This is a genomic window from Rhodococcus sp. 5G237, assembly GCF_053764735.1.
This window is the reverse complement of sequence record NZ_JBSNCD010000011.1, coordinates 1-54,459: the sequence shown is the minus strand read 5'-3', so window position 1 is coordinate 54,459 and position 54,459 is coordinate 1. Positions and strand designations below refer to the sequence as shown.

The 54,459-nt window shown below is 69.0% G+C and carries 64 protein-coding genes, 4 tRNA genes and 1 pseudogene (1 of these 69 only partly in view); 51 read left to right on the top strand and 18 right to left on the bottom strand.

All coding sequences use genetic code 11. The features are described from left to right. Positions 1-747, top strand: the 3' portion of a protein-coding gene (locus tag ACWPOC_RS22755; RefSeq protein ID WP_120280066.1) for a sugar phosphate isomerase/epimerase family protein. The gene continues 207 nt to the left of window position 1, outside the view; the window shows 747 of its 954 coding nt (coding positions 208-954); its start codon lies beyond the left edge, outside the window; its stop codon occupies positions 745-747. Here ACWPOC_RS22755 and ACWPOC_RS22750 read toward each other — a convergent pair. After that, positions 706-1,122, bottom strand: a complete 417-nt coding sequence (locus ACWPOC_RS22750; protein WP_016693729.1) for a hypothetical protein — start codon at positions 1,120-1,122, stop codon at positions 706-708. The two genes, ACWPOC_RS22755 and ACWPOC_RS22750, sit on opposite strands and share 42 nt — an antisense overlap. A 115-nt stretch (positions 1,123-1,237) precedes the next feature. Here ACWPOC_RS22750 and ACWPOC_RS22745 point away from each other — a divergent pair, with 115 nt between their 5' ends. The 7 genes from ACWPOC_RS22745 to ACWPOC_RS22715 all read left to right on the top strand — a co-directional run bounded on the left by ACWPOC_RS22745 (position 1,238) and on the right by ACWPOC_RS22715 (position 6,791). Next, positions 1,238-1,903 carry a MerR family transcriptional regulator gene (locus ACWPOC_RS22745; RefSeq protein ID WP_120280065.1) on the top strand — a complete coding sequence of 222 codons (666 nt, stop codon included), beginning with the start codon at positions 1,238-1,240 and terminating at the stop codon, positions 1,901-1,903. Then, the gene (locus tag ACWPOC_RS22740; RefSeq protein ID WP_120280064.1) at positions 1,900-2,757 is read left to right on the top strand and encodes a thioesterase family protein; all 858 of its coding nucleotides are present in this window, start codon (positions 1,900-1,902) and stop codon (positions 2,755-2,757) included. Before ACWPOC_RS22745 ends, ACWPOC_RS22740 begins: the two co-directional genes overlap by 4 nt. A gap of 77 nt (positions 2,758-2,834) precedes the next feature. After that, positions 2,835-3,695 (top strand): pyrroline-5-carboxylate reductase, encoded by an 861-nt coding sequence (gene proC / locus ACWPOC_RS22735; RefSeq protein ID WP_120280063.1) that lies wholly within the window; start codon positions 2,835-2,837, stop codon positions 3,693-3,695. A gap of 259 nt (positions 3,696-3,954) precedes the next feature. Then, positions 3,955-4,191 (top strand): helix-turn-helix domain-containing protein, encoded by a 237-nt coding sequence (locus ACWPOC_RS22730; protein WP_006552345.1) that lies wholly within the window; start codon positions 3,955-3,957, stop codon positions 4,189-4,191. A 261-nt stretch (positions 4,192-4,452) separates the two neighbouring features. Then, positions 4,453-4,554: a 30S ribosomal protein bS22 gene (locus ACWPOC_RS22725; RefSeq protein WP_003402602.1), complete on the top strand. Its 102-nt coding sequence runs from the start codon at positions 4,453-4,455 to the stop codon at positions 4,552-4,554. Positions 4,555-4,779: 225 nt separating this feature from the next. Further along, complete coding sequence (locus ACWPOC_RS22720; RefSeq protein WP_120280062.1) at positions 4,780-5,811, top strand: NAD-dependent epimerase/dehydratase family protein; 1,032 nt, start codon at positions 4,780-4,782, stop codon at positions 5,809-5,811. Further along, on the top strand, positions 5,808-6,791 hold the full coding sequence (locus ACWPOC_RS22715) for a lysophospholipid acyltransferase family protein (protein WP_120280061.1): 984 nt from the start codon (positions 5,808-5,810) through the stop codon (positions 6,789-6,791). The genes ACWPOC_RS22720 and ACWPOC_RS22715 overlap by 4 nt, the downstream gene beginning before the upstream one ends. Positions 6,792-6,884: 93 nt before the next feature. On the opposite strand, the gene ACWPOC_RS22710 is transcribed toward ACWPOC_RS22715, so the two are convergent. Next, positions 6,885-7,841 carry an HAD family hydrolase gene (locus tag ACWPOC_RS22710; RefSeq protein ID WP_120280060.1) on the bottom strand — a complete coding sequence of 319 codons (957 nt, stop codon included), beginning with the start codon at positions 7,839-7,841 and terminating at the stop codon, positions 6,885-6,887. 241 nt (positions 7,842-8,082) lie between these two features. Between ACWPOC_RS22710 and ACWPOC_RS22705 the strand changes: the two genes are divergently transcribed. The 8 genes from ACWPOC_RS22705 to ACWPOC_RS22670 all read left to right on the top strand — a co-directional run bounded on the left by ACWPOC_RS22705 (position 8,083) and on the right by ACWPOC_RS22670 (position 15,826). Then, complete coding sequence (locus tag ACWPOC_RS22705) at positions 8,083-8,373, top strand: glutaredoxin family protein (protein WP_006552340.1); 291 nt, start codon at positions 8,083-8,085, stop codon at positions 8,371-8,373. Positions 8,374-8,532: 159 nt separating this feature from the next. Further along, positions 8,533-9,402, top strand: coding sequence for a redox-sensing transcriptional repressor Rex (locus ACWPOC_RS22700; RefSeq protein ID WP_120280059.1), 870 nt, complete (start codon positions 8,533-8,535; stop codon positions 9,400-9,402). Next, positions 9,399-10,826: a glutamyl-tRNA reductase gene (locus ACWPOC_RS22695; RefSeq protein ID WP_159417742.1), complete on the top strand. Its 1,428-nt coding sequence runs from the start codon at positions 9,399-9,401 to the stop codon at positions 10,824-10,826. The genes ACWPOC_RS22700 and ACWPOC_RS22695 overlap by 4 nt, the downstream gene beginning before the upstream one ends. Next, positions 10,823-11,833 (top strand): hydroxymethylbilane synthase, encoded by a 1,011-nt coding sequence (gene hemC / locus ACWPOC_RS22690; protein ID WP_120280057.1) that lies wholly within the window; start codon positions 10,823-10,825, stop codon positions 11,831-11,833. Before ACWPOC_RS22695 ends, hemC begins: the two co-directional genes overlap by 4 nt. Positions 11,834-11,896: 63 nt before the next feature. Next, positions 11,897-13,462, top strand: coding sequence for a bifunctional uroporphyrinogen-III C-methyltransferase/uroporphyrinogen-III synthase (locus ACWPOC_RS22685; protein WP_016693742.1), 1,566 nt, complete (start codon positions 11,897-11,899; stop codon positions 13,460-13,462). A gap of 86 nt (positions 13,463-13,548) precedes the next feature. Further along, on the top strand, positions 13,549-14,523 hold the full coding sequence (gene hemB / locus ACWPOC_RS22680) for a porphobilinogen synthase (protein ID WP_455409367.1): 975 nt from the start codon (positions 13,549-13,551) through the stop codon (positions 14,521-14,523). A gap of 110 nt (positions 14,524-14,633) precedes the next feature. Further along, entirely contained in the window at positions 14,634-15,056 is a 423-nt protein-coding gene (locus ACWPOC_RS22675) for a hypothetical protein (RefSeq protein ID WP_455409366.1), read from the top strand. A 281-nt stretch (positions 15,057-15,337) separates the two neighbouring features. Next, positions 15,338-15,826 (top strand): hypothetical protein, encoded by a 489-nt coding sequence (locus tag ACWPOC_RS22670; RefSeq protein ID WP_120283580.1) that lies wholly within the window; start codon positions 15,338-15,340, stop codon positions 15,824-15,826. On the opposite strand, the gene ACWPOC_RS22665 is transcribed toward ACWPOC_RS22670, so the two are convergent. Continuing rightward, complete coding sequence (locus tag ACWPOC_RS22665; RefSeq protein ID WP_159417744.1) at positions 15,808-17,754, bottom strand: acyl-CoA dehydrogenase family protein; 1,947 nt, start codon at positions 17,752-17,754, stop codon at positions 15,808-15,810. The two genes, ACWPOC_RS22670 and ACWPOC_RS22665, sit on opposite strands and share 19 nt — an antisense overlap. A gap of 126 nt (positions 17,755-17,880) precedes the next feature. Here ACWPOC_RS22665 and hemL point away from each other — a divergent pair, with 126 nt between their 5' ends. The 7 genes and pseudogenes from hemL (at position 17,881) to ACWPOC_RS22630 (ending at position 25,009) form a co-directional block, all read left to right on the top strand. Beyond that, positions 17,881-19,206 (top strand): glutamate-1-semialdehyde 2,1-aminomutase, encoded by a 1,326-nt coding sequence (hemL, locus tag ACWPOC_RS22660; protein WP_455409365.1) that lies wholly within the window; start codon positions 17,881-17,883, stop codon positions 19,204-19,206. A 61-nt stretch (positions 19,207-19,267) separates the two neighbouring features. Further along, positions 19,268-19,918, top strand: coding sequence for a histidine phosphatase family protein (locus tag ACWPOC_RS22655; protein WP_060650690.1), 651 nt, complete (start codon positions 19,268-19,270; stop codon positions 19,916-19,918). Next, positions 19,915-20,520, top strand: coding sequence for a TlpA disulfide reductase family protein (locus tag ACWPOC_RS22650; protein ID WP_120280053.1), 606 nt, complete (start codon positions 19,915-19,917; stop codon positions 20,518-20,520). The genes ACWPOC_RS22655 and ACWPOC_RS22650 overlap by 4 nt, the downstream gene beginning before the upstream one ends. 2 nt (positions 20,521-20,522) lie before the next feature. Next, on the top strand, positions 20,523-21,341 hold the full coding sequence (locus tag ACWPOC_RS22645; RefSeq protein WP_060650691.1) for a cytochrome c biogenesis CcdA family protein: 819 nt from the start codon (positions 20,523-20,525) through the stop codon (positions 21,339-21,341). Further along, positions 21,338-23,005, top strand: a complete 1,668-nt coding sequence (resB, locus tag ACWPOC_RS22640) for a cytochrome c biogenesis protein ResB (protein WP_120280052.1) — start codon at positions 21,338-21,340, stop codon at positions 23,003-23,005. The genes ACWPOC_RS22645 and resB overlap by 4 nt, the downstream gene beginning before the upstream one ends. After that, a pseudogene (gene ccsB, locus ACWPOC_RS22635) lies at positions 23,005-23,922 on the top strand (c-type cytochrome biogenesis protein CcsB); the annotation flags it as partial. The gene resB and the pseudogene ccsB, both read left to right, overlap by 1 nt. After that, positions 23,864-25,009, top strand: coding sequence for a MinD/ParA family ATP-binding protein (locus ACWPOC_RS22630; protein WP_455409364.1), 1,146 nt, complete (start codon positions 23,864-23,866; stop codon positions 25,007-25,009). The pseudogene ccsB and the gene ACWPOC_RS22630, both read left to right, overlap by 59 nt. Positions 25,010-25,035: 26 nt before the next feature. On the opposite strand, the gene ACWPOC_RS22625 is transcribed toward ACWPOC_RS22630, so the two are convergent. Together ACWPOC_RS22625 and ACWPOC_RS22620 are read right to left on the bottom strand one after the other, a co-directional pair. Continuing rightward, positions 25,036-25,236, bottom strand: coding sequence for a hypothetical protein (locus ACWPOC_RS22625; protein ID WP_120283578.1), 201 nt, complete (start codon positions 25,234-25,236; stop codon positions 25,036-25,038). Positions 25,237-25,426: 190 nt separating this feature from the next. Then, positions 25,427-25,636: a BldC family transcriptional regulator gene (locus ACWPOC_RS22620; protein ID WP_006552323.1), complete on the bottom strand. Its 210-nt coding sequence runs from the start codon at positions 25,634-25,636 to the stop codon at positions 25,427-25,429. 208 nt (positions 25,637-25,844) lie between these two features. Between ACWPOC_RS22620 and ACWPOC_RS22615 the strand changes: the two genes are divergently transcribed. The 4 genes from ACWPOC_RS22615 to ACWPOC_RS22600 all read left to right on the top strand — a co-directional run bounded on the left by ACWPOC_RS22615 (position 25,845) and on the right by ACWPOC_RS22600 (position 28,184). Beyond that, positions 25,845-26,228: a DUF4229 domain-containing protein gene (locus tag ACWPOC_RS22615; RefSeq protein ID WP_120280049.1), complete on the top strand. Its 384-nt coding sequence runs from the start codon at positions 25,845-25,847 to the stop codon at positions 26,226-26,228. Continuing rightward, positions 26,225-27,322 carry an L-cysteine desulfhydrase Cds1 gene (gene cds1, locus ACWPOC_RS22610; protein WP_120280048.1) on the top strand — a complete coding sequence of 366 codons (1,098 nt, stop codon included), beginning with the start codon at positions 26,225-26,227 and terminating at the stop codon, positions 27,320-27,322. The genes ACWPOC_RS22615 and cds1 overlap by 4 nt, the downstream gene beginning before the upstream one ends. A gap of 77 nt (positions 27,323-27,399) precedes the next feature. Beyond that, positions 27,400-27,615: a helix-turn-helix domain-containing protein gene (locus tag ACWPOC_RS22605; RefSeq protein ID WP_016694332.1), complete on the top strand. Its 216-nt coding sequence runs from the start codon at positions 27,400-27,402 to the stop codon at positions 27,613-27,615. Between the two features lie 5 nt (positions 27,616-27,620). Beyond that, positions 27,621-28,184, top strand: a complete 564-nt coding sequence (locus tag ACWPOC_RS22600; RefSeq protein WP_183070550.1) for a Clp protease N-terminal domain-containing protein — start codon at positions 27,621-27,623, stop codon at positions 28,182-28,184. Positions 28,185-28,196: 12 nt separating this feature from the next. Here ACWPOC_RS22600 and ACWPOC_RS22595 read toward each other — a convergent pair whose 3' ends face one another. Then, positions 28,197-29,183, bottom strand: a complete 987-nt coding sequence (locus tag ACWPOC_RS22595; protein WP_120280046.1) for a YhgE/Pip domain-containing protein — start codon at positions 29,181-29,183, stop codon at positions 28,197-28,199. A gap of 111 nt (positions 29,184-29,294) precedes the next feature. On the opposite strand from ACWPOC_RS22595, the gene ACWPOC_RS22590 reads away from it, so the two are divergent. Further along, positions 29,295-29,684 carry a phage holin family protein gene (locus ACWPOC_RS22590; protein WP_120280045.1) on the top strand — a complete coding sequence of 130 codons (390 nt, stop codon included), beginning with the start codon at positions 29,295-29,297 and terminating at the stop codon, positions 29,682-29,684. Between the two features lie 42 nt (positions 29,685-29,726). Here the strand turns inward: ACWPOC_RS22590 and ACWPOC_RS22585 are convergent, their stop codons facing one another. The 7 genes from ACWPOC_RS22585 to ACWPOC_RS22555 form a co-directional block, all read right to left on the bottom strand. Further along, a complete protein-coding gene (locus ACWPOC_RS22585; RefSeq protein WP_120280044.1) occupies positions 29,727-30,596 on the bottom strand; it encodes a 1,4-dihydroxy-2-naphthoate polyprenyltransferase in 870 nt (289 codons plus the stop codon). Between the two features lie 47 nt (positions 30,597-30,643). Next, entirely contained in the window at positions 30,644-31,813 is a 1,170-nt protein-coding gene (menE, locus tag ACWPOC_RS22580) for an o-succinylbenzoate--CoA ligase (protein WP_455409363.1), read from the bottom strand. Then, positions 31,786-32,085, bottom strand: a complete 300-nt coding sequence (locus tag ACWPOC_RS22575; RefSeq protein ID WP_120280042.1) for a DUF3349 domain-containing protein — start codon at positions 32,083-32,085, stop codon at positions 31,786-31,788. The genes menE and ACWPOC_RS22575 overlap by 28 nt, the downstream gene beginning before the upstream one ends. A 12-nt stretch (positions 32,086-32,097) precedes the next feature. After that, on the bottom strand, positions 32,098-32,358 hold the full coding sequence (locus ACWPOC_RS22570) for a hypothetical protein (RefSeq protein WP_060650701.1): 261 nt from the start codon (positions 32,356-32,358) through the stop codon (positions 32,098-32,100). Then, complete coding sequence (locus ACWPOC_RS22565; RefSeq protein ID WP_120280041.1) at positions 32,355-33,536, bottom strand: inorganic phosphate transporter; 1,182 nt, start codon at positions 33,534-33,536, stop codon at positions 32,355-32,357. The genes ACWPOC_RS22570 and ACWPOC_RS22565 overlap by 4 nt, the downstream gene beginning before the upstream one ends. 193 nt (positions 33,537-33,729) lie before the next feature. Next, entirely contained in the window at positions 33,730-34,113 is a 384-nt protein-coding gene (locus ACWPOC_RS22560) for a VOC family protein (protein ID WP_120280040.1), read from the bottom strand. A gap of 2 nt (positions 34,114-34,115) precedes the next feature. Then, the gene (locus tag ACWPOC_RS22555; protein ID WP_060650869.1) at positions 34,116-34,562 is read right to left on the bottom strand and encodes a hypothetical protein; all 447 of its coding nucleotides are present in this window, start codon (positions 34,560-34,562) and stop codon (positions 34,116-34,118) included. A gap of 185 nt (positions 34,563-34,747) precedes the next feature. Here ACWPOC_RS22555 and ACWPOC_RS22550 point away from each other — a divergent pair, with 185 nt between their 5' ends. Beyond that, on the top strand, positions 34,748-35,044 hold the full coding sequence (locus ACWPOC_RS22550; protein WP_120280039.1) for a DUF4193 domain-containing protein: 297 nt from the start codon (positions 34,748-34,750) through the stop codon (positions 35,042-35,044). Between the two features lie 86 nt (positions 35,045-35,130). Here the strand turns inward: ACWPOC_RS22550 and ACWPOC_RS22545 are convergent, their stop codons facing one another. Further along, positions 35,131-36,024: a 1,4-dihydroxy-2-naphthoyl-CoA synthase gene (locus ACWPOC_RS22545; protein WP_024101698.1), complete on the bottom strand. Its 894-nt coding sequence runs from the start codon at positions 36,022-36,024 to the stop codon at positions 35,131-35,133. A 64-nt stretch (positions 36,025-36,088) separates the two neighbouring features. On the opposite strand from ACWPOC_RS22545, the gene ACWPOC_RS22540 reads away from it, so the two are divergent. The 3 genes from ACWPOC_RS22540 (at position 36,089) to ACWPOC_RS22530 (ending at position 38,245) form a co-directional block, all read left to right on the top strand. Next, positions 36,089-36,721, top strand: coding sequence for a PaaI family thioesterase (locus ACWPOC_RS22540; RefSeq protein WP_120280038.1), 633 nt, complete (start codon positions 36,089-36,091; stop codon positions 36,719-36,721). Between the two features lie 23 nt (positions 36,722-36,744). Next, a complete protein-coding gene (locus tag ACWPOC_RS22535; protein WP_159419158.1) occupies positions 36,745-37,731 on the top strand; it encodes an o-succinylbenzoate synthase in 987 nt (328 codons plus the stop codon). A 73-nt stretch (positions 37,732-37,804) separates the two neighbouring features. Then, the gene (locus tag ACWPOC_RS22530) at positions 37,805-38,245 is read left to right on the top strand and encodes a DUF6918 family protein (RefSeq protein WP_120280037.1); all 441 of its coding nucleotides are present in this window, start codon (positions 37,805-37,807) and stop codon (positions 38,243-38,245) included. A gap of 43 nt (positions 38,246-38,288) precedes the next feature. On the opposite strand, the gene ACWPOC_RS22525 is transcribed toward ACWPOC_RS22530, so the two are convergent. Continuing rightward, positions 38,289-39,149, bottom strand: a complete 861-nt coding sequence (locus ACWPOC_RS22525; protein ID WP_183070549.1) for a siderophore-interacting protein — start codon at positions 39,147-39,149, stop codon at positions 38,289-38,291. Positions 39,150-39,232: 83 nt separating this feature from the next. After that, on the bottom strand, positions 39,233-39,838 hold the full coding sequence (locus ACWPOC_RS22520; protein ID WP_120280035.1) for a flavin reductase family protein: 606 nt from the start codon (positions 39,836-39,838) through the stop codon (positions 39,233-39,235). A 52-nt stretch (positions 39,839-39,890) separates the two neighbouring features. Between ACWPOC_RS22520 and menD the strand changes: the two genes are divergently transcribed. The 4 genes from menD (at position 39,891) to ACWPOC_RS22500 (ending at position 43,925) form a co-directional block, all read left to right on the top strand. Next, positions 39,891-41,510: a 2-succinyl-5-enolpyruvyl-6-hydroxy-3-cyclohexene-1-carboxylic-acid synthase gene (gene menD, locus ACWPOC_RS22515; protein WP_120280034.1), complete on the top strand. Its 1,620-nt coding sequence runs from the start codon at positions 39,891-39,893 to the stop codon at positions 41,508-41,510. Further along, the gene (locus ACWPOC_RS22510) at positions 41,507-41,959 is read left to right on the top strand and encodes a DUF3592 domain-containing protein (RefSeq protein WP_120280033.1); all 453 of its coding nucleotides are present in this window, start codon (positions 41,507-41,509) and stop codon (positions 41,957-41,959) included. The genes menD and ACWPOC_RS22510 overlap by 4 nt, the downstream gene beginning before the upstream one ends. An 82-nt stretch (positions 41,960-42,041) precedes the next feature. Beyond that, positions 42,042-43,184, top strand: coding sequence for a glycosyltransferase family 4 protein (locus ACWPOC_RS22505; protein WP_455409362.1), 1,143 nt, complete (start codon positions 42,042-42,044; stop codon positions 43,182-43,184). A 39-nt stretch (positions 43,185-43,223) separates the two neighbouring features. Next, entirely contained in the window at positions 43,224-43,925 is a 702-nt protein-coding gene (locus tag ACWPOC_RS22500; protein ID WP_071935515.1) for a demethylmenaquinone methyltransferase, read from the top strand. A gap of 20 nt (positions 43,926-43,945) precedes the next feature. On the opposite strand, the gene ACWPOC_RS22495 is transcribed toward ACWPOC_RS22500, so the two are convergent. After that, positions 43,946-45,217 carry a geranylgeranyl reductase family protein gene (locus tag ACWPOC_RS22495; RefSeq protein ID WP_455409361.1) on the bottom strand — a complete coding sequence of 424 codons (1,272 nt, stop codon included), beginning with the start codon at positions 45,215-45,217 and terminating at the stop codon, positions 43,946-43,948. Between the two features lie 112 nt (positions 45,218-45,329). Here ACWPOC_RS22495 and ACWPOC_RS22490 point away from each other — a divergent pair, with 112 nt between their 5' ends. Together ACWPOC_RS22490 and htpX are read left to right on the top strand one after the other, a co-directional pair. Next, positions 45,330-46,376: a polyprenyl synthetase family protein gene (locus tag ACWPOC_RS22490; RefSeq protein WP_120280030.1), complete on the top strand. Its 1,047-nt coding sequence runs from the start codon at positions 45,330-45,332 to the stop codon at positions 46,374-46,376. Positions 46,377-46,477: 101 nt separating this feature from the next. Continuing rightward, positions 46,478-47,338: a zinc metalloprotease HtpX gene (gene htpX, locus ACWPOC_RS22485; protein ID WP_024101689.1), complete on the top strand. Its 861-nt coding sequence runs from the start codon at positions 46,478-46,480 to the stop codon at positions 47,336-47,338. A 98-nt stretch (positions 47,339-47,436) separates the two neighbouring features. Here htpX and ACWPOC_RS22480 read toward each other — a convergent pair whose 3' ends face one another. Beyond that, positions 47,437-47,928, bottom strand: a complete 492-nt coding sequence (locus ACWPOC_RS22480) for a YajQ family cyclic di-GMP-binding protein (protein WP_006552295.1) — start codon at positions 47,926-47,928, stop codon at positions 47,437-47,439. 149 nt (positions 47,929-48,077) lie between these two features. On the opposite strand from ACWPOC_RS22480, the gene ACWPOC_RS22475 reads away from it, so the two are divergent. The 13 genes from ACWPOC_RS22475 to rplL all read left to right on the top strand — a co-directional run bounded on the left by ACWPOC_RS22475 (position 48,078) and on the right by rplL (position 54,369). Continuing rightward, a tRNA-Tyr gene (locus ACWPOC_RS22475) sits at positions 48,078-48,160 on the top strand. Positions 48,161-48,468: 308 nt separating this feature from the next. Beyond that, positions 48,469-48,541: transfer RNA gene (locus tag ACWPOC_RS22470), tRNA-Thr, on the top strand. Positions 48,542-48,584: 43 nt separating this feature from the next. After that, positions 48,585-48,660: transfer RNA gene (locus ACWPOC_RS22465), tRNA-Met, on the top strand. A 59-nt stretch (positions 48,661-48,719) separates the two neighbouring features. Continuing rightward, the gene (rpmG, locus tag ACWPOC_RS22460; RefSeq protein ID WP_003941903.1) at positions 48,720-48,887 is read left to right on the top strand and encodes a 50S ribosomal protein L33; all 168 of its coding nucleotides are present in this window, start codon (positions 48,720-48,722) and stop codon (positions 48,885-48,887) included. Between the two features lie 84 nt (positions 48,888-48,971). Next, positions 48,972-49,556 carry a (3R)-hydroxyacyl-ACP dehydratase subunit HadA gene (gene hadA, locus ACWPOC_RS22455; RefSeq protein WP_159417761.1) on the top strand — a complete coding sequence of 195 codons (585 nt, stop codon included), beginning with the start codon at positions 48,972-48,974 and terminating at the stop codon, positions 49,554-49,556. Beyond that, complete coding sequence (gene hadB, locus ACWPOC_RS22450; protein WP_019291230.1) at positions 49,553-49,978, top strand: (3R)-hydroxyacyl-ACP dehydratase subunit HadB; 426 nt, start codon at positions 49,553-49,555, stop codon at positions 49,976-49,978. Before hadA ends, hadB begins: the two co-directional genes overlap by 4 nt. Before the next feature lie 179 nt (positions 49,979-50,157). Next, positions 50,158-50,230, top strand: a tRNA-Trp gene (locus ACWPOC_RS22445). 32 nt (positions 50,231-50,262) lie between these two features. Next, positions 50,263-50,688: a preprotein translocase subunit SecE gene (gene secE, locus ACWPOC_RS22440; RefSeq protein WP_120280027.1), complete on the top strand. Its 426-nt coding sequence runs from the start codon at positions 50,263-50,265 to the stop codon at positions 50,686-50,688. A gap of 50 nt (positions 50,689-50,738) precedes the next feature. Further along, entirely contained in the window at positions 50,739-51,572 is an 834-nt protein-coding gene (gene nusG / locus ACWPOC_RS22435) for a transcription termination/antitermination protein NusG (RefSeq protein WP_230791088.1), read from the top strand. 95 nt (positions 51,573-51,667) lie between these two features. After that, positions 51,668-52,102, top strand: coding sequence for a 50S ribosomal protein L11 (gene rplK / locus ACWPOC_RS22430; RefSeq protein ID WP_006552290.1), 435 nt, complete (start codon positions 51,668-51,670; stop codon positions 52,100-52,102). A gap of 117 nt (positions 52,103-52,219) precedes the next feature. Further along, complete coding sequence (rplA, locus tag ACWPOC_RS22425) at positions 52,220-52,933, top strand: 50S ribosomal protein L1 (protein ID WP_016932671.1); 714 nt, start codon at positions 52,220-52,222, stop codon at positions 52,931-52,933. Between the two features lie 398 nt (positions 52,934-53,331). Then, positions 53,332-53,859, top strand: a complete 528-nt coding sequence (gene rplJ, locus ACWPOC_RS22420; protein WP_006552288.1) for a 50S ribosomal protein L10 — start codon at positions 53,332-53,334, stop codon at positions 53,857-53,859. 123 nt (positions 53,860-53,982) lie between these two features. Beyond that, on the top strand, positions 53,983-54,369 hold the full coding sequence (gene rplL, locus ACWPOC_RS22415) for a 50S ribosomal protein L7/L12 (protein WP_024101686.1): 387 nt from the start codon (positions 53,983-53,985) through the stop codon (positions 54,367-54,369). The last annotated feature ends 90 nt before the right edge of the window (positions 54,370-54,459 follow it).

Genomic DNA, 54,459 nt, shown 5'->3' with positions numbered 1-54,459 from the left:
TGCCTGCTGATCTCGCAGCGCGTGTGGGGATCCGATCCCGCCGCCAAACTCGACCGTTCGGTGCGTGTCGCCGAGATCCTCGGTGCGGAGACCGTCGTGGTCCATCCGCCCTTCCGGTGGCAGCGTCGCTATGCGGAGGGATTCTCCGACCAGGTCGCGGCGCTCGAGGCCGACAGCCACGTGGTGGTCGCGGTCGAGAACATGTACCCGATGAGGGCCGACGTCGTCTTCGGCGGTCGTGATCGCGGCGCCGAACGTCTGCGCCGACGCGGTCCCGGCCGCGCGGTCTCGGCCTACAGTCCGTCACTCGACCCCACCGACACCGGTTTCGCGCACTACACGCTCGACCTGTCGCACACCGCGACCGCGGGGGCCGACGCCCTCGCGCTCGCGGATCGGATGGGGGAGGGGCTCGCCCACCTCCATCTCGCCGACGGCCGGGGCTCCTCGCTCGACGAACACCTCGTCCCGGGAACGGGCACGCAGCCGTGTGCGGACGTGTGCCGCCGGCTCGCCGCGAGCGACTTCGGCGGTCACGTGGTGCTCGAGATCAGCACCCAGAGCGCACGGACGCGTGCGGAGCGCGCCGGGATGCTGGCGCGTTCGCTGGCCTTCGCGCGCACGCACCTGGATCGCTCGGCGACGCGCGCGATCACCGCCGGCCCCGAGAGTCCCCGGCACACGGACATCGCGCGCGTCCCCGCCTCAGAGGGCAGCGATTCCGGCGGCGAGCACGGCGACACCTGAGATCAGCACACCCGCGGTGAGGGAGACGGCGCCGAGCCGGACCGCCGCGAACATCCGGCCGGGCCGCGTCGGATCGGGCCCGAGAACCGACAGGAAGAAGCCTGCCGGGATCAGGATCGCGGCGACGAGCACGGCGATGGCGCCGGCCGCCGACCAACCGGGTGATGCGCCCACGACGTGCGTGAGAACGGCGATGAGCAGCCCCAGCGTGACGAGTACTCCCGCGTGGGCGTGACCGGCACGGAAGAACGTCTTCTGCAGGTCGTTGGTGGGTACGCCGCCCGCGGCGACGCGTAGCAGGAAGGTGCCTCCGAAGGCGATGCCTGCGACGGTGAGCACGGTGCTCCCGAGAACGATGGTCACGATCGGATGCATGAGGGCCTCCTCGGCCGGTACTCCGTGACTGACGGTTCCACTGTCCGTTGCTGGATAGCTTCACTATCCAATACTGGATAGTTGTAGTATCCGGCGTCAAGGACGGAGGTGATCGGTGCGTATCTCGGAACTCGCCGAGCGTTGCGGCATACCGCTGCCGACGGTGAAGTACTACCTGCGCGAGGGGTTGCTCATGCCGGGCGTGGCGACGAGCGTCACCTCGGCGACCTACGACGACCGGCACGTGCGGCGCCTGGGCCTGGTCCGGGCACTTGCCGCGCAGGGTCTGCCTCTCGAGAAGATCAAGACCGTCGTGGATCTCGTCGACAACCCCCGCGACGACCTGTTCGTCGAACTCGGCCACGCCATCGCCGCGCTGCCGCCCTACGTCGAGGACTCGGCCGGTCTCGACTATCCCCGCGCCCGCCGCGTGCTCGAGCACCTCGGCCAGATCTACGACCCCCGGTTCGCGGCCGTGGCGCAACTCGAACACGCGCTCACGGCACTCGAAGCCGCCGGCCTGCGGATGGACGACCGCCGGATCGACGCCTACGGCCGTCACGTCCGCGCCATCGCCGAACTCGACCTCGAACTGCTGCCGACGCACTCCCGGGAGGCCACCGTGGAAGCGGCCGTGCTCGGGACGGCTCTGTACGAACCGGTCCTCACGGCCATGCGCCGACTGGCCCATCAGCATCTCGCCGCCCGCATGTTCGGGTCCGGTGAACTCCCCACCACCGGCGCCGATCCGGCCCCGAACGACGACCAGGAGCAGCAGTGACCCCCACCGACCAGCCCTTCCTCGACCTGACCTCGGTCACCCGAGTGCCGGGGGAGCACCCGGATGGCACCGATGCCTGGCAGGCGCACATCGATCCGGTGTGGACCATCGGACCCAAGGTGCACGGCGGATGCATGCTCGCGGTCTGCGCGTCCGCGGCGCGCAGGTCGGTGCTCGACGCCGGCGTCGACCCGCTCACCCAGCCGCTCGCCGTGAGTGCCTCGTTCGTCGCCGCGCCCGACCCCGGTGACGTCGAACTCACCACCCTCCTGCGCAAGCAGGGCAAGCAGATCACCCTTGTGGACGTCGAACTGTCCCAGGCCGGACGTGTGGCGGTGCGGGCGAGTGTCACCCTCGGTACGCCGGACTCCGAGGAGCCCTTCCACACGGTGCCGCACCGCGCGACCACCATGCCCGTCGACCCGCCGGCCGAGTCGGTGCTCGTCACCCCCGAGCACCCCATGGGGCAGATCGTGAAGTTCGCCGCCACCTCCCGGCTCCGGATCGACGCCTCGACCGCGCGTTTCCTCGACGGGCAGCAGGGTGAACCGCTCGTGTCGATGTGGACGCGGCCGTCGCCGGGCGACGAGGCCGACGTCGACACCTCGGTGCTGTTCGCGCTCATGTGCGGCGACGTGTCGGCTCCCGTCGCGATGAACCTCGGCCGATTCGGCTGGGCGCCGACGGTGCAGCTCACCGCCTATCTGCGGCGGGTTCCGGCTCCGGGATGGCTGCGGGTCATCGCGGAGAGCAGCGTGCTCGGCAACACCTGGTTCGAGGAGGACCACACCGTCGTCGACTCGACCGGCCAGGTGGTCGTGCAATCGCGTCAGCTGGCCATGATGCCGCGCTGATGCGCCGGAGCGCGGCAGGTTCCGACAGGCGGTGACCGTGGTGTAGGCCGCACGGGCGGTCGTGGCAGGCTGTCCCCATGACGAGAATCGCAGTGATCGGTGGCGGCAGGATCGGCGAGGCGCTGGTCTCGGGTCTGCTGAAGAACGGCTTCGCGACCAAGGATCTCGTGGTCGCCGAGAAGTTCGAGGAACGGCGTGAGGAACTGTCCCGGGCCTACTCGATCCGGGTCACCGACAGCACCGCCGACGCCGCGGAAGGCGCCGACGTGGTGGTCGTGGCCGTCAAGCCCAACGACGTGGACGTCGTCGTCACCGCTCTCGCGGCGGTCGACGCCGGGAACGACGACGAGCAGATCCTGGTGTCGCTGGCCGCGGGCATCCCGACGGTCCGCTACGAGACCAAGCTCCCGGCCGGCTTCCCCGTCGTGCGCGTGATGCCGAACACCCCGATGCTCGTCGGGGAGGGCGCGAGCGTGCTGTCCGCCGGTCGGTACGTCAAGCAGCAGCATCTCGACACGGTCCGCGAGATCCTCGCGAGCGTGGGAACGGTCTCGGTGGTCCCGGAATCGCAGATCGACGCGGTCACCGCGGTCTCCGGATCCGGCCCCGCCTACTTCTTCCTCGTCGCGGAGGCGATGATCGACGCGGGTGTCTCGCTCGGCCTGACGCGGGCGGTGGCCACCGATCTGGTGGTGCAGACGATGACCGGCTCGGCCGCGATGCTCGCGCGTTCGGGGGACAACGCTGCCGACCTGCGCGCCGCGGTCACCTCGCCGGGTGGCACCACGGCGGCCGCGATCCGCGAACTCGAGCGTGGAGGCCTGCGTACGGCCTTCTACGAGGCGCTCGACGCCGCGAAGCGCCGCTCCGCGCAACTCGGGGCGGCATCGGATCAGCCGTCGCCCGCGGCCCGCGAGGGGCTCTCCGGGACGGCCTGACAGGGCATCCACCCGAGGCTCTCGCAGGTGTCCCTGCGGAACGCCGACAGGTGTCACTGCGGAACGCTCACAGACGTCCCTGCGGAACGCTGACAGACGTCACTGCGGGGCGTAGCGTGGCGACGAACAGCCGCCCGCCGGAAATTCCCCGGCTGCATCGTCGCACAGGAACCATTCGTCACGCTAAGCTCGAATCAGCACGTGCGTGTCTGTTCCGCCGGAGGGGAAGCCGGCGGCGCGGGCGTGCCGGAGGTGTGTAATGGTTTCAGGAAACACGCCGTCGAAGGGTCAACCTCAAGACGGACAGTCGGTTCTCGCCGGTACCCAGTTCCTGACGGTTGCCGAAGTGGCAGCTCTCATGCGGGTGTCGAAGATGACCGTGTACAGGCTGGTGCACAGTGGCGAACTACCCGCAGTGCGCGTGGGACGCTCGTTCCGCGTGCATGCGAAGGCCGTCCACGACTACCTCGAGACGTCGTACTTCGACGTCGGATAGAGGTCGGACAGGGACGATCGGCGCGTCGTCGGGGGACGACGGTACGACGAACGGATCCGGTGCGCGAGGGAAGTCGCGTTCCGGGGCGGACCTCGGTTTCACGCCGGGTGGGCCGCCCCGGTAGGATTGCTTGTCGTCGTACCGGCCAGCCGGTGTCGTGAGGCGCTGTTACTCGTCGCCACGAGGCCCAGCGTCGACATACATCAGGCGTACGTCACCGGCGTGCGCAGGAACGCTACAAGGAACGTGAGGGATGCCCACATGGGATCTGTGATCAAGAAGCGCCGTAAGCGCATGTCGAAGAAGAAGCACCGCAAGCTGCTCCGCCGCACCCGAGTGCAGCGTCGTAAACTCGGCAAGTAAGCCCTGCGCCTGTCCGATGCCCGTCACCTTCCATGGTGGCGGGCATCGTTCGTCTGCGCATCCCCACACCCGAAAGTTCACCCGCGAGTCGTGCGATGGCAGCGAAGTGGCCGTATTGTGGGACGGCATACCGCGTCGGGGCGAATGTGACCGATGACGCGTGTGGTGCAGCAGGGGGTTTCACGAGTGGTTTCGCAGGGGCACGAAGTGGCACGTCCACGAGTCGTGCTGGTCACCGGAGCGAGTCGGTTCCTGGGTGGTTTCCTCGTCACCAGGCTCGCCCAGAATCCGGACATCGAGCGGGTGATCGGCGTCGACACCCAGTCGCCGTCGAAGGACATGCTCCGACGCATGGGCCGGGCCGAATTCGTGCTCGCCGACATCCGCAACCCTCTCATCGGCAAGATCATCCGCAACATGGACGTCGACACCGTCGTCCACGCGTCCGCCGTCACGAAGGCCCCGAAGTCCGGGAGCCGCACGGCGATGAAGGACATGAACGTCCTCGGCGCGATGCAACTGTTCGCGGTGTGCCAGAAGGCGCCCTCGGTGCGCAGGATCGTGCTGCGCTCGTCGTCCGTCGTCTACGGCTCGAGTGCCAAGGACCCCGCGAAGTTCACGGAGGAGATGAGCGCCCGCCGCCGGCCCACGGGCGCTTTCGCCCGCGACATGATGGAAGTCGAGGGGTATCTGCGCGGCGTCGCCCGGCGGCGCACCGACCTCGCGACCACCATCCTCCGGCTCGCCCCCACCGTGGGGACCCGGCTGCCCGGCTCGGTGTCGAGTTATCTCACCTCCCCGCTCGTCCCCAACGTGCTCGGCCGCGACGCGCGACTGCAGTTGCTGCACGAGGAGGACGCGCTCGGTGCGCTCGAACACGCGGTCGTCGCCGGACCGCCCGGGACGTACAACATCGCCGGTGAAGGGATCGTCATGATGACCCAGGCAGTACGCCGGGCCGGGGGCATGACGGTGCCGATGCCCTATGCGCTGTTCCGCACGGTCGGGCACGCACTCATGGGTTCGGTGATGAACTCCTTCACCAAGGAAGAACTCGACTATTTCCATTTCGGATGCGGACTCGACACCACGCGCATGCGCAACGAGTTCGGATTCGAACCACGCTGGACCACGAGAGAAGCGCTCGACGATTTCGCCCGGGGCCTCGCCCTCACCCGCATCGTGAAGACCGAATGGGTGGACAAGGCCGAGTCGATGGCGCTCTCCGTGCTCGGAGAGACGAGGGAGACGCGATGACGGAGGTCGCGAAGGTCATCCCGTTGCACGCCGGCAACCGCCGTCCCGGCGAACGGGTCACACGCACACCCCATCCGTCGATGGGGCCACCGCCCACCCCCGAGCAGATGAGCCGCACCGACCGGTTCCTCGACGACCTGCGCGGCACCCTCGCGCACCAGGTCACCGCCACCGCCGAGTTCGTCCGCCGCCGGATGACCGGCGACTACGAGGTCGACGACTTCGGTTTCGACCCGCACTTCACCGAGAACGTCGTCCTGCCGGTGCTGCGACCCCTGTTCGACAAATGGTTCCGCGTCGAGGTCCGCGGCGTGGAGAACATCCCCGCCGAGGGCAGCGCACTCGTCGTCGCCAACCACGCCGGCACGCTCCCCGTCGACGCACTGATGACCTCCGTCGCCGTGCACGACCATGCGGATCGTCACCTGCGGATGCTCGCCGCCGACCTCGCCTTCGGTCTGCCCGTGGTGGGGACGGTGACCCGCAAGGCGGGCCACACCCTCGCGTGCCATCCCGACGCCGAACGACTCCTCCGCCAGGACCAGGTGGTCGCGGTCTTCCCCGAGGGCTACAAGGGCCTCGGCAAACCGTTCAAGGAGCGCTACAAACTGCAGCGGTTCGGCCGCGGCGGTTTCGTGTCGGCGGCTCTGCGCACCCAGGCGCCCATCGTGCCGTGCTCGATCGTCGGCTCCGAGGAGATCTACCCGAACATCGCCGACCTCACCTCGCTCGCGCGCCTGCTCGGACTGCCCTACTTCCCGATCACCCCGCTGTTCCCGGCGCTCGGCCCGCTCGGGATCGTGCCGTTGCCGTCGAAGTGGTACATCGAGTTCGGCACCCCCATCGTCACCGACGTGTACGACGACGCCTCGGCGGAGGATCCGATGGTGTTGTTCGAGGTCACCGACCACGTGCGCGAGACGATCCAGCAGACCCTCTACAAGCTGCTCACACGCAGGCGGAACGTCTTCCTCGGCTGAGCACCTCGAAAATCGAGCCGCTCGGTCGCGGCTGTACTGTCAGGCCGCTCGATCGCGACTGTACTGTCAGGCCGCTCGATCGCGACTGTACTGTCAGGCCGCTCGGTCGCGGCGGCGACCCACGAGGACCGCGACGGCACCACCCGCGGCACCCAGACCGAGCGCCGTCGGCACCCCGACCTTCGCGGCCTTGCGCGCCGTCCGGAAGTCGCGGATCTCCCACCCGCGTGTGCGGGCGACCTGCCGTAGATCCGGATCGGGATTGATCGCGACGGCCGTGCCGACCACCGAGAGCATCGGCACGTCGTTGTGGCTGTCCGAATAGGCCGTACACCGCTTGAGATTCAGACCCTCGCGGATCGCGAGGGCCCGCACTGCGTGCGCCTTGCCGAGACCGTGCAGGATGTCGCCGACGAGGCGGCCGGTGAAGACGCCGTCCTCCGACTCGGCGACGGTGCCGAGCGCACCGGTGAGGCCGAGGCGTTCGGCGATGACGTCGGCCAGTTCGACCGGCGTCGCGGTCACGAGCCACACCTGCTGGCCCGCGTCGAGGTGCATCTGCGCGAGCGCGCGGGTGCCCGGCCAGATCTTGTCGGCGATGATGTCGTCGTAGATCTGCTCGCCGAGCCGGCGCAGTTCTTCGGTGGAGCGGCCCTGCACGAACGACAGCGCCTTGTCGCGACCGGACGCGACGTCGTTCATGTTCTCCTTGCCCGTCAGGCGGAACTTGACCTGCTGCCAGGCGAACTCGAACAGGTCGGACTTGTCGAAGTAGTCCCGGGCGACGAGGCCGCGGGCGAAGTGGATGATCGACGCGCCCTGCACCATCGTGTTGTCGACATCGAAGAACGCCGCCGCGGTCAGATCACGCGGGACGGGAGCGGTGTCGGGGGAGGGCTCGGGCTCGACGCGTGATTCCTGCAACGCGAGGGCGGCATCGGCGCTCGCCTCACCTGCGAGATTGGCGCGGACCTCTTCCTCGCTGGGCCCGAACTTGCGAGAGAAGAGCCGACGTCCGGGACGGATGATGCGCGCCCACGTCTCACCCATGCCCCATCCGTAGGGAAACGAACGTCCTGGCACTCGCACCTCCGGTGTCGTAACGGGCGGGGCTGTCGAAACGGGCGGGCTCCGTGTGACCCCAGCGCTCCGGGCGCCGCCCACACGACGACCGCATGCACGGGCGACCCGCGCCAAGCCTAGCCCGCGATACCGCCCCTCACCGGGAGGCCGTCGCCCCCGTGACCGGGTGTGACGTTCATCTCGACAGGCCGTGCCGCACAGTGGAGGCATGAGTGAGCAATCGTCATCGGCAACGAGCGGCTCCGCGAGCCGTCATCACCTGACCCTTCTCGTGCGCGCCGGGTGCGGTGCGTGCGGTCCGGCGCGCGAGCAGCTCGAGGCGCTCGCGGAGGAGCTCGGCGTCGAGGTCACCTGCATCGACGTGGATGTCGCTGCCGCAACCGATCCCGATCTGCGGGCCGAATTCGGGGACCGTCTGCCCGTCGTTCTGCTCGACGGACGCGAGCACAGCTACTGGGAGGTCGACGAGCCGCGACTGCGCGCAGATCTCGCTCGCTGAGTCGGCAGGTCCTCGTCGTACAGCAGGTGGGAAGCACATTCGGGGTGCTTCGAGCAACTTTGTGCATGGCTTCACAAGCGGTTACCGTGGTGTGAACGAATTCCCGGATCACCGTGAGGCCAGGCGTGTATCCACCGGCCGGACGAGGAGCCACGTACCGTGACGCAGTTGCACCCACCGCAGGGCGAGGACGCTCGCGGCACCGCCGAGTCCGGCGAGGGTGCCACTCCCACCCCTCCGGTCCGCGATATCCCACAGGCTACTGTGACGCGTCTCGCGACCTACCTCCGGGTCCTCGGTGCGTTCGCCGAAGCGGGCACGCTCATCGTCTCCAGTGAGGAACTCGCGGCCGCCGCCGGGGTCGGTTCGGCCAAACTGCGCAAGGATCTGTCCTTCCTCGGACCCAACGGAGTGCGCGGCGTCGGCTACGACGTCCTGCGCCTCCAGTCCCGCATCGAAGCAGCGCTCGGACTCGACCGGGGCCATCGCGTCGTGCTCGTCGGAGTGGGCAGTCTCGGACGCGCCCTCGCCCGATATCCCGGCTTCGACCGCCGCGGTTTCACGATGGCCGGCCTCTTCGATTCCGATCCCGACGTGGTGGGCACACGTGTGGGCGATCTCGTCGTGCGTCACGTCGACGATCTCGAGAACGGAGCCCGTGAACTCGGCGCGACCATCGGTGTCGTCGCCACCCCCGACGAGGCAGCGCAGCAGGTGTGCGATCGGCTCGTGCTCGCAGGAGTGCGCAGCATCCTGAGCTTCGCTCCCGTCGAACTCGATGTCCCCGACCACGTCGAGATCCGACGCGTCGATCTGTCCGTCGAGATGCAGGTCCTGTCCTTCAACAGCACGCGTAACGGGGAGACCCCCCGCGCCGCGACGGCTGACGTTCGTCCTGCTGCCGGCGACGTACGCCCCGCCGGCATCCCGCGGGTGTCCACCCGAAGCTCTGCTCGGCATACCACAACAGGAAAGGCGGGTCCGATGGGCTCGGCCGCGACCAGAAACGGATCGGTGATCGCACCGTGAGTGTTCTCCTCGTCGGGATATCGCATAGGAGCGCACCGGTCCCGGTGCTCGAGAAGGTGGCGGTCACGGACACCGACCGCCCCAAGCTCACCGACAAGATGCTGGCGTCGGACAAGATCTCCGAAGCGATGATCGTCTCCACCTGCAACCGGGTGGAGATCTACGCGGTGGTCGACGCCTTCCACGGCGCACTCGCCGCGGTCAGCGAACTGCTCGCCGAGCACTCGGGTCTGCCCGTCACCGAACTGCACAAGCACGCTTACGTCCGGTACAGCGAGGCCGCTGCCGAACACCTCTTCTCCGTCGCCAGCGGACTCGACTCGATGGTCGTGGGGGAGCAGCAGATCCTCGGCCAGATCCGCACCGCCTACGCCGCCGCCGACGCCCAGCAGGCCGCCGGCCGCACCCTGCACGAACTCGCCCAGCAGGCGCTGCGCGTCGGCAAGCGGGTGCACACGGAGACCGGCATCGACGCCGCCGGTGCGTCCGTCGTGTCGGTCGCGCTCGACAAGGCCGCGAACTTCCTCGGAGGCGACCTCCGTGGCCGCACCGCCGCGGTGATCGGTGCCGGGGCCATGGGCGGCCTCGCCGTCGCGCATCTCGTCCGGGCCGAGGTCGGCTCGATCGTCGTCGCCAACCGCACCCGCGACCGCGCCGAGCGACTCGCCGAGACCGCACGGGCCGCCGGTGTCGACGCCGAGGTCGTCGGATTCGACGATCTCGCGACCGCGCTGAGCCGCGCCGACGTCGCCGTCACCTGCACCGGAGCGGTGGGGGCCGTCGTCACCCTCGCCGACGCGCACCGCGCACTCGCGCAGCCCGGCCGCGGCGAACGCCCCCTCGCGATCTGCGATCTCGGTCTGCCGCGCGACGTCGACACCGCCGTGGCCGGTCTTCCCGGCGTGCAGGTCTTCGACATGGAGTCGCTGCAGCGCGATCCGTCGGCCGGCGCCGCCGCGACCGACGCGGAGGCCGCCCGCAAGATCGTCGCCGCCGAACTGTCGCAGTACCTCACCGCGCAGCGACTCGCCGAGGTCACCCCCACCGTGACGGCACTGCGTCAGCGCGCCGCCGAGGTGGTCGAGGGCGAACTGATGCGCCTCGAATCGCGACTGCCCGATCTCGACGACGGTCAGCGCGGCGAGGTCGCCCGCACCGTGCGCCGGGTCGTCGACAAGCTCCTCCACGCACCGACGGTGCGCGTCAAGCAACTCGCGTCGACGCCGGGAGGCGACCAGTACGCCGAGGCTCTGCGCGAACTCTTCGAGCTGAGCCCGGGTTCGGCCGAAGCGGTCGCGACACCCACCAAGGATTTGGAACTGAGCACGCTGACCGATCCCACCCTCTCGGGGGATCTGTCCGCCGCACTGGATCCCGCTGTCACCACCGAACTCCAGGCCTCACGAAAGGACGGCACCGCATGAGCACCGAAGCCGCATCGGTTTCCCGCGACGACGTTGCTCGGCAGGATCGTCCCCTGCGGATCGGTACCCGCGGCAGCGTGCTCGCCACGACCCAGGCCGGTACCGTGCGCGACGCACTCATCGCCGCCGGTCGCCCGGCAGAGCTCGTCATCATCACCACCAAGGGCGACGTGACGCCCGGCCCGGTGCAGCGCATCGGTGTCGGCGTGTTCACAGCCGAGCTGCGCGAGGCGCTGCTCGCAGGTGAGGTCGACGTCGCCGTGCACTCCTACAAGGACCTGCCGACCTTCCAGGATCCGCGCCTCGTCGTCGCGGCCGTCCCCGAGCGGGAGGACCCGCGCGACGCGCTCGTCGCCCGCGACGGACTCGTCCTCGGCGAGCTGCCGCCCGGCTCGAAGGTCGGTACCTCGGCGCCGCGCCGGCGGGCACAACTCGCCGCGCTCGGTCTGGGACTGCAGATCGAACCGCTGCGCGGCAACATCGACACCCGCATCGGCAAGGTCGACTCCGGCGAACTCGACGCGATCGTCATCGCGCGTGCCGGACTGTCGCGCATCGGACGCCTGGACCGCGTCACCGAGTCCCTCGAACCGGTGCAGATGCTGCCCGCGCCGTCGCAGGGTGCGCTCGCCGTCGAGTGCCGGTCGGACGATCCCGAGATGATCGAGCTGCTCGCCGGACTCGACCATGCGCCGAGCCGCGCCGCCGTCGTCGCGGAGCGCTCGCTGCTCGCCGAACTCGAAGCCGGATGCACCGCACCGGTGGGGGCGATCGCCGAGGTCGTCGAATCGCTCGACGACGACGGCCGGGTGATCGAGGAACTGTCGGTGCGCGGATGCGCCGCCGCCCTGGACGGATCGGATGTGCTGCGAGCGAGCGCGGTGGGGGCGCCGGAGAGGGCCGAGGAACTCGGTCGCCGTATCGCCCGCGAACTGCTCGACCTCGGTGCGCGCGAGCTCATGGTCGAGCACGGCGTCGTCCCCGAGACGAGACCTGCCGATGATTGACCCAGCCGTCACCGTCACCCGATTTGCCCTTACCGCTGATTTGACCGCACTGGAGAATGACCGATGAGCCGAGTCCGTAAGCACAACCCCGGGCGCATCCTGTTCGTGGGATCGGGTCCGGGCGATCCTGCGCTGCTCACCGTGCGCGCGCGTGACGTGCTGGCGGGCGCCACGATCGCCTTCACCGACCCCGATGTCGACAAGGGTGTCGTGGCCCTCGTCGGTGTCGACCACGGCACCGACCCGGAGACCGGTGAGCCCGTCGCCGAGGTCCGTCCCGCGCTCGGCGAGCCCGCCGAGGTCGCCAAGACGCTCGTCGCCGAGGCGAAGGCCGGACGCGACGTGGTGCGCCTCGTCGCCGGCGACCCCCTCACCACCGACTCGGTGATCGCCGAGGTCAACGCCGTCGCCCGCACCCAGGTGGTCTTCGAGGTCCTGCCGGGCCTGCCCGCCGGGTCGTCGGTGCCGAGCTACGCCGGTATGGCGCTCGGCTCGTGCCACACCGAGGTCGACGTGCGCGGAGAGGTCGACTGGGCCGCGCTCGCCGCAGCCCCCGGCCCCCTCGTCCTCCACGCGACCTCCGGTCACCTCGCCGAGACCGCCAGCGCGCTCGTCGAACACGGCCTGGCGCCGCAGACCCCCGCCGCGATCACCGTGCGCGGCACCACCCGTCAGCAGCGCACCGTCGAGGCCACCCTCGCGACGCTGAACGATGCGGGTTCCGAGCTCGTCGGGCCGCTCGTCGTCACCGTCGGCAAGGTCGTCTCGCACCGCAACAAGATGTCGTGGTGGGAGTCGCGCGCCCTGTACGGCTGGACCGTGCTCGTGCCCCGCACCAAGGATCAGGCCGGCGAGATGAGCGAGCGGCTCGTCACCCACGGCGCGATCCCGATGGAGGTGCCGACCATCGCGGTCGAGCCGCCGCGCAGCCCCGCGCAGATGGAACGTGCGGTCAAGGGCCTGGTCGACGGCCGGTACCAGTGGGTGGTGTTCACCTCCACCAACGCGGTGCGTGCGGTGTGGGAGAAGTTCGAGGCGTTCGGTCTCGACGCGCGTGCGTTCTCCGGCGTCAAGATCGCGTGCGTCGGTGAGGCCACCGCCGCGAAGGTGCGCTCGTTCGGCATCATCCCCGAGCTCGTGCCCAGCGGCGAACAGTCCAGCCTCGGCCTGCTCGCCGAGTTCGCCCCGTACGACGACGTCTTCGACCCGGTCAACCGGGTGCTGCTGCCGCGCGCCGACATCGCCACCGAGACCCTCGCCGAGGGCCTGCGCGAGCGCGGCTGGGAGATCGACGACGTCACCGCCTACCGCACCGTGCGTGCCGCTCCGCCGCCGGCCGCGACCCGCGAGATGATCAAGACCGGTGGCTTCGACGCGGTGTGCTTCACCTCGTCGTCGACCGTCCGCAATCTCGTGGGTATCGCCGGCAAGCCCCACGCCCGCACGATCGTCGCGTGCATCGGCCCGAAGACGGCCGAGACGGCGATCGAGTTCGGCCTGCGGGTGGACGTGCAGCCCGAGACCGCGCAGATCGGGCCCCTGGTCGACGCGCTCGCCGAGCACGCGGCCCGGCTCCGCGCGGAAGGCGCACTGCCTCCGCCGCGGAAGAAGTCCCGCGCCCGCCGCTGATCTCTCGTGATCCGATGATCCGTGCGCGGTCCCGGTAGTCGCCACTACCGGGGCCGCGCACGACCCGTATGGAAGGTGTTCTCCCCATGTTTCCCGACATCCGTCCCCGCCGGCTGCGCAGCACACCCGCCATCCGACGGCTCGTGGCAGAAACCTCCCTCGAACCCCGCCACCTCGTGCTCCCCATGTTCGTGGCCGACGGCCTCGACGAGCCGCGCGAGATCGCGTCGATGCCCGGGGTGTACCAGCACACCGCCGATTCGCTGCGCAAGGCCGCGGCCGAGGCCGTGTCCGCCGGTGTCGGCGGCCTGATGCTCTTCGGTGTGCCCCGCCCCGAGGACAAGGACGCCCGCGGTTCCGCGGCGAGCGATCCCGACGGTGTGCTCAACCGCGCGCTGCGGTCGCTGCGCAGCGAACTCGGCGACTCCACGGTGATCATGGCCGACACCTGCCTCGACGAGTTCACCGATCACGGCCACTGCGGTGTGCTCACCGACACCGGCATCGTCGACAACGACGCGACCCTCGAGCGTTACGCCGAGATGGCCGTCGCGCAGGCCGAGGCCGGGGCGCACCTGCTCGGCCCGAGCGGCATGATGGACGGCCAGATCGGTTTCATCCGGTCCGCGCTCGACGAGGCGGGGCACACCGAGGTCGGTCAGCTCGCCTACTCCGCGAAGTACGCCTCGGCGTTCTACGGTCCCTTCCGCGACGCCGTCGGCTCGTCCCTCGAGGGAGATCGCCGCACCTACCAGCAGGATCCGGCGAACCGTCGCGAGTCGCTGCACGAGGTGGATCTCGACCTCGCCGAGGGCGCCGACATGGTGATGGTCAAGCCGGCGATGTCGTATCTCGACGTGCTGCGCGAGGTCGCCGACCGCTCGCCCGTCCCGGTGGCCGCCTACCAGATCTCGGGGGAGTACTCGATGATCACCGCGGCCGCGCAGAAGGGCTGGATCGATCGCGATGCGGCGATCCTCGAATCGCTGGTCGGCATCCGGCGAGCCGGTGCGGACGTCGTCCTCACCTACTGGGCCGCCGAGGTCGCGGGTCGCCTGTGATGAGCTTCCCCGCGCCTCCTGTCGGGCCCGGCCCCGCGGCGAATCGTCCCGTTCCCGGAGACGTCACGACGGCCTACCAATTGTGGTGCGGGGTACTCGCTCTCGCCGTCGTGAGTTTGGCGGCAAGTCTCGCCGACCTGCTGAGCCGACGCGACGAACTGCTCGATCTCATGACCACGATGGCCGCCGATCAGGCCGTCGAGGGTGTCAGCACGGAGCAACTCGAGTCGGCGGTACCGGTGCTGGTGGCGCTGACCGCCGGCATCGGCCTGGTGATCGTCGGACTGCTGTATCTGGTGGTCAGGCAGCTGTTGAAGGCCAAGAACTGGGCCCGGATGCTGCTGACCCTGCTCGGGGTGTTCATGTCGCTGTCGACGCTGCCCACCGTCTTCGGTGTGGGCGTCGGGGAGGGCGGGGCGGGCTGGATACTCGGTGTGGTGGGCATTCTGCAAGCCGTCGCGACCGTCGGAGCGATCGTGCTGATGCACCGGCGGGATGCCAATCGCTTCTTCCTGCGACTGCCGGAAGAATAGACGTACCACTCGGTTTCGTCCGGCGCGACGGAAGAGTACGGTGGGCTCACCATGTGGGCCGCAAGGCCCTTCCCGTCGAGCGAAAAGGACGTCATGCAGGTGGAACCGCGGCCCTATGGGCGCCGTCGCGAATTGGTGTTGATCGCTCTTATCGCCCTCCTCGGCCTGGTGACCACCGTGCTACTGGTGATCCCCGGCGCGTTCGCCGCTTGACCGACCCGACGGTCCCCGATCCGGCGATCCCTGATCCGATGGGCACCGATCCGATGGGCACCGATCCGATGGGTACCGACCCGGCCGGGCCGCTGTTCCACGAACCCGGAGCGCGCCGGCGCACGGTCGCCATCGGCCCGCTGGTCTGCGTCGTGGCCCTCGTCGTCGAACTGCTCACCGGCCCTGTCGTGCACTGGGTCGCGCTGCCGATCATCGCGATCGTGCTCGCCGGTTTCTCCTACGTGATGGTCGTGGCTGCTCGTCGGCACGTCAGCGTCGAGCTCACCTCCACGGTCCTGCGGCAGGGCACCGAGGAACTGCCGGTCGCCGAGATCGAGGCGGTGCTGCCGCCGCCACCGGACGACCGGCGCGATCCGGAACGCTGGGAGACCGCCCGGAGCCTCGGCGAGCTGGCGGATGTGCCGCGCGGCCGCAAACCCGTCGGACTGCGGCTCATCGGAGGAACGTTCGTGCGGGCGTGGGCGAAGGACGCCGACGAGCTGCGAGCACGGCTCGGCGAGCTCGTCGGCGACCCCGGTCAGACCGCGACGTCCTGAGGCGGGACGACCGCTCCCTCACGTTCGAGCATGGCCGAGCCGAGCAGGTAGTCGGGCACACCCAGCCCGTCCACGAGAGTCAGCGCGTGCGGACGCAGGCTGCGGCACCGCTCGTTGATCCCGCGCGTGACGGCCTTGGCGCGTTCGACCGACAGCAGGCGGTGCTCCATGAACCACGCCTTGTCCTCGTCGATGATCGTCAGCGCGTAGAGATCGCACAGCTCCGACAGCAGGTCGCGGGCGGTTTCGTCCTTGCAGTCCTCGATCGCGGCGACGAACGCCTCGAGCACGACCCGGTCGATGTGCGCGCGGGCGGCGTGCAGAACGTGGTCCTGCACGAAGTTGAAGGCGTCGAACGGGTTGTCCTCGCGCTTCATCGCGGCCTGCAGGCGCCGGGCCGCAGTGGACAGCAGGTACTGCTCCCGGTCCTCGAACATCGTCACCTGGGTGCCGCGGTCGAAGAGGCTGCCGTCCTCCTCGTTGTCCTGGCGGGTGTCGACGATCGTCTGGATGATCTGCTGCGCTGCGGTGCGCTTCTTGACGATGTCGGAGATGGTGGTCGCGGCGAAGCGCATCCACTCCACCGGGCTCATGCCCTGCACCTCGTCGGCGTAGGCCGTGAGCAGTTCCTTCGCGACCAGCTGGGTCAGGACGTGGTTGTCGCCCTCGAAGGTCGTGAACACGTCGACGTCCGCGCGCAGCGCCGTCAGCCGGTTCTCGGCCATGTAGCCGGCACCACCGCACGCCTCGCGGCACTCCTGGATCGCTCGCGACGCGTGCCAGGTGTTGGCGACCTTGAGACCGGCCGCGCGGCCCTCGAGTTCGCGCTGTTCCTGCGCGTCGAGTTCCTGCAACGACGTCGACTGCAGCCGGTGCATCGTGGTGAGCAGCTCGTTCTGGGCGAAACCGAGCGCGTACGAGCGGGCGATCAGCGGGAGCAGGCGCCGCTGGTGGACGAGATAGTCCATGATCGGCACCTCGCCGTCGCGTCCGGGGGCGTCGAACTGGCGACGCTTCTCGGCGTAGCGAGTGGCGATGCTCAGCGCGACCCGCGCCGCCGCACCCGCCGAGCCGCCGACGGTGATGCGCCCGCGGACCAGTGTGCCGAGCATCGTGAAGAACCGTCGGCTCGGGTTGTCGATGTCCGAGGCGTAGGTGCCGTCCGGTTCGACGTCCGCGTACTTGTTGAGCAGGTTCTCCCGGGGGATGCGCACCTGGTCGAAGACGATGCGGCCGTTGTCGACACCCGGCAGGCCGCCCTTGTAACCGCAGTCGGAGGTCGTCACACCCGGCAGGTCGTTGCCGCTCTCGTCGCGGATCGGGACGACGAAACAGTGCACGCCGTGCGTCTCGCCCTGCGTGACGAGCTGCGCGAAGACGGCCGCGAACCGGGCGTGCTGCGCCGCGCCCCCGATGTAGTCCTTGCGGGACGACGGGGTGGGGGAGTGGATCACGAACTCCTGGGTGTCCGGATCGTAGGTCGCCGTGGTCTCGAGCGACTGCACGTCGCTGCCGTGACCCGTCTCGGTCATCGCGAAGCAACCCAGCACGTCGAGATCGATGAGCCGCTTGACGTACTTTTCGTGATGCCGCTCGGTGCCGAGGTTCTCGACGGCACCGCCGAACAGGCCCCACTGCACGCCGGCCTTGACCATGAGCGACAGGTCGGACATCGCGAGCATCTCGATGGAGGCGACCGCACCGCCCGCGTCGCCTGTGCCACCGGACTCGACGGAGAAACCCGACGCGGCGTAGCCGTGCTCGGCGAGGATGCGCATCTGCTCGAGCGTGATGGCGCGGGCCTTGTCGGTCTCGGGAGTGTAGTGCGGCGCGAACTTCTCGTGCGCGAGATCCTTGCGGGCGCGTTCGCGGGCTTCGTGCCACGCACCGTCGAGTGCGATGCGCAGGTGTTCGGCTGTCGTCGGCATGCCTCAGACGATAGGTGCGACAAGTCACTCACGGTGTCCCTTTTTCCTGGTAAGGGAGAAAAAACACAGGAGGTTTGGGGACCGCTGTTTTTGGCAAATCTCGCGAAACTACGGACACTGGAAGTCGTGACTGCGACCCCCGATGCTTCGTCCACCCACGACACTCGATCCGCCGCACTCTTCCACCGGGCATCGAAGGTGACACCGGGGGGCGTCAACTCTCCGGTCCGCGCGTTCGGATCGGTCGGCGGCAATCCTCCTTTCTTCGCATCGGGATCGGGTCCGCTGCTCACCGACGTCGACGGAAAAACCTACGTCGACCTGGTGTGTTCCTGGGGTCCGATGATTCTCGGGCACGCGCATCCGGCGGTCGTCGAGGCCGTCCGATCCACCGCCGTGGCGGGTCTGTCGTTCGGTGCCCCCACCGAGGGTGAGGTCGAACTCGCGGAGAAGATCGTCGCCCGCATCGCGCCGGTGGAGCAGGTCCGGCTCGTCAACTCCGGCACCGAGGCGACGATGAGCGCCGTCCGTCTCGCGCGCGGATTCACCGGACGGTCGAAGATCGTGAAGTTCGCGGGCTGTTATCACGGTCACGTCGACGCGCTGCTCGCCGACGCCGGTTCCGGCGTCGCCACCTTCGGTCTGCCCACCTCGCCCGGCGTCACGGGCGCCCAGGCGGGCGACACCATCGTCGTCCCCTACAACGACCTCGCCGCCGTGCGTGCCGCCTTCGAGGCGAACCCCGGCGAGATCGCTGCGGTCATCACCGAGGCCGCCGCCGGCAACATGGGCACCGTCCCCCCGGTGCCCGGCTTCAACGAGGGCCTGCGCGACCTCACCCGTGAGCACGGCGCGCTGCTGATCATGGACGAGGTGATGACCGGCTTCCGCGCGAGCGCGACCGGCTGGCACGGCATCGACGGGGTCTCCGGAGACCTGATGACCTTCGGCAAGGTCATGAGCGGTGGTCTGCCCGCCGCGGCCTTCGGTGGTCGCGCCGACGTCATGGCCCATCTCGCCCCGAGCGGACCGGTCTACCAGGCCGGCACCCTGTCCGGTAATCCCGTCGCCGTCGCCGCCGGCCTCGCGAGCCTGCGTGCCGCCGACGCCGAGGTCTACGCCGCACTGGACCGCAACGCCGAGACCCTCGGGCGTCTGCTCGGCGATGCACTCGCCGCCGAAGGGGTGCCGCACCGCGTCCAGAACGCCGGCACGCTGCTGAGCGTCTTCTTCACCGCCGAGCCGGTGACGAACTACGAGCAGGCCAAGGCCGCGCAGACCTGGCGCTTCCCGGCCTTCTTCCACGCGCTGCTCGAGCGCGGCGTCTACGCGCCCCCGAGCGCCTTCGAGACGTGGTTCGTCTCGTCCGCGCTCGACGACGACGCGTTCTCGAGGATCGCCGACGCGCTGCCGCACGCCGCTCGCGCGGCCGCCGCGGCGACCGCGCCGTAACACCGCTCTTCTGCCTGCCCAGCCCGACCCGCCCCTCCCACACCCCTCGAGGAACATCGACGTGACCGACGCCGCCCCGTCCGAGACCCGCACGATCGTGCACGTGCTCCGCCACGGAGAGGTCCACAACCCCTCCGGAATCCTCTACGGTCGCCTGTCCGGCTTCAAGCTGTCGGTGACCGGTGAGGCCCAGGCACGGGCGGTCGCGGCGTCACTCGCCGACCACGACATCGCTCACGTGGTCGCGTCCCCGCTCGAACGGGCCCAGCAGACGGCCGCTCCGATCGCGGAGAAGCACGGGCTGCAGATCCGCACCGACGAGAACCTCATCGAGGCGGCCAACGACTTCGAGGGCCTGAAGGTCTCGGTCGGTGACGGTGCGCTCAGCCGCCCGCGCCACTGGTGGAAACTGCGCGATCCGTTCACCCCCTCCTGGGGCGAGCCCTACCTGCAGATCGCCCACCGCATGCTCGCCGCCGTCAACGCGGCCCGCGTGGCCGCAGTGGGACGGGAAGCGGTGTGCGTGAGCCACCAGCTCCCGGTGTGGACGCTGCGCCGCTTCCTCGAGGGCGAGCGACTGTGGCACGACCCGCGTCGCCGCCAGTGCAGCCTCGCCTCGCTGACCTCCCTGGTCTACGAGGGCGACACCCTCGTCGACCTGGTCTACTCCGAGCCGGCCGGCGCCTCCGACCCGAACGTCCACGGCGCATGAGAAAGGTGTTCCGGGCGACGGTCGCCGCGATCTGCGGTGCCGTCCTTCTCACCTCCTGCGCCACCGGGGACGACGCCGTCGCCACCGGGGGAACGTTCGACTTCGTCTCGCCCGGCGGGCAGACCCGCATCTTCTACGACCCCCCGGCCGACCGGGGCACCCTCGGTGAACTCACCGGCGAGGACCTCATGAACGAGGGCGAGACCATCTCCCTCGACGACTACGAGGGCCAGGTCGTCGTGCTCAACGTGTGGGGCCAGTGGTGCGCCCCCTGCCGCAGCGAAGCCGACGATCTCGAAAAGGTCTACGAGGCCACCAAGGACCTCGGTGTGCAGTTCCTCGGCATCAACGTCCGCGACAACCAACGCGACAAGGCCCAGGACTTCGTCACCGACCAGCAGATCGGCTACCCGTCGATCTACGACCCGCCGATGCGTTCGCTGCTCGCCCTCGGCCGGAACTACCCGACCTCGGTCGTGCCGACGACGGTCGTCCTCGACCGGGAGCACCGCGTGGCTGCGGTCTATCTGACCGAACTGCTCGCCGACGACCTGCAACCGGTCGTCGAGCGGGTCGCGGCGGAACCGGATTCGGAGCAGTAACAGTGATCCTTGCGTCGGGTGTCGGGGAGACCTTCCAGAACGCGGCCCTCTCGGGTCCGCTGCTGCTGGCGATGGGTGCGTGCCTGCTCGCCGGTCTCGTCTCCTTCGCATCGCCGTGCGTCGTGCCGCTCGTTCCCGGCTATCTGTCCTATCTCGCCGGAGTGGTGGGAGCCGAGGCCCCCGCCGTCACCGCCGAGCAGGCCGGTGCCCGCACCACGACCGTCCGCAGCGACGGCCGCCTCCGGGTGGCCGGTGCCGCCGGGCTGTTCGTCCTCGGATTCACCGTCGTGTTCGTCCTCGCGACGGCCTCGGTGTTCGGGGCGATCTCCGCGCTCGCCGTGAACCGAGAACTGCTCATGCGGATCGGCGGTGTCGTCACCATCGTGATGGGCCTGGTCTTCATCGGTCTCATCCCGGCCCTGCAGCGCGACACGCGTCCGGCGCCCCGGCGCATCTCGAACCTCGCGGGAGCCCCGCTGCTCGGCGCGGTCTTCGCGCTCGGGTGGACCCCGTGCCTCGGCCCCACCCTCGCCGGCGTCATCTCGCTCGCGGCGGGCACCGAGGGCACCACCGCGGCACGCGGGGTGACGCTGATCGTCGCCTACTGCCTCGGCCTCGGGTTGCCGTTCGTCGTGCTCGCGCTCGGTTCGGCGCGGGCGCTGCGCGGGGTGGGCTGGTTGCGCACACACGCGCGGACCGTGCAAATCGTCGGTGGCCTGATGCTCATGGCCGTCGGCATCGCTCTCGTCACCGGTGCGTGGGACCTGTTCGTGTCCTGGGTCCGTGACTCGTTCATCTCGGAAGTGACTCTGCCCGTATGACCGCGACACACACCCCGACCCCCGCACCGCAGCCGTCGCCTCCGCCGCGACAGGGCGCGCTCGGACGTGCCACGGCCTTCGTGCGGAACACCTGGCGCGGCCTGACGTCGATGCGGACCGCACTGGTCCTGCTGTTCCTGCTCGCGCTCGCCGCGATCCCGGGCGCACTCCTGCCGCAGCGCAGCCTCAACACCCAGAAGGTCGAGGAGTACATCGCGGCCCGCCCGACGCTCGGACCGATCATGGACCGGTTCGAACTGTTCGACGTCTTCGGCAGCTTCTGGTTCACCGCCGTCTACGTGCTGCTGTTCGTCTCGCTGGTCGGCTGCATCCTGCCGCGCTGCGTCGAGCACTTCCACGCCCTGCGCACCCCGCCGGTCCCCGCGCCGCGCAACCTGCAGCGCCTGCCGCACCACACGCAGACGACCGTGGCCGAGGCCCCCGCCGACGCCCTCGACCGCATCCAGAAAGAGTTGCGCGGGTGGAAGGTCGTGCGCCGCGAGGGCGGTGCCCGCGGGCGTGACGGCGAGGTGACCCTGTCCGCCGAGAAGGGTTATCTGCGCGAGGCCGGCAACCTGGTCTTCCACATCTCTCTCGTGGGGCTGCTCGTCGCCGTCGCCGCCGGCAAGCTCTTCGGTTACGAGGGGCAGCGCATCCTCGTCGCGAACGGCGAGGAGTTCTGCACCACCTCGCCCGCCTCCTTCGACTCGTTCCGCGCCGGCAGCACGCTCGACGGCACCGGCCTGAACCCCATGTGCGTGCGGGTGAACACCTTCGTCGCCGACTATCTCGACAACGGTCAGGCCGAGATGTTCACCTCCGACATCGAGTACCAGTACGGCGACGACCTCCTCACGAACACCTGGCGCGACGCGCAGTTGAAGGTCAACCATCCACTGCGGGTCGGTAGCGATCGCGTGTATCTGCAGGGTCACGGTTACGCCCCGACCTTCACGGTCACCTGGCCGAACGGCGAGACCCGCACCGAGACGTTGCAGTGGGCACCCGACGATGCGACGACCTTCCTCAGCAGCGGCGCCATGCGCTTCGACCCGCCCGGCGGCATGTACCCCGACGCCGACGAGCGCCGGAAGAACCAGATCGCGCTCGAGGGACTGTTCGCGCCGACGGCGTCCTTCCACGGCACGCTGCTCACATCGATCTTCCCGTCGATGATGGACCCCGCCGTCGCCATCGACGTCTACAAGGGCGACTCCGGTCTCGACACCGGCAGCCCACAGTCGCTGTTCTCGCTCAACAAGGAACTGATCAACCAGGGCCGCCTCGTGAAGCAGGACCGCGTGAACCTGCGTCCGGGGGAGAGCGTGACGCTCGCCGACGGCACCGAGGTGCGGTTCGACAAGGCCACCGACTTCGTCAACCTGCAGGTCTCGCACGACCCGGCGCAGCAGTGGGTGCTCGTCGCGGCGATCGCGATGATGGCCGGTCTGCTCGTGTCGCTGCTGGTCAAGCGACGCAGAGTGTGGGCGCGTGCGTACCCGAGCGGTACAGTGAACGACGGTGAACGACGAACCGTAGTAGAACTCGGTGGTCTCGCACGGACCGATCAGGCCGGATGGGGAGACGAGTTCGACCGACTGGTCGAGCGTCTTCTCGGTGACGATGCACCCTCCGCCCCGGCGGCACAGGAGAAGAAGAACTGATGACAGAGAACGACACCCTGGCGCGGTACAGCGACTGGGCCTTCGAATCGGCGTTCGCGGTGCTCGTACTGGCGCTGGTGCTGCTCGTCGCCGAATATGCGACCCACCGCGCCGACGTCGTGGCCGAGCGGGAACGCGAACTCGTCGCCGCCGGCCGCCGAGCGGCCTCCGGCACCGTCGACCGCACCGCCGGCCCGGGTCGTGTCGAGGAGGCGCCGAAGCGCGCCCTGTCGCAGCGCCTCGGCAACATGGGCCGCGCGCTCGTCGTCGTGGTCGCCGGACTGCAGGTCGCCTCGATCGTGCTGCGCGGCCTGGCCACCGAGCGGTTCCCCCTCGGCAACATGTACGAGTTCGTCGCGATGGCGTGCGCCGCCGCCGTGATCTTCGGCCTGATCGTCCTGCGCAAGCCGGCCTACCGGACCATGTGGGTGTACCTGTTGGTCCCCGTCCTGATCCTCATGTTCCTCGCGGCGACCGTGCTCTACGCCGACGCCGCTCCCGTGGTTCCCGCACTGCGCTCGTTCTGGCTGCCGATCCACGTGACGATCATCAGCGTCGGCAGTGGCATCTTCCTCGTCTCGGGTGTCGCGAGCCTGCTGTTCCTGCTGCGCATCCGCTTCCCCAAGGGTGAGGAGCGCAGCGGCGTCTTCGCGGCGCTCGCCGAGCGTCTGCCCGACGCCCAGACCCTCGACCGGCTCGCCTACCGCACCACGATCATCGGTTTCCCGCTGTTCGGTGCCGGCATCATCCTCGGTGCCATCTGGGCCGAGGCGGCCTGGGGACGCTTCTGGGGTTGGGATCCCAAGGAGACGGTCTCGTTCATCACGTGGGTCGTCTACGCCGCCTACCTGCACGCACGTGCGACCTCCGGTTGGCGCAACACCCGCGCGGCCTGGATCAACATCGCCGGTTTCGTCGCGATGCTGTTCAACCTGTTCATCATCAACATGGTCGTCTCGGGCCTGCACTCGTACGCCGGGCTCAATTGAGGCTGCTATCGTCGCGCCGTCGTCCGTGACAGTCGACGGGGGGAACGCGGTGGATGGGGCCGGTAACGGTTCGTCGGGGCTCGACGGACACGCATTGGACGCGACGGCGCTGGACTCGTCGCTACTGGTACGCCCGGTCGCCGCGCCGCCGCGGAAGGGCTGGCGGCGGGTCGTCTACCGGGCGACGGGTGGTCGGGTCCACGTGGGGGAGAGTTCCCGGCAGCAGCGCAAGGAGGAAACGGCCGAGCGGGTGCGTGCACCGCTGCACGGCTGCCACCGGATCGCCCTGCTGAGTCTCAAGGGCGGGGTGGGCAAGACGACCACCACGGTCACGCTCGGCTCGACCTTCGCGGAGCTGCGTGGCGATCGGATCGTCGCGGTCGACGCGAATCCGGACCGCGGGACGTTGAGTCAGAAGGTGGCCGAACAGACGCCGGCCACGGTGCGCACGCTGCTGCGCGATCAGAAGCTTCTCGAGACCTACGCGGACGTGCGCGCCTACACCTCGCAGAACACGCATCGTCTCGAGGTACTCGCCTCGGACACCGATCCGGCGGTCTCGGAGGCCTTCAGCGCCGACGACTACGAACGGACGCTGGGTCTGCTCGAACGGTTCTACAGCATCGTGCTCACCGATTGCGGGACCGGGCTCATGCACTCCGCTATGAGCGCGATCCTCGAGAACGCCGACACGCTGGTCGTCATCAGTTCCGGTTCGGTCGACGGCGCCCGCAGCGCGTCGGCCACGCTCGACTGGCTCGACGCGCACGGCTATCGCGAACTCGTCGAGCGGTCGGTGGCCGTCGTCAACGCGGTGCGGCCGAGGTCGGGCAAGGTCGATCTCGACCTCGTGGTGCGGCACTTCGAACAGCGGTGCCGCGCGGTCCACGTCCTACCCTTCGACCCCCACCTCGAAGAGGGGGCGGAGATCGATCTGGACCGATTGCAGTCGGGTACGCGGCGCGCCCTGCTCGGACTCGCCGCCGATATCGCCGACGGTTTCGCCGCGCGGTGACAGACCGCTCGGCGTGACGCGCACGGTCAGTCGCCCTGCTCCTGATCGGACTCGCCGGTGCCGTCGCCACTGCGGCGGCGGTGCACCTCGCGATCGACCTTCCACAGGAAGTCGGGATCGTCGTCCGGACCCATCACGCGGCTCGGCGGACGAGATGTGGGACCGTACGCCTTCCACAGCAGGACGGCGAGTGTCACCGCACCGATGAGTGCCAACAGATAGAGCACGTTGCACCTCCTGACCGTGGCGGTGCCGGACGAGGACGTGCCCTCGCCGTGCACCTCCGGGCCGCGGCGACCGCAGACCGGTTCGTCCACATTCTAGGTGGGCGGAACCCGGTCCGGCACGTGGGCTCCGCGGGTGGTCGGCCGGGGTCCGGCAGGTGCACGCCGGAAGTGCGGATTCTGCTGTCTCGGATCAGCGCGTCGCTTCGGTCGTGAGGGAGCGGAGAAGCGCCAGGACCTCGGACTCACGGAAGCGGCGATGGCCACCGGGGGTCCGCAGCGAGCCCAATCGGCCGGCGTGGGCCCACCGGGTGACGGTCTTGGGATCCACATGGAACAGTGCCGCCACCTGGCCCGGGGTCAGCAGGGATTCCTTCGCGCCGTTGAAAGTGGGTGCGCTCATTGCGAATGTCCTCCCGGTTGTCGTGATCGTGTTGTTCGACGCGATCGAGTTGTTCGATCGGGATGTCCAAGCCCATGGTGGCACCGATACCCCTGGTTGCTCGAACGGTCTACGGTTGGTAAAGCGGAAGTAATAGACAAAACGGACGGATGTCCGACTTCCGGAAATCGTCGCGGGGCTCGTCGTCCGGGCCGCCGGTTAACCTGGAGTGGTGAACGACGAACGCCGGAACGAACCCTCGGATACCCCCTCCCAGCGCACTCCACACCCTCACGGTGAGGGCGCCACGGCCGCCGGCGGTCAGGCGGGGACCGGGTCCCTGATCCGGGACGTCGCGTTGTACTCGGTGGCGCGACTCGCCCTCGTGGTCGTGCTCACCCTGCTCATTCTCTACGTTCCTCGGGCATTCGGGGTGGAAATCCCCCTCCTCGTCGCGGCCCTGTTCGCCGTGCTCATCGCCCTGCCCGTCTCGCTCGTGCTCTTCGCGTCGCTGCGGCGTCGCGTCAACGAGGGCATCGCCGCGGTCGACGAGCGTCGGCGCACCGAACGCGCCGACCTCGAGAAGCGCATGCGCGGCGAGAACGGGCGGTGACGGCGACCGGCGCGGTCGTCGACCGCAGTGCACCCCGGGACTGGGTCGACAACGCGGTCCGGCTCATCGAGGCCGACGCCCAGCGCAGCGCCGACACCCACCTGCTCCGCTACCCGCTCCCCGCGGATTGGGGCATCGACCTGTACTTGAAGGACGAGTCGACGCACATCACGGGCAGCCTCAAGCACCGTCTTGCGCGCTCGCTGTTCCTCTACGCCCTGTGCAACGGCTGGATCCGTGAAGGGACCCCGATCATCGAGGCGTCGTCCGGGTCCACCGCGGTCAGTGAGGCGTACTTCGCGCGACTCCTCGGCCTCGACTTCGTGGCCGTCGTACCGCGCCGCACCTCGCCGGCGAAGGTCGCGCTCATCGAGGCCCAGGGCGGCCGGTGCCATTACATCGACCGCCCACCCGAGATCTACACCGAGGCGCAGCGGCTCGCCGACGAGCTCGGCGGCTGCTTCATGGACCAGTTCACGAACGCCGAGCGGGTCACCGACTGGCGGGGCAACAACAACATCGCCGAGAGCATCTACTCGCAGATGCGTCTCGAGCGTCATCCCGTGCCGGAGTGGATCGTCGTCGGCGCCGGGACCGGCGGCACGAGCGCGACCCTCGGCCGCTACATCCGCTATCGCCGTCACCGGACGCGGTTGGCCGTCGTCGACCCGGAGAACTCGGCGTTCTTCGGCGGGTTCGAGACGGGATCGGCCGACTACGCGACCGGCATGCCCTCGCGCATCGAGGGGATCGGGCGTCCGCGCGTCGAGCCGTCCTTCGTGCCCGAGGTCGTCGACCGGATGGTGCGGGTGCCCGACGCGGCGTCCATCGCCGCCATGCGGCACGCGAGTACCGCGCTCGGACGTCAGGTGGGCGGCTCGACCGGCACGAACCTCTGGGGAGCCTTCGGCCTGATCGCCGAGATGCTCGCGGAGGGCCGGGAGGGCAGCGTCGTGACGCTGCTGTGCGATGGCGGCGAGCGCTACGCCGACACCTATTTCTCCGACGAGTGGGTCGCTGCGGAGGGGATGGACCTCACCGGGCCGCTCGCGGTGCTGGAGAAGTTCGCGACCACCGGCGGCTGGCCCCGGTAGAGCCCTCACCACCTGCGCAGATTCCGTTTCTGTCAATTTTCGTCGACGCGCTCTCGGTGTCAACCTATATTGACAACATGAGTGAAGCCACCACCCTCGCCGCTGCCGCCGCGAGCTCCGATCCCGCAGTGGGCCTGCGCGCCGTGCGTGCCCTGCGCCGGCTGCTGGAACGGCTCGAGGAGGTCCAGGTCGCGAATGCCCGCGAGCGGGGTTGGTCCTGGCAGGCCATCGCCGACGAACTCGGCGTCAGCCGCCAGGCGGTCCATCAGAAGCACAATCGGAAGCGCAGGTGATCGTCATGTTCGAACGATTCGCCGACGGTGCCAGATCCGCCGTCGTCGCAGCGCAACAGGAGGCGATCCGGGTGCGCGATCCCCGGATCGAGGCATCGCACCTGCTCATCGGGGCCGCTGTCGCCGCGGACGAACCGCTGCGGGTCCTGCTCGCGGAGGAAGGTCTCACGGTCGACGGGCTCCGCTCCGACCGGGCCGCCCGCACCGCCGACGCCCCGCTCGGTGACAAGGACGCCGCGGCGCTCGAAGCGATCGGGATCGATCTCGACGAGGTCCGGAGCCGTCTCGAAGCCGCCTTCGGCAAGGGGGTGCTCGACGGGAAGAGCACCGATCGGCGGGGCATCGCGAACCGCCTCGGTCACATCCCGTTCGACCGGGCAGCGAAGAAATCGCTCGAGCTCGCGCTGCGGGAGGCGGTCGCACGCCGCGAACGGGTCATCCGCCCCGAGCACATCCTGCTCGGACTGCTGCGCAGCGACGACCCGGCGACCGGAGCCCTCGTGGAAGCACACGTGCCGCGCGAGCAGCTCCGTCAGCGCCTGAACGGCCACCTCGACGCCGCAGCCTGATCCTTCGGGCGGCTACCGGGTCGGCTGTGCGGGAGCGACGGCGAGTGGGCGCCCGGCGACGAGCGGGACGACCGCCGCCGCGACGAGCAGCAGCGTGCCGGCCGCGATCGTCGCGAACGGCCACCACTGACGATCCGACGTGGCCACGGCTTCCGCTGCCTGCGTGTCCGGAGCAGCCGGCGCGGTGCGCGGCAGCGCTTCGGTGGCCGACCGGACGTTGTCGGCGATGCCACCCACGACATCGGCCACCGGCCCGACGCCGTCGACCAGCTGTCCGGTGCCGTCCGTCAGGGCCCGGCCACCGTCGTCGAGGAGAACGAGGCCGTCGCGGAGCTGTCGCGAGCCGTCGGCGGCCTGCGCCATGCCCACGACGAACTGCGCGTTCGGATCGGTGAGTTCGTAGGCGAGCTGCCGTGCACCGTCGCGCAACTGCCCGAGCTGATCGAGGGTGTCCGGCCCGAGGCCCTGCGTGTCGAGGGTCTCGACGAGTCCGCGCAACTGGCCGGCCGCGCCCAGCGAGACCGGATCCGCGGACGCGCCGAGCGTGTCGGCGACGGCCGTGAGCCGCGCCGTGACGTCGCCCTGCATCTCCCCGAAACCGGAGAGACGGTCGACCACCTCGTCGACGCCACCGCTCACCTGGCGAGCACCGTCGCCGAGCATGTCGACACCGCCGTCGAGTTGCCCGAGGCCGTCGGCGAGCTGCTCCCCACCGTCACGGGCCTGCCGGAGGCCGTCCGAGAGCTGGTGGGCACCGTCGTCGAGCTGGGTGCTGCCCTCCGTCAGCTGCCCGACCCCGCCGTCGAGCACCGACAGCGGCAGTCCGGCCCGCTGCAGATTGCTCCGCGCCTCGTCGACGCCGTCCGCCGAGGGACTCGGCTCTTCCGCGACGGTTGCGACCGTCGTCTCGGGGCGGTCGAGCCAGGCGAAGACCGAACCCGTGCCCACGAGGAGCAGTCCGGCTACAGCGAGAAACAGGGGGAGAAGACGTGAACGCACGCCGGCCGACGCTACCGTCCGTCGCTGAGAGGCCCCTGAGGGGGAGGGGCGACATCGGAGGGGTCCGATTTGCCCGTTACGAGACCGGGTTCCGTGTGCCACAGTGGCACCATGATTTCTCTGATACTGCGGTTGATCATCAACGCGGTCGGTCTGTGGCTCGCGGTCGAGCTCGTCGACGGAATCGACTTCACCGATCCCGCGGGCACCTCCGACACGACCCGCAAGGTCATCTCGCTCGTCGTGCTGGCCGCCATCTTCACCGTCGTCAACGCACTCGTGAAGCCGCTGGTGAAACTGCTGTCGCTGCCGTTGGTGATTCTCACCCTCGGGCTGTTCCTGCTCGTCGTCAACGCGCTGATGCTCATGCTCACCGCGTGGCTGAGCGGCTTCACCGAGTACGGCCTCACGATCGACGGTTTCTGGGCGGCCCTGTGGGGCGGCGTGATTATCGCGATCGTCAACTTCATCCTCGGCCTGGTCGTCCCGGACCGCGACTGAGCTCGTCCGCCCGCGACCGGTTCCGCCGCGCCCGCGTCATGGTCAGCCGAAGGCCAACGCGGGCGCGGTGGCCACCGCCCACACGAGCATCGCGACACCCGAATCGCTGAGCGCCGGGATCAGCGCGAGCCCGAGGGCACCGGCCCGCACCGGCTTGTGCGCGCGGACCGCGAACGGTGCGGCGAGGAAGCCGGCGAGCGCCCACGGCGTCGCCGCGACCAGCACGAGCGACATCACGAACGGCACCACGACCAGCACCAGGTGCAGCGTGCGGGTACTCGGGTCGCCCAGTTTGACCGCCAGAGTCCGCTTGCCGGTCTCCGCGTCGGTCGCGATGTCGCGGAGATTGTTCGTCACCAGCACGGCCGTCGAGATCGAGCCGACGGCGACCGCGCAGGCCAGACCCACCCAGTCGACGCGACCGGCCTGCACGAACTGGGTGCCGAGCACCGCGACCAGCCCGAAGAAGACGAAGACGCCGATCTCCCCGAAGCCGCTGTAGCCGTACGGATTCTTCCCGCCGGTGTAGTACCAGGCCCCGGCGATGCAGACCGCGCCGACGAGCACGAGCCACCAGGCGGTCGTGACGGCGAGGGCGAGTCCCGCGACGGCCGCGATGCCGAAGCACACGAACGCCGCGCGCTTGACGGCGCCGGGGCTCGCAGCCCCCGAACCGACCAGCCGCATCGGGCCGACCCGCTCGTCGTCGGTGCCGCGGATGCCGTCGGAGTAGTCGTTGGCGAAGTTCACGCCGATGATCAGGCCCAGCGCGACGACCAGTGCCAGCAGCGCCTTCCACCACACGGCCTCACCGAGCCACGCCGCAGCGCCCGTGCCTGCCAGGACGGGTGCGATCGCGTTGGGGAGGGTGCGCGGACGAGCGCCTTCGAGCCATTGACCAGCCGTTGCCATGGATCGATCTTCGCACCCGGGGCTGCCCGCCGCGTCGTGCGCACCCGTCAGGAGAAGCGCGAGACGAGGGCGCGGCGATCCACCTTGCCCGGCCCACGCAGCGGCAACGCGTCGACGACCTGCAGCTCACGCGGCGCAGCAGTGGGATCGAGCGTGGCCTCGACGTGGTCGCGGAGTTCGGCGAGCGTCGGCGTCGCACCGGGGACGGGCACGACGACCGCCGCGACGCGCTGACCGAGCCGGGCGTCGGGCAGACCCACCACCGCGACCTCCCGAACGGCCGGGTGCTCGACGAGTACGGCCTCGACCACCTGCGGGACCACGGTGAGTCCACCGGTCGAGATGGCCTCGTCGAGCCGTCCCAGGATGCGCAGGATCCCGTCGTCGAGCGTGCCCGCGTCGTCGGTGCGGAACCAGCCGGGTTCGGCGAAGGCGGGATGCTCGGGCAGGTTGCGGTAGCCCGAGGCGAGCGTGGCGCCGCCGAGCCACACTCGCGAGTCGCCGTCGACGCGCACGTGTACCCCGTCGAGCGGCACGCCGTCGTAGACGCAGCCGCCGCAGGTCTCGCTCATGCCGTAGGTGCGCACGACGGTGATGCCGCTCGCGCGGGCGCGGTCGAGGACCGGCACGGGAGTCGCGGCCCCACCGAGCAGGATCGCGTCGAGGCGGGCGAGCGCCGCGGTGGCGTCGGGATGATCGAGGGCCTTGATCAGCTGGATGGGGACCATCGAGCTGTACCGGCGGGGGCCCGGCATGGCGTCCACCGCCGCCGGCAGATCCGCGGGGTCGAAACCGGCGGACACGTCGACGACGACGGGCTCGGTTCCGGAGAGCAGGCTGCGCAGCAGGACCTGCATGCCCGCGATGTGATGGGCGGGCAGGGTGAGCAGCCACGAGCCCGTCCCGCCCAGCCGGGTGTGGGTGGCGTCGCCGCTCGCGCGCAGCGCCTGCGCGGAGAGCAGGGCGCCCTTGGGGGTCCCGGTCGTGCCGGAGGTCGCGACCACCAGTCCCACACCGTCCGCGACGGGTTCGCCGGGGCTCAGGGCGCTGGTGAGCCGGAGCGTCTCCCGCTCGTCCCCGGCGGGGACGGGGAGCAGTGCCGGTCCGTCACCGTCGAGCATGCGCTGCAGGGCGGGCAGCACGGAGCGGACGGCGGACCCGGCGGGGACGGGAAGAAGGGCGAGTGTGGTCACAGATCGTATTGTGTCGTGTCCCATCCGCCCGCCTCGAGCTGGCGGCGGACCCGGTCCACGTCGTCGGGCGACGGCATGTTGTTGGTGATCTTGCTGATCAGGACCGCGATGTCGATGCGGTTGATCGAGAGGTCACCGTCCTCGATCAGAGTGTCGGCGACCTGGGCGACCTCCTCGTCGGACAGGCGCCGCGCGAGAAGTGCGAAAAGGGGTACGTAGTCCTGTTCCGGCACCCCTTCGGGGTAACCGGCACGGAGCCACTCGACGATGGAAGCGAGAAACGGCGGGAGGGCCACCCGTCACTCCGATCAGAAGATGTCGATGCCGAACGTTCCGGCGAGGAAATCGGACGCCAGCAGGAGAATTCCCGCCAGGATCGCGCAGGCGACCACGGCGAAGCACAGCACCGCGGCGGTCCGTGCCACCGGATTCGGTGTGCCGTCGCTGCCGCGACCGGTGTCGAGTGCGCGGACTCCGAGGGCGAACAGGGAGGGCAGGCCGGCGCCGAGCAGCAGGCCCACGAGAACGACCTGCCACAGGGAGTCGAGGGTGTGCGTCAACAGGTTCACGAGCGTCCTTCCCCGCCGACCGTTTCGGAGGCACCCGGTGCCGGGGCGCGCTTGTCGTCCCAGTCGGCGGTGACGTTGGAGGCGTCGACTGGCTGCCGGCGCGAGCGCAGCCACATGAGCAGGGCCAGGGCGCACAGGATCGCGAACACGACGAGCACGCCGGACATGCCGCCGATGAGGTGGGCGAGCGCCCAGCAGATCGCTCCGACGACCGCGGCGCACGGCAGGGTGATGACCCACGCGACGACCATCCGACGTGCCACCGACCAGCGCACTTCGGCGCCCTTGGTGCCCAGTCCCGTGCCGAGGATCGATCCCGTGGCGACGTGCGTGGTCGACAGCGGCAGACCGAAATGGCTCGAGGTGAGGATGATGGCGGCCGACGACGACTCGGCGGCCAGGCCCTGCGGCGGGGCGATCTCGACGAGGCCCTTGCCCAGCGTGCGGATGATGCGCCAGCCACCGAGATAGGTGCCGAGTGCGATCGCGACGGCACAGGCGACCTTCACCCAGAACGGCATTTCGGTGTCGGCGGTGATGGTGCCGTGGGCGACGAGGGCCAGGAAGATCACGCCCATGGTCTTCTGCGCGTCGTTGGTGCCGTGGGCGAGCGACATCAGGGATGCGGTGCCGATCTGGCCCATCCGGAAGCCGCGATCGCGGTGCTCGGTGGAGACGGACCGGGTCAGGCGGTGCATCGACCAGATGCCCACCGTGGACACCAGCGCCGCGATGACGGGCGCGAGCACGGCGGGAAGCAGGACCTTGCCCAGCACTCCGTCCCACACGACGCCCTGGACGCCGATCGACGCGAGTGCCGCGCCGACCAGGCCACCGAACAGGGCATGCGACGAACTGGACGGCAGGCCGAACAGCCAGGTTGCGATGTTCCAGAGGATCGCTCCGACCAGGCCGGCGAAGACGATGAGCAACAGATCGGTACCGCCGACGGTGTCGAGGTCGACGACACCCTTCGCGACGGTGGCGGCGACTTCCACGGACAGGAAGGCGCCGACGAGGTTGAGGGTCGCGGACAAAGTGACCGCGGTCTTGGGTTTGAGGGCGCCGGTGGCGATGGATGTCGCCATGGCATTGCCGGTGTCGTGGAAGCCGTTGGTGAAATCGAATGCGAGGGCAGTGACGACCACCACCAGGAGCACGACGAACTCTGCGGTCACGTCTGTCGATTGTGGGGTAGCGGGCAGGTGAATGTACAGCGACGGGGGTGTGAATTCTGCGTCTCGCCGTGATGCCCGACCGGTTCTTTCGGACTCCGACCATGAGCGGAGTGCAGAGCAGACCGCGCGGCTTGTGTGCAAGATCACCGGCGCCGCGCGACTGCCTCCTGCCGTGCCCGGGTACCTCCGTTCGTCAACGGAGGTCGCGCCGCAAGGGATGGTCCTCGGGGATCTGCACCAGGACGATCGGAATCCCGTCGGGATCGGCGATCCACAGCTCGTGCAGTCCCCACGGCTCCTGCTTCGCGCCCCGGACGATGCGCACGCCCTTCAGCGCCAGTTCGGCCTCGGCGTCGTAGACGTCGCGCACCTGGAGCCACAGGGCCCCGTGGAACACCTCGTCGCTGTCGTCGGATCGGCCGTGCGCGGCGACCTCGATGAGCGACTGCCCCGCGAAGAAGACGGTTCCGCCGGGATACTCGCGGGCGATCGCCAGTCCCAGCGTCGAGCCGTAGAACTCGAGGGCGGCCCCGTGGTCGCGCGGACGGAGGATGGTGCGGCTGCTGAGGATCTCCACCGTCACTGCTCCTCGGCCGGGCAGGCCTCGTGATGGCGGCGGCCGTGTGTGCGCCGCGATTCCTTCATCTCGGCTTCGAAAAGGTGACGTCGTCCCTGCACGAGTTCGTCGCGCACCTGCTTCTCGAAAGTGCGGAAGTCCGACCAGTAGCCGTCGTCGAACTCCTCGACGAGCTGGAAGGTCCAGCGACCCTCGGCGATGTTACGTCCGATGATCTCGGTACCGAGACGCTCGGCGATCTCGTCGTGCCCGGCCTCGCGGAACAACTCCTCGGCGTCGCCGGTGAGCAGATCGGCGCGACCCATCAGCTGATGGAAGGCATAGAGATGGCCCCGCGCCTGCTCGACGGTCTCGAGGGCCTCGGACAATTTGCCGGTCGCTTTCACAGTGGCGTCGGAGACGCCTTCCGGGCGGGTGTGGGCGGTTCGCGGACTCTGGCGATCGGTCATGTCCCACAGTGTGCCCGAGAGCACACGGTTCGAACGTAACTGGACATATGTGTTTGACGAAGCTTCCGGTGGGACATTACTGACGGCAACGGTGCCCATGACAGCGCCGGCCTGCCACAGCGGGTCCGACGCAGCCGCGACCCGCGGCTGCGCGGCACCGCCGACAACGAGTGAGGAGAACTGCCATGGCGACCGACTACGACGCTCCCCGCACCACCGACATCCTGGGCGGCGGTGGCACTGCCCTGGACGAGCTGGACATCAAGCCCATCGCGGCCGCCGACACCGACGAGGGCGAGATCCTCGAGACCCTCGACCTGCCCGGCGCCGACCTCTCGGCACTGTCGGCGGAGGAGCTCTCGGTCCAGGTCCTGCCGAAGCAGTCGGACGAGTTCACCTGCATGGGCTGCTTCCTCGTCCAGCACCACAGCCGTCGCGCGACGGGCGACGGCGAGCAGGCCTACTGCCGCGACTGCGTCTGACCTTCCGTCCGACGACCCTCCTTGCGCGGCGAACCGGGCCTTGCACCTGCTGTAGCAGGGGCGAAGCCCGGTTCGCCGCGTCAGGATCAGTAGTAGTGCGGGTAGGGCGACCAGTCGGGCTCGCGCTTCTCGAGGAAGGCGTCGCGACCCTCGATCGCTTCGTCGGTCATGTAGGCCAGACGCGTGGCCTCGCCCGCGAACAACTGCTGACCGACGAGGCCGTCGTCCTGCAGGTTGAAGGCGTACTTGAGCATGCGCTGCGCCTGCGGCGACTTGCCGTTGATCTTCTGCGCCCACTCCAGCGCGACGTTCTCGAGCTCGTCGTGGTCGACGACCTTGTTCACCGCACCCATGTGGTGCATCTCCTCGGCCGTGTAGGTGTCGCCGAGGAAGAAGATCTCCCGCGCGAACTTCTGGCCGACCATCTTGGCCAGGTAGGCGCTGCCGTAGCCGCCGTCGAAGCTGCCCACGTCGGCGTCGGTCTGCTTGAAGCGGGCGTGCTCGCGGGAGGCGAGCGTCAGGTCGCACGTGACGTGCAGGCTGTGCCCGCCACCGGCGGCCCAGCCGTTGACCAGAGCGATGACGACCTTCGGCATGAACCGGATCAGCCGCTGGACCTCGAGGATGTGCAGCCGGCCGGCGCGGGCCTTGTCGACGGTGTCGGCGGTCTCGCCGCTCGCGTACTGGTAGCCGCTGCGGCCACGGATCCGCTGGTCGCCGCCGGAGCAGAACGCCCATCCGCCGTCCTTCGGGCTCGGGCCGTTGCCCGTGAGCAGCACGACGCCGACGTCGGAGGTGGTCCGCGCATGGTCGAGCACGCGGTAGAGCTCGTCGACGGTGTGCGGACGGAAGGCGTTGCGCACCTCGGGACGATCGAACGCGACGCGGACCGTGCCCTGCGTGACGTGTCGGTGATAGGTGATGTCGGTGAGGTTCTCGAACCCGGGTACCGGGCGCCACAATTCTGGATCGAAGGTCACCTCGTCACCATAAAGGGCCGGGCATCGCGGCGACGTGCGCTGCCGCCCGATAACGTGCACAACCATGAGCGAGCAGACCGATCCCCGCGACGACTACGAACACCACGGCGGATTCCCGGTCTACGAACCGGTGAAGGCGGGGCCGAACTACGGTCGCTTCGTCGAGACCTTCCGGCGTCTGCAGGATCTGATGGTCTCCACGAACCCGCCGGACGAAGTCGTCGACCGAGCGATCGAGCAGACCGAGGCCCTCGTCGACCTGCTCGCCGAGCACGCCGTGCCCGAGGGCCGCTCGCCCGCCGGATTCAACGTCGACCTGCCCGGACGCGGCAGCGCGCTGCTGCTGCCGTGGACGATCGAGAAGTACGGACCGGACGGTGTCCGTGAGCGCGGCGTCTTCCGTCGCTACCACCTCGGAGGCAACGGGGCCGCGCACGGCGGCACGCTGCCGCTGCTGTTCGACGACCTGTTCGGCATGGTCATCCACGCCAACGGCCGGCCGATCGCCCGCACCGCCTATCTTCACGTCAACTATCGCAGGATCACCCCGATCGAGACCGAACTCGTCGTCGACGGCTGGGTCGAGCGGGTGGACGGACGCAAGGCCTTCTGCAAGGCCGAACTGCGCGATGTCGACGGCAACCTCCTCGCCGACTGCGAGGCACTGATGGTCCAGTTGCTGCCGGGCCAACCGTGATCTCGCTGCCCCTCCCGTCCTCGCTGCCCCTCCCGTCCGCGGACGAATTGCTCGACGGGGCAGTCGTTATCTCGCTGCCCATGCGCGTCCGGTTCCGCGGCATCACCGAACGCGAGGTGCTGTTGCTGCGCGGACCCGCCGGGTGGGGTGAGTTCGGGCCGTTCCCCGAATACGGCGACGACGAGGCGGCGCACTGGTTGCAGTCGGCGATCGAAGCGGCCTGGCAGGGGCATCCGGCCCCGCGCCGCGCCCGGATCGCGGTCAACGCGACCGTGCCCGCCATCGGCCCGGAGCGCGTCCCCGAGGTCCTCGCCCGGTTCCCCGGCGCGCGCACCGCGAAGGTGAAGGTCGCCGAACCGGGCCAGGATCTCGCGCAGGATGTCGCTCGTGTCCGGGCCGTGCGCGAACACGTGCCCAATGTCCGGATCGACGCGAACGGAGGCTGGAGCGTGGCCGAGGCGGTCCGCGCGCTCACGGCACTCACGGCCGACGGTCCGCTCGAATACGCCGAGCAGCCGTGCGCGACCGTCCCCGAACTCGTCGAGGTTCGCCGCCGCCTGCCCGGGGTGCGCATCGCGGCGGACGAGAGCATCCGCCGCGCCGAGGATCCCCTGCGGGTCGTGCGGGCCGGGGGAGCGGACGTCGCCGTCGTGAAGGTCGCACCGCTCGGCGGGGTCCGACGTCTCGTCGCGCTCGCCGACGAACTCGCCGGGCACGGCGTCGAGGTGGTCGTCTCGAGCGCTCTCGACTCCGCGGTGGGGATCGCCACCGGTCTCGCGGCGGCCGCGGCCCTACCCGACCTCCCGTACGCCTGCGGCCTGGGCACGGGCGGCTTCTTCGAGGCCGACGTCGCGCCGGCTCTGCACATGTCCGACGGAGCGCTCGATGTCGTCGCGGTCGAGCCCGAACCCGGGCGGCTCGATGCGCTGCGGGCCGAACCCGACCGAGTCGAGTGGTGGTGCGAGCGGGTGCGTCGGTGCCGTACGGTGCTGGCCGGACGCGGACTGTGATGAGGCGGAATCGTCGTATATCGTTCCCCGCGTCCCAACGGTCACAAGTGTCACATCTACGGAGGCAGTGAAAGTGGTTGCAGCTCTGGGCGATGCCCTCCTCGGCGCCGACAAGTTCCCGGCGGTCAAGGCAGACGTCGAAGCCCTGATCGATGCTGAGGTGTCGGACAAGAAGGGTGCGTCCGGTCTCGCCCTCAAGGGTGGCTACGCAGCAGTGAAGAAGGTCGGCCCGGGCATCGTGCCGGGTGCCGTCGAAGGTCTGCTGCCCGAATTCGTCGAGAAGCTCCAGCCGTTCTGGGTGGAGTACGCAGGCAACGGTTCGTTCGCGGACTTCCTGGTCGCCCGCGGCGACGTCGTCGCCGACGCTCTCCTCGGCGTGACCGACGAGCGCATCGCCGGCACGTCGAAGACCGCAGTGAAGCGGGCCTACGACTCGCTGCGCCCCTCGGCCAAGAAGCACGTCGTCGAGGCCCTACCGCGCCTGGGTGATCTCATCCAGAAGCACGCCGGCTGAGCCGACACCAGCGACGTCCGTCGTTCCGGGGAAGTTCGGGCCGTCAGTAGACGGGCTCGCCGTACTTCCAGTAGCCGATGAAGGTCACCGCCGACCGGTCCCAGCCGCACTCGCGCACGAGATAACGGCGCACACCGGTCGCGAGCGACGACTCGCCCGCGACGAACGCGTGGGCGGAATCCGACGACGGGGTCGACTCCCGCACCGCGTCGGCGACGAGACTGCCCGGAACCGCCTCGCCATCCGTCCTGATCACCGGATGCACCCGTACGTTCTCGCCCGTCCGCAGGGCCTGGGCGGTGAGGTCGTCGGGGTGCGGAACCTCGACGAAGACCTCCACGGCCGCAAGCGGGTCGAGAGCAAGAATCGAGTCGAGGATGCCCGCTACGGCGGGCACCGCGCTCTCGTCGCCGACGAGCAGCCACGACCGTGCCTCGTCGAGAGGCAGGTTGCTGATGCCCTCGTCGAGGATGCCGATCTCGTCACCGGGCTGCGCCCGCTCCGCCCACGCCGAGGCCGGGCCCAGATCGCCGTGCGACGCGAAATCGATCTCGATCTCGGAGGTCGGGCCGAACAGCCCGGTGCCCGCAGGTCGCACGCGGCGGAACGTGTAGTTCCGCAGCACCGGACGCCGATCCTCGGGTAGCTCCTGGTATTCGGGCCACCAACGGTCGTCGGTCGCACCGGGGAGGGTCAGTTCCTGCTGCTCCGGGGTGGGGAAGAACATGCGGAACCAGTGGTCGAAGCCCATCGGTGCGATCGAGTCGACGTCGTCGCCACCGACGGTGATGCGCACGAAGGTCGGGCTGATCCGTTCGGCGGCGAGTACCTGCGCGCGCACCATCCGCCGCGACTCGGGCTTGAGATAGGGATTGCGCCGTGCGGTTCCGGTGCTCTTCGCCATACGGCCCTCCGAGGTTGCTCGGATGCCACCACTGACGACGTGCAGCATCCCGACGATCGTTCAGCGGAGCCTAACCTGTGTCCTCACCCGGGAGTGCCGGGCCGTTGCAGTCTCCGCACCGCGGGCGTCAGTCCCCATTCCGTCCGCCCCAACCGGCTCACCGCGCCGAGCGCCGCGAAGTCGGGGGCACTGTCCTCCGCCAGCACCTCCGAATCGACGGTCACGGCGAGGACGTCGCCCATCACGACGAACGAGTCGCCGATCTCGATCACACGGTGCAACCGGCACTCGATCGAGGCGGGTGCCTCCGCGACCCGCGGGGGCCGCACCCGCTCGCTCGGCTCGGCGTGCAGACCCACCTCGGTGAACTCGTCGATGTCGTGCGGGAACGCCGCCGACGAGGCGTTGACCTTCTCCATCAACGACACGGTCGCGATGTTGATCACGAACTCGCCCGTCTGCTCGATGTTCCGCAGACTGTCCTTCCGGCCCACGGACGTGAACTGCACGACCGGCGGGGCCGTACTCGCCACCGTGAAGAAGCTGTACGGAGCGAGATTGAACACACCGTCCTCGGCCTCGGTGGACACCCACGCGATCGGTCTCGGCACGATTGTCGCGGTGAGAAGGCGGTAGAAGCGGCCGGGACTCGACTCGTCGGGATCGAAGACTGTGCGCACGGCCTCCATTCTGACCGCACCTCTACCCGGCCACATTTCCGGCGCAATTACCCTGGACTCCGTGAATCCGTCCACTGCCCAGGCCACTGCTGTCGTCGACGAACTCGCCCGGGGCGGTGTTCGGGACGTCGTGCTGTGCCCGGGCTCGCGCAACGCGCCGCTCGCCTTCGCGCTCCAGGCCGCCGACAGCGCAGGACGTCTGCGCCTGCACATGCGTATCGACGAGCGCACCGCCGGATTCCTCGCGATCGGCCTGGCCCTCGCCTCGGGGCGTCCCGTCCCGGTCGTCATGACCTCCGGTACCGCCGTGGCCAACCTCGCGCCGGCCGTGCTCGAGGCGAACTATGCTCGCGTCCCATTGGTCGTGCTCAGCGCCAATCGCCCCTACGAACTGCTCGGATCCGGTGCGAACCAGACCGTCGAACAACTCGGGTTGTTCGGCAGCCAGGTGCGCGCCACCATCAGCCTCGGCCTCGCCGAAGGCATCGAACAGAACAGCCAGTGGCGTTCGGCGGTCTCCCGGGTTCTCGCCGCCGCCCGCGGAACCCGCTCGGGCAACGCAGGCCCGGTCCACTTCGACATCCCGCTGCGCGAACCGCTCGTGCCCGAGCTCGACGCGAAGGGCCCGGTGCCCGAGGGCCGTCCCGACGGCAAGGCCTGGACCACCACGGTGCACGCCACCCTCGACGTCCCGCTCGAGATCGACCTGACCCCCGACACGATCGTCGTCTCCGGTCACGGTTCCGCCCACCGCCCCGAACTGTCCGGGCTGCCGACCGTCGCCGAACCCACCGCACCGTTGCACGGCATCCCGGTGCATCCGATGGCGCTGCCGCACCTGAAGCCGCGCCAGGCGATCATCACCGGACGGCCCACCCTGCACCGCCCGGTGTCGAACCTGCTCGCCGACCCCGCCGTCACCGTGTACGCGCTGACCACCGGCCCGCGTTGGCCCGACGTCTCGGGCAACGTCATCGCGACCGGCACCCGCGCCGTGGTGTCGGGAACACCCGACGAGGCGTGGCTCGAACGATGCCGCCAGCTGTCGGCGCACACCGACAAGGCTGTGCGCGCCCAGCTCGACGGGCACCCGAAGGCCACCGGACTGCACGTCGCCGCGGTGGTCACGGATTCGCTGAAGCCCGGCGACCAGCTGCTGCTCGGGGCGTCGAACCCGGTGCGCGACGCGGCGCTCGTGAGCTACCCGAAGCCCGACGTGAAGGTGCTGTCCAACCGCGGTGTCGCCGGGATCGACGGCACGGTCTCCACCGCCGTCGGTGCCGCACTCGCCTACGAGCAGGGACGGACCGTCGCGCTGCTCGGCGACCTGACCTTCCTGCACGACGCATCGGGCCTGCTCATCGGGCCGTCGGAGCCGCGGCCGCAGAACCTCACCATCGTCGTCGCGAACGACGACGGCGGCGGAATCTTCGAACTGCTCGAACAGGGCGACCCGCAGTACGCAGGTGTCTTCGAGCGTGTTTTCGGCACCCCGCACGGCATGGACCTCGCGGCACTGTGCGCGGCCTACCGCGTTCCGCACGAGCGGGTGGATCTGCAGGGACTCGCGCTCGTCCTTGCGGACGACGCTGCGCCGCCCGCGGGCATCCGTGTGGTCGAGGTCACCACGGATCGGGCCGGGCTGCGCGAACTGCACGCGGCGGTGCGAGCGCAGCTGTGAGCGGACCCGAGCGCGCGCGGCGCGCGGTTGTCATCGTCGCGGCGGCGATCTCCGCCCTCGCGGTGATCCTGTTCCTCGGCGCCCTCCGCAACGACCTCACCATCCGCTCCGACACGGGCACGGCCGTCGCCGAGGTGCTCTCGGCCGGCTCCCTGCGGTCCGCCGTGAGTTTCGTCACTCCCGATGGTGTGACGCACAATCCCGAGCTCGGTGTTCTGTATCCGACGGGGTTGACCGCCGGGCAGCGGATCGCCGTGGAGTACGCCCGGAGTGATCCCGATCTCGTTCGTGTGACCGGTCGCGACGCCCGCGTCGCCCTGATCCCCACCGGGTCGGTGATCGTCGTCACATGGCTGATCGCCACGCCGGTGCTGATGTGGCTGCGGCGGAGGGCGACCGCCGCACCCGCTGTCGCTCCCGACGTGAAGGATCGACACCTGCAGATGTGACGAACGAAACGTTCGTCGCGACTTCGTCCCTCGGTCACCGGGCTCGCACCTGCTCGACTCGCAGGCTCGCCACGCTGTCGGCGTGCGAGTAGCCATCGTCGCGGAATCCTTCCTCCCGAACGTCAACGGCGTCACCAACTCGGTGCTCCGCGTCCTCGAGCACCTCGACCGCACCGGACACGACGCGCTGGTCGTCGCACCCGACACGATCGCAGGCCGGCCACCCGCTCCGTCCGACCATCGCGGGACACCCGTCCACCGTGTACCGGCGGTGCGCGTACCGAGGATCAGCTCCCTCCCGGTGGGCGTGCCAGGACCGGAACTCCTTCCGGTGCTGCGCACCTTCGCGCCGGACGTGGTGCACCTCGCGTCCCCGTTCGTGCTCGGTGCCGGCGGTCTCGCCGCCGCGGGACGCCTCGACGTTCCGACGGTCGCGATCTATCAGACGGACGTGGCCGGATTCGCCTCCAGCTACGGGCTCGGCCTCGCGGCGCGTGCGTCCTGGCGGTGGACTCGTCGCCTGCACCGCGGCTGCGATCTCACCCTCGCCCCCTCGACCGCCGCCGTGGACGACCTCGTGGCCCACGGCATCCCGCGCGTGCGGCGCTGGTCGCGGGGCGTCGACACCGACCGCTTCGCGCCGTCCCAGCGGGACGAGGACCTGCGCGCCCGCTGGTCGCCGGACGGCCGCCCGATCGTCGGTTTCGTGGGACGCCTCGCGCCCGAGAAGCACGTCGAGCGGCTCGCGATCCTCGCCCACGACCCGCGGCTGCAGCTCGTCGTCGTCGGCGACGGTCCCGAACGGTCGCGGCTCGAACGACAGTTGCCGTCGGCCGTGTTCACCGGGCAGCTCGGGGGAGAGGAACTGGCCCGCGCCCACGCGAGCCTCGACGTCTTCGTCCATCCCGGTGAACACGAGACCTTCTGCCAGGCCGTGCAGGAAGCCCTGGCGAGCGGGGTCCCGGCGATCGTGCCGGACGCGGGCGGACCACGCGATCTCGTCGCCCACTGCCGCAACGGTTACCGACTGCCGGTGGACCGCTTCGTCGAACTGCTGCCCCGAGCCGTCGCTGCGCTGCTCGCTCCCGGGATCCGGGACGAGTTCGGTGGTGCGGCACGCCGTGGAGTGCTCGGACGCACCTGGCCCGTGCTGTGCGACGAGTTGCTCGCCCATTACCGGCGGGTGCAGGGACTGCCCGCGCACGCGCTCCGCCGCGCCGCGTGAGCGCCGGCGTCCACTAGGGGAGCGGGTAACGTTTCGGCCGTGGCAACAACTCACGGATCGCGCGCGTCGCTCGACAAGGACCCGCGTGAGGTCGCGTCCATGTTCGACGGGGTCGCTGCACGCTACGACCTGACCAACACCGTCCTGTCGTTCGGGCAGGACCGCGGGTGGCGTCGCGCGACCCGTGCGGCTCTCGACCTGAAGCCGGGCGAGCGGGTGCTCGACCTGGCCGCCGGCACCGGGGTCTCCACCGTCGAACTCGGGCGGTCCGGCGCGTGGGTCGTCGCCACCGATTTCTCCAAGGGCATGTTGCACGCCGGTGAGTTCCGCAACGTCCCGATGGTCGCGGGCGACGCGATGAAACTGCCGTTCGCCGACGCGGTCTTCGACGCCGCGACCATCTCCTTCGGCCTGCGCAACGTCGCCGACCCGGACGAGGGACTGCGCGAGATCGCCCGGGTGGTCAAGCCGGGTGGACGCCTCGTGGTGTGCGAATTCTCCACGCCGGTCCGGGAACCGCTGCGCACCGTCTACATGGAGTACCTGATGCGGACGCTGCCGCGGGTCGCGCGGGCGGTCAGCAGCAATCCCGACGCCTACGTCTACCTCGCCGAATCGATCCGGGCCTGGCCCGATCAGGAACAGCTCGCCCGACGCATCGAGGCCGCGGGCTGGAGCGACGTGAAGTGGCGCAATCTCACCGGGGGAATCACCGCCCTGCACCGCGCGGTACGCAAGTAGCCGCAGTAGTCGCGCGGCACTCAGGCGAAGAGCGGTTGCCGATCCCAGCGCATCGAGAGATGACCGCTCGTCCGCCACACCCGGGCCACGAGGTCGGCGTCCTCGTCGGTGACGAGATTGCCCATCACCCGCACCGCGACCGACATCATCGTCCGCGACCGCATCGCGATCGGGCCGGTCGCCGGCAGGAACTTCGGGATCGTGAGCAGGCTCGCGAGGCGACGCGCGGTGGAGAACGCGCGGCCGTAGTGGGAGCGCAGCGTCGTAGGCCACAGGTCGGTGAGGTCGTCGGAGTCGAGCAGCCCGGCGATCAGCCGACCACCTTCGAGTCCGTAGTCGATGCCCTCGCCGTTGAGCGGATTGACGCACGCCGCGGCGTCGCCGATCAGCGCCCAGTTCCTGCCCGCGACCCCCGACACGGCTCCGCCCATGGGCAGCAGCGCCGACGCCACGCGCGTCACCTCGCCGAGCTCCCATTCGGTGCGGCGTTGCCGCGCGTAGAGGTCGATGAGCGGTCGCAGCGATCCGCTCGCGGGTCGCGAGGCGGTCGCGAGGGTTCCCACTCCCAGGTTCACCTCGCCGGTGCCGAGCGGGAACACCCAGCCGTAGCCCGGCTGGACGGCGCCCGCGTCGTCGCGCAGTTCGAGGTGCGAGGTGATCCACGGATCGTCGCTGCGCGGGGAGGTGGCGTAGGCCCGCGCGGCCACGCCGTAGGTGGTGGCGCGGTGCCAGCGACGACCGAGCACCTTACCGAGGGGAGAGCGCACCCCGTCCGCGACGATCAGCATGCGGCAGCGGACGGTCCGCGGTCCGTCGGCGGTGCGGAAGATCACGGCCGAGACCCGGTCGCCCTCGCGTTCGACGTCGACGGCCTTCGTTCCGTCCACGGCGCGGGCACCCGAGTCGAGCGCGACCTGCCGGATCCGGGCGTCGAGTTCGGTGCGCGGCACGGCGCTGCCCACGACCGGGAACGACGAGTCGGGCCAGGGGAGTTCGAAGCGGCCACCGAAGCCCTCGAGACGCAGACCGCGGTTGACGGTGCGGGTGCGCAGCCAGTCGCCGAGGCCGAGTTCGTCGAGTTCGGCGACGGCGCGTGGGGTCAGTCCGTCACCGCAGGTCTTGTCGCGAGGGAAGGTCGCGGCATCGACGAGCAACACCTCACGGCCGGCGCGGGCAGCCCACGCTGCGGCGGCGGAACCGGCTGGACCGGCACCGACGACGAGAACATCGGTACTGTCGGGAACGCAGGACTGGGATTGCCGCGGATCTCGCGCGGAGTGTTCGGCCACCACCGCTCCATCTTCTCAGGCCGCGATCGGCCGCCTCGACGAGGTGGATCGGCGAACGAACGGCTAGGTTCACTACGGTGAAGTCGAGGCGACAGAACAGGATGGGTACGTCATCGTGAGCACTGAGGGGGCGGCTCGGACCGCCGGTTCGGCCGATGCGGCGCCGAGCACCGTCGTGGCCGGTGTGGAACTCGGCGATCCGGTCCTCGCCGCGACAGTCGGGGACGGCCTCGCGAGCGTCGAGAAACTCCTGGTCGAGGAACTGTCCGACGGTGAGGACTTCCTGACGGAGGCCGCGCTGCACCTGGCGAAGGCGGGTGGCAAGCGATTCCGGCCGCTGTTCACGATCCTCACCGCGCAGCTCGGGCCGAAACCCACCGATCCCGCCGTGGTGACGGCGGCGACCGTCGTCGAGCTCGTGCACCTCGCGACGCTCTACCACGACGACGTGATGGACGAGGCGACGATGCGTCGCGGTGCCCCGAGCGCCAACGTGCGCTGGGGCAACAGCGTCGCGATCCTCGCCGGCGACTATCTGTTCGCGCACGCCTCACGGCTGGTGTCGACCCTGGGTCCGTCGGCCGTGCAGATCATCGCGGAGACGTTCGCCGAGTTGGTCACCGGTCAGATGCGCGAGACCATCGGTGCGCGCACCAACGACGACCCGGTCGAGCACTACCTGCGGGTGATCTGGGAGAAGACCGGTTCTCTAATTGCCGCCAGCGGTCGCTTCGGCGGAACGTTCTCGGGTGCCGATGCCGAGCACGTCGAGCGTCTCGAACGGCTCGGCGACGCCGTCGGCACCGCCTTCCAGATCGTCGACGACATCATCGACATCGCGTCCGACACCACGGAGTCGGGCAAGACCCCCGGAACCGATCTCCGCGAGGGTGTGTACACCCTGCCGGTGCTCTACGCGCTGCGGGAGACCGGACCGGAAGCAGATCGCCTGCGCGAACTGCTCGTCGGTCCCATCGAGGACGAAGCACACGTCGCCGAGGCGCTCGAACTGCTCGTCCGCTCGCCGGGGATGGATGCGGCGAAGGCGACCCTCGCGACCTACGCCGCCCGCGCCCACGCCGAACTCGACGCCCTGCCGCAGGGCCCGGCGAACGAGGCGCTGCGTCGCCTCGTGGATTTCACCGTCGCCCGCGTCGGCTGACGGACCGTCGTGTCGTCCCGCCCCGATCGGGGCGGGAACCTCGCCGTGCGCTCGTTCGTTGGACGAACGAGTGGGGAATCGTGGTGCGGAAGGGGTGCGACGTGCACGGATACTCGAACCGTCTCAAGACGGCCGGTCTGTTGATCGGAATGTCCGCGCTGATCGTGTTCGTCGGAGCGTTGTTCGGCAATTCGACGATCCTGCTGATATCGATCGTGCTCGCGGTCGGCATGAACGGTTACGCGTACTTCAACAGCGACAAGCTCGCCCTCCGAGCGATGCACGCCCAGCCGGTCACGGAGGTGCAGGCACCGGCGATGTACCGGATCGTGCGCGAACTCGCGACCGCGGCGCATCAGCCCATGCCGCGGCTCTACATCAGCCCCACCAACGCCCCCAACGCCTTCGCCACGGGACGTAACCCGCGCAACGCCGCCGTGTGCTGCACGACGGGCATCCTGGAGATCCTGAACGAACGGGAACTGCGCGCGGTGCTCGGCCACGAACTCGCGCACGTCTACAACCGCGACATCCTCATCTCGTCGGTCGCCGGCGCGATGGCCGCCGTCATCTCGGGTCTGGCGAACTTCGCGTTCTTCGCGTCGGCCTTCGGCAACCGGGAGGGTGGCGCGAATCCACTGGCGCTGCTGCTGGTTTCCCTGCTCGGCCCCATCGCGGCATCGGTCGTCAAGCTCGCCGTGTCGAGGTCGCGGGAGTACCAGGCCGACCAGTCCGGTGCCGAGCTCACCGGCGATCCGCTGGCCCTCGCGTCGGCGCTGCGCAAGCTCGCTCTCGGCACGCAGGCCGCGCCGCTGCCGCCCGAACCGAAGCTCGCGGCCCAGTCGCACCTGATGATCGCCAACCCGTTCCGGGCGGGCGACAAGATGAGCCGGTTGTTCTCGACGCATCCGCCGATGGCCGACCGCATCGAACGACTCGAGCGCATGGCCGGGATCCGCTGACGGACGGCACCCCACAGACGACACCTCAGACGACTCCGCCCACGACGAAGGTCGCGGGCGGAGTCGTAGGGAGGGCTTCGTCGGCCGCGGCCGACGAACTAGCGGTAGTTGACGAACTGTAGGGCGATGTCGAGGTCGGCGTTCTTGAGCAGCGAGATGACGGCCTGCAGGTCGTCGCGCTTCTTGCTGCTCACGCGCAGCTCCTCGCCCTGGATCTGCGCCTTGACGCCCTTCGGGCCCTCGTCACGGATGAGCTTGGAGATCTTCTTGGCATTCTCCTGGCTGATGCCCTGCACCAGCGTGCCGGTGATCTTGTAGACCTTGCCGGACTGGGTCGGCTCACCGGCGTCGAAGGACTTGAGCGACAGGTCGCGGCGGATCAGCTTCTCCTTGAAGACCTCCAGCGCGGCGAGCGCGCGGTCCTCGGTCTCGGCCGAGATCGTGATGGCTTCGTCGCCCGACCACTCGATGTGCGCCCCGGTGTTCCGGAAATCGAAGCGGTTGGCGATCTCCTTCGCCGCCTGGTTCAGCGCGTTGTCCACTTCCTGGCGGTCGACCTTGCTCACCACATCGAACGACGAATCAGCCACGTCTCACTCCACTTCCGGGTTGGTCTGTAAGGGTTCTGTCCACCCGACGCTATCGGGTCGCGCGGGGCTGTGACCACTCGGTTTGCGTTTCGGGGGGGTATGCGTTGTATTCTTCCAAACGCATCGAGGACGCGGTCCCGATCGCACCCGGCAGGTTGCCCGAGCGGCCAATGGGAGCGGACTGTAAATCCGTCGGCTTACGCCTACGTAGGTTCGAATCCTACACCTGCCACCGGAACGGCCCCGGTTCTTCGGAACCGGGGCCGTTCTGCATTCCGGGGCCCTTACGGTGCGGGCTCCGGAATGTGGGTCCTGCTCTCCCCGAGGTTCCGGGCGGCTCGGCACGCCGTGCCGTTCCGCCTCGCGCCCGGTGCCCGCCGCCGGCCCGCCGCGCACGTACGTGTGGGCACGGGTGCGTGCCGGTGTGCAGCGCTCGGAGGGGAGCGGCGTTTATGGGCCTCTACCAGCGGATTTTGCACCAGGACCGAGTGTGTGTAATCTTTTGGAGGCCGCAGCGAGCAGAGATGCTCCGGAGGCCACGCCCCCTTAGCTCAGTCGGCAGAGCGTTTCCATGGTAAGGAAAAGGTCGACGGTTCGATTCCGTCAGGGGGCTCGCTGGATTGAGGTGCCGCCTTCGTAGCGACACTCGGCACCGAGGCGGTGTAGCTCAGTTGGTAGAGCAAACGACTCATAATCGTTGCGTCGCCGGTTCAAGTCCGGTCACCGCTACCAAAAGTTCATTGATCCACCCTGATCGATACTGATCGGATTGACGCGAAAGAAGGCATCCCGTGGCCTCCTCTACTGACGTTCGGCCGAAGATCACCTTGGCCTGCGAGGTGTGCAAGCACCGCAACTACATCACGAAGAAGAACCGTCGCAACGACCCCGACCGGCTCGAACTGAAGAAGTTCTGCCCGAACTGCGGTACGCACCAGTCGCACCGCGAGTCCAAGTAGCCGGTCGGAACGACGTCGACGCGTAAGGTCTCCGCAATACCGACCGTGCCAGTTGGCGTCGTCGGAATTGCGGAGGTTTTGCGTATGACGAACGTACTCGAGAACCAGGAATCGGTGGACGCGACCGAACAGGCCGGGATCCCGTTCGATGCCGCCGCGCACGCCAAGTCCATGGTCGGTCACCACTACCGGGTGGACGACTACTACGAGGTCGGTCGCGAGAAGATCCGCGAGTACGCCCGTGCCGTGCGCGATTCGCATCCGGCCCATCACGACGACGACGCAGCCCGCGGGCTGGGATACGACGGAGTGATCGCGCCGTTGACCTTCGTCTCGATCGTCGGCATGATCGCGCAGCGCAAGCTGTTCGAAGAGGTCGTCACCGGTTACGACCTGAGCCAGATCATGCAGACCGACCAGCGGATGGTCTACCACCGCCCGATCCAGGCCGGCGACAGGCTGTTCTGCGACGTCTACCTCGACGACTTCCGCCAGGCGGCCGGCAGCGACATCATCACCACCAAGAACGTGATCACGGATCAGTACGACAATCTCGTGCTCACCTCGTGGACGACGCTCGTCGCCCGTTCCGGTGGCGAGGTCGACGACAACATCGCGCACGCGGTCAAGGATGTGGTGATGCACAGTGACACCGGTGATGCACAGTGACACTCCGTAGTTTCGCGGATGTCGCGGTAGGGGACGAGCTTCCGTCGAAGGTCGTCACGCTCACGCGCGGAAATCTGGTCAACTATGCAGGTGTGTCGGGTGATCCCAACCCGATCCACTGGAGCGACAAGGTGGCCGAACTGGCCGGCTTGCGCGACGTCGTCGGGCACGGCATGCTCTCGATGGGCATCGCGGCCGGCTTCGTCACGGAGTGGCTGGGAGACCCCGGCGCGGTGACCGAATACAACGTTCGGTTCACCAGTCCGGTATATGTGGAGGCCGACAAGGCCGCCGAGATCGAGTTCACCGGCAAGATCAAGTCGGTGGACGCGGAGAGCAAGACAGCAGTGGTCGCTATCGTGGCGAAGTCCGACGGTCGTAAGATCTTCGGTCGCGCCACGGCAACGGTCCGTTTGGCCTGACGGCCGAGCGGATTGGGTTTGTCCCGGGGCAATGCAGTACACTTAGGCTTCTGGGATCGCATAGCAGCGCGCTGCTCTACGAAGGCCGTAACGGCCCGACGGGGTAGCGCGCGTGTCATGTGGTCGCAGATGGGTCGGTTCCGGACACTCGCTTCGTACGAGTGTGGATGTCCGACCAGAGGGGCGTAGCTCAATTGGCAGAGCAGCGGTCTCCAAAACCGCAGGTTGCAGGTTCAAGTCCTGTCGCCCCTGCCCCCGGACTGCCAGCGACCGAGAGGAACGATGTGAGCGAGGAGCGCGGTCAGCGCCACAGCGGCACCGCAGGGAACATCCCCGGCGACGCTGGAACGGCTACCGGCGCGACCCCCGACGGTTCCTCCGCGGCTGCTCGGCCGACCGGCAAGCGGGCCACCCGTCGTGGTGCAGCCGATTCCTCGGCATCCACGACGAGCGCGGTGTCCATGAAGAAGACGTCGCGTTCGGCCACGGCCGTGAGCGATCGTCCCGCCGCGAAGTCCGAGAACATCTTCAAGCGACTCGTGCGCTTCTTCCGTGAGGTCGTCGCCGAGCTCCGCAAGGTGATCTGGCCCAACCGCAAGCAGTTGACCACCTACACACTCGTGGTCCTTGCGTTCGTGACCGTCATGACGGCGTTCATCTTCGGATTGGATCTGGCGTTCGTACAGGGCGTCAGCTGGTTGTTCGGTTAGCGCCTGTCCGCGCGAGACGAAAAATGTGATCGACGAGAGGAAAGTGCCCGGTGAGCACCCCCGAGAACGACTCGTACGAGGCTTCGGCCGAGGAGCACGTTTCGGACGAGGCCTTGGTTGACGACGTGACGGCCGAGTCGGCGGATGCGGACACCGAGGTCTCCGAGTCCGACGCTGCTGTCGAGTCCGGCACCGATGCCGAGACCGAGGTCGAGGTCTCCGACGCAGCGGAGGGCACCGACGCCGCCGCCGAAGAGGACGAGGTCGACCCGGCCGAGGCCCTCGAGAAGCAGCTGCGGCGCGAGCCCGGCGACTGGTACGTCGTGCACTCCTACGCCGGCTACGAGAACAAGGTCAAGACCAACCTCGAGACTCGCGTCCAGAACCTCGACCTCGCCGATTACATCTTCCAGGTCGAGGTGCCGACCGAAGAGGTCACCGAGATCAAGAACGGTCAGCGCAAGCAGGTCAACCGCAAGGTCCTGCCCGGCTACATCCTCGTCCGGATGGAACTCAACGACGAGTCGTGGGGCGCCGTCCGGAACACGCCCGGCGTGACCGGCTTCGTCGGAGCCACGTCGCGTCCGTCGCCGCTGACGATCAAGGAGGTCGTGAAGTTCCTCCTCCCGCAGCAGGCGAAGAAGAAGCCGGCGGCCGGTGCTCCGACCGCAGGCGAGCAGGCTCCCGCCGCCGCTGCGAAGCCCGCCATCGAGGTGGACTTCGAGGTCGGCGAGTCCGTCACCGTGATGGACGGCCCGTTCGCGACGCTGCCCGCCTCCATCAGCGAGGTCAACGCCGAGCAGCAGAAGCTCAAGGTCCTGGTGTCGATCTTCGGCCGTGAGACTCCCGTGGAGTTGTCGTTCAACCAGGTGTCGAAGATCTGACGATCCCCAGGATCCGACGGCGCCGGCATCCGGCGCGCACAAGCTTGCAGTAGCAGTACGCAAGAACCACACCGAGCAAGAAACTAGGAATAGAGATGCCCCCCAAGAAGAAGAAGATCGCCGGGCTCATCAAGCTCCAGATCCAGGCCGGCCAGGCCAACCCGGCTCCGCCGGTCGGCCCCGCGCTGGGTCAGCACGGCGTCAACATCATGGAGTTCTGCAAGGCGTACAACGCGGCGACCGAGTCGCAGCGTGGCAACGTCGTGCCGGTCGAGATCACGGTCTACGAGGACCGCTCGTTCGACTTCAAGCTGAAGACCCCGCCGGCCGCGAAGCTCCTGCTCAAGGCCGCAGGCGTGCAGAAGGGCTCCGGCGAGCCGCACAAGACCAAGGTCGCCAAGGTGACCATGGATCAGGTGCGCGAGATCGCCAAGACCAAGCAGGAAGACCTGAACGCCAACGACATCGAGGCTGCCGCGAAGATCATCGCCGGCACCGCTCGGTCGATGGGCATCACGGTCGAGGGCTGAGCCCCTCGCTGTTCCGGGGCTCCGTCCCCGGGCCTGCAGTAGCACTCGTGGGAGGGCCGGCCAGGCCCGCTACCACGCCCGAACCATTCACCTGCCGGTGAGAAGTTAGGAAAGAACATGGCAAAGCGCAGCAAGGCATACCTCGCCGCGGCCGAGAAGATCGACTCGGACAACCTGTACAGCCCCCTCGCAGCTGCGAAGCTCGCGAAGGAGACCACCTCGAAGAACTACGACGCCACCGTCGAGGTCGCGATGCGACTCGGTGTGGATCCCCGCAAGGCGGACCAGATGGTGCGCGGCACGGTCAACCTGCCGCACGGCACGGGTAAGACCGCTCGCGTCATCGTCTTCGCGGTGGGCGAGAAGGCTGCCGAGGCCGAGGCCGCAGGTGCCGACGTCGTGGGCGCCGAGGATCTGATCGAGCGCATCCAGGGCGGCTGGCTGGACTTCGACGCCGCGATCGCGACCCCCGACCAGATGGCGAAGGTCGGTCGTATCGCCCGCGTCCTCGGTCCCCGTGGTCTGATGCCGAACCCGAAGACGGGCACGGTCACCCCGGACGTCGCGAAGGCCGTCACCGACATCAAGGGTGGCAAGATCAGCTTCCGCGTCGACAAGAACGCCAACCTGCACTTCGTGATCGGCAAGGCCTCGTTCGACGAGACCAAGCTGGTCGAGAACTACGCTGCTGCTCTGGACGAGGTGCTCCGCGCCAAGCCGTCCAGCGCGAAGGGCCGCTACATCAAGAAGGTCACGATCGCTACGACCACCGGCCCGGGCATCCCGGTGGACCCGCAGCGCACCCGCAACCTCCTCGAGACCGCGGAGTAATTCGCACTGCACGCAATGGATTTGCGTCCTGAGGCGGCCGGTACAGCATCGCTGTGCCGGCCGTTTTGCATTTCGCGGACATCGTCCGCTACAGTGGTCGGGTAGTTCGGCGTGCGCCGATCTTCACCCCGATCATGTTCTACCCAAGACCGTTGGTCACCGAATCCGCGTGCGGATCGGTTGAAGGTCCGGAGTTGTCCGGCGGCCCACGCAGGAGGACGAGGTTAGGGGAGATGTGAACCGCGATGTGCCTTCCGGGTGCATTCGAGTTCCTCCTCCTTGTACGCCCCGTGTGCCCTGCGCCGGGGCGTTCGTCGTTTTCCGGTCCCGGCGGTCGTCCGGTGGGGCGTCCCACTCGGGACACCGGGAAAACGACTGTTACTGAGAGGAGGCGAAGTATGGCAAAGCCCGAGAAGGTTTCCGCAGTTGCGGAGATCACCGAGCAGTTCAAGACCTCCACCGCTGCCGTGATCACGGAATACCGTGGTCTGTCGGTGGGAAGTCTGACCGAGCTGCGTCGCGCTCTCGGAGAGGGTGCCACCTACTCCGTCGCCAAGAACACCCTGGTCAAGCGTGCCGCCGCTGAGGCGGGCGTCGAGGGTCTCGACGACCTGTTCGTCGGTCCGACCGCCATCGCGTTCGTCAAGGGCGAAGCGGTGGACGCTGCGAAGGCTCTGAAGAACTTCGCGAAGGACAACAAGGCTCTCGTCATCAAGGGCGGCTACATGGACGGCGCTGCGCTGTCCGTGGAGCAGGTCAACCAGATCGCGGACCTCGAGTCCCGCGAGGTGCTGTTGGCCAAGCTCGCCGGCGCGATGAAGGGCAACTTGGCAAAGGCCGCAGGCCTGTTCAACGCCCCCGCTTCTCAGGTGGCCCGCCTCGCGGCCGCTCTGCAGGAGAAGAAGGCGGGCGAAGAAGCCGCCTGACGCTGATCCGCATCACTGCGAATCTGCATCACCGCGAAAGATACATCCACGCGTGCTCCGGCACGCACCATCCCATCCGGTCGCGGATCAGCGACATGGGACTTATCAGGAAGGACCGCCACCATGGCGAAGCTCACCACCGAAGAGCTGCTCGACGCGTTCAAGGAACTGACCCTGCTCGAGCTCTCGGAGTTCGTTAAGGCATTCGAGGAGACCTTCGAGGTCACCGCTGCTGCTCCGGTTGCCGTCGCTGCCGCCGGTGCTCCGGCCGCTGCTGCCGAGGCCGAGTCCGAGCAGGACGAGTTCGACGTCATCCTCGAGGGTGCCGGCGAGAAGAAGATCCAGGTCATCAAGGTCGTTCGCGAGATCGTCTCCGGCCTGGGCCTGAAGGAAGCCAAGGACCTCGTCGAGGGTGCTCCGAAGCCGATCCTCGAGAAGGTCGCCAAGGACGCTGCCGACGCTGCCAAGGCCAAGCTCGAAGAGGCCGGCGCCAAGGTCACCGTCAAGTAAGACGGTTTCCGACCTTCCCCGTCGAGCGTTCCGACGCTCTCCGGGACGGTTCCGCAGAAGGGACGTTTCCACAAATTCACCTCGCAGAAA

Bases quoted from the DNA above. Each gene is read 5' to 3' on its own strand.
- ACWPOC_RS22715 (WP_120280061.1), top strand. From the start codon at position 5,808: ATGACGGAGGTCGCGAAGGTCATCCCGTTGCACGCCGGCAACCGCCGT.
- ACWPOC_RS22520 (WP_120280035.1), bottom strand. From the start codon at position 39,838: ATGGAGGCCGTGCGCACAGTCTTCGATCCCGACGAGTCGAGTCCCGGC.
- ACWPOC_RS22540 (WP_120280038.1), top strand. From the start codon at position 36,089: ATGAGCGAGCAGACCGATCCCCGCGACGACTACGAACACCACGGCGGA.
- ACWPOC_RS22620 (WP_006552323.1), bottom strand. From the start codon at position 25,636: ATGAGCGCACCCACTTTCAACGGCGCGAAGGAATCCCTGCTGACCCCG.
- hadA (WP_159417761.1), top strand. From the start codon at position 48,972: ATGACGAACGTACTCGAGAACCAGGAATCGGTGGACGCGACCGAACAG.
- ACWPOC_RS22555 (WP_060650869.1), bottom strand. From the start codon at position 34,562: ATGACCGATCGCCAGAGTCCGCGAACCGCCCACACCCGCCCGGAAGGC.
- ACWPOC_RS22750 (WP_016693729.1), bottom strand. From the start codon at position 1,122: ATGCATCCGATCGTGACCATCGTTCTCGGGAGCACCGTGCTCACCGTC.
- ACWPOC_RS22525 (WP_183070549.1), bottom strand. From the start codon at position 39,149: ATGGCGAAGAGCACCGGAACCGCACGGCGCAATCCCTATCTCAAGCCC.
- rplK (WP_006552290.1), top strand. From the start codon at position 51,668: ATGCCCCCCAAGAAGAAGAAGATCGCCGGGCTCATCAAGCTCCAGATC.
- ACWPOC_RS22590 (WP_120280045.1), top strand. From the start codon at position 29,295: ATGATTTCTCTGATACTGCGGTTGATCATCAACGCGGTCGGTCTGTGG.
- ACWPOC_RS22600 (WP_183070550.1), top strand. From the start codon at position 27,621: ATGTTCGAACGATTCGCCGACGGTGCCAGATCCGCCGTCGTCGCAGCG.
- proC (WP_120280063.1), top strand. From the start codon at position 2,835: ATGACGAGAATCGCAGTGATCGGTGGCGGCAGGATCGGCGAGGCGCTG.
- ACWPOC_RS22730 (WP_006552345.1), top strand. From the start codon at position 3,955: ATGGTTTCAGGAAACACGCCGTCGAAGGGTCAACCTCAAGACGGACAG.
- rplA (WP_016932671.1), top strand. From the start codon at position 52,220: ATGGCAAAGCGCAGCAAGGCATACCTCGCCGCGGCCGAGAAGATCGAC.
- menE (WP_455409363.1), bottom strand. From the start codon at position 31,813: ATGGGACACGACACAATACGATCTGTGACCACACTCGCCCTTCTTCCC.
- resB (WP_120280052.1), top strand. From the start codon at position 21,338: ATGACCGCGACACACACCCCGACCCCCGCACCGCAGCCGTCGCCTCCG.
- ACWPOC_RS22670 (WP_120283580.1), top strand. From the start codon at position 15,338: ATGGGTACCGACCCGGCCGGGCCGCTGTTCCACGAACCCGGAGCGCGC.
- hemB (WP_455409367.1), top strand. From the start codon at position 13,549: ATGTTTCCCGACATCCGTCCCCGCCGGCTGCGCAGCACACCCGCCATC.
- ACWPOC_RS22710 (WP_120280060.1), bottom strand. From the start codon at position 7,841: ATGGGTGAGACGTGGGCGCGCATCATCCGTCCCGGACGTCGGCTCTTC.
- ACWPOC_RS22585 (WP_120280044.1), bottom strand. From the start codon at position 30,596: ATGGCAACGGCTGGTCAATGGCTCGAAGGCGCTCGTCCGCGCACCCTC.
- hemC (WP_120280057.1), top strand. From the start codon at position 10,823: ATGAGCACCGAAGCCGCATCGGTTTCCCGCGACGACGTTGCTCGGCAG.
- rplL (WP_024101686.1), top strand. From the start codon at position 53,983: ATGGCGAAGCTCACCACCGAAGAGCTGCTCGACGCGTTCAAGGAACTG.
- ACWPOC_RS22665 (WP_159417744.1), bottom strand. From the start codon at position 17,754: ATGCCGACGACAGCCGAACACCTGCGCATCGCACTCGACGGTGCGTGG.
- ACWPOC_RS22650 (WP_120280053.1), top strand. From the start codon at position 19,915: ATGAGAAAGGTGTTCCGGGCGACGGTCGCCGCGATCTGCGGTGCCGTC.
- ACWPOC_RS22685 (WP_016693742.1), top strand. From the start codon at position 11,897: ATGAGCCGAGTCCGTAAGCACAACCCCGGGCGCATCCTGTTCGTGGGA.
- rplJ (WP_006552288.1), top strand. From the start codon at position 53,332: ATGGCAAAGCCCGAGAAGGTTTCCGCAGTTGCGGAGATCACCGAGCAG.
- ACWPOC_RS22550 (WP_120280039.1), top strand. From the start codon at position 34,748: ATGGCGACCGACTACGACGCTCCCCGCACCACCGACATCCTGGGCGGC.
- ACWPOC_RS22725 (WP_003402602.1), top strand. From the start codon at position 4,453: ATGGGATCTGTGATCAAGAAGCGCCGTAAGCGCATGTCGAAGAAGAAG.
- ACWPOC_RS22705 (WP_006552340.1), top strand. From the start codon at position 8,083: ATGAGTGAGCAATCGTCATCGGCAACGAGCGGCTCCGCGAGCCGTCAT.
- ACWPOC_RS22605 (WP_016694332.1), top strand. From the start codon at position 27,400: ATGAGTGAAGCCACCACCCTCGCCGCTGCCGCCGCGAGCTCCGATCCC.